54 protein-coding genes and 2 tRNA genes (2 of these 56 only partly in view) are annotated in these 56,727 nt (G+C 61.4%); 15 read left to right on the top strand and 41 right to left on the bottom strand.

The genetic code is table 11. The features are described 5' to 3' along the window. Positions 1–710, top strand: partial view of an ABC transporter substrate-binding protein gene (locus tag P3T17_RS01380; protein WP_429404221.1) — the final stretch only. 1,057 nt of this gene lie to the left of the window's left edge; 710 of the gene's 1,767 nt are visible here — the last part of the coding sequence; the start codon falls outside the window, past its left edge; its stop codon occupies positions 708–710. A gap of 22 nt (positions 711–732) precedes the next feature. On the opposite strand, the gene catC is transcribed toward P3T17_RS01380, so the two are convergent. From catC to P3T17_RS01365, 3 genes are all read right to left on the bottom strand, one after another. Further along, positions 733–1,023: a muconolactone Delta-isomerase gene (catC, locus tag P3T17_RS01375; protein ID WP_074263994.1), complete on the bottom strand. Its 291-nt coding sequence runs from the start codon at positions 1,021–1,023 to the stop codon at positions 733–735. Between the two features lie 87 nt (positions 1,024–1,110). Next, a complete protein-coding gene (gene catA / locus P3T17_RS01370; RefSeq protein ID WP_074263993.1) occupies positions 1,111–2,019 on the bottom strand; it encodes a catechol 1,2-dioxygenase in 909 nt (302 codons plus the stop codon). A 50-nt stretch (positions 2,020–2,069) separates the two neighbouring features. Further along, on the bottom strand, positions 2,070–3,227 hold the full coding sequence (locus tag P3T17_RS01365; RefSeq protein ID WP_429404219.1) for a muconate/chloromuconate family cycloisomerase: 1,158 nt from the start codon (positions 3,225–3,227) through the stop codon (positions 2,070–2,072). 103 nt (positions 3,228–3,330) lie between these two features. On the opposite strand from P3T17_RS01365, the gene P3T17_RS01360 reads away from it, so the two are divergent. The 3 genes from P3T17_RS01360 (at position 3,331) to P3T17_RS01350 (ending at position 8,268) form a co-directional block, all read left to right on the top strand. Next, positions 3,331–4,218: a LysR family transcriptional regulator gene (locus tag P3T17_RS01360; protein ID WP_074263991.1), complete on the top strand. Its 888-nt coding sequence runs from the start codon at positions 3,331–3,333 to the stop codon at positions 4,216–4,218. 254 nt (positions 4,219–4,472) lie between these two features. Next, positions 4,473–6,218 carry a methyl-accepting chemotaxis protein gene (locus P3T17_RS01355; RefSeq protein ID WP_429405469.1) on the top strand — a complete coding sequence of 582 codons (1,746 nt, stop codon included), beginning with the start codon at positions 4,473–4,475 and terminating at the stop codon, positions 6,216–6,218. A gap of 307 nt (positions 6,219–6,525) precedes the next feature. Next, complete coding sequence (locus P3T17_RS01350) at positions 6,526–8,268, top strand: thiamine pyrophosphate-binding protein (protein WP_429404217.1); 1,743 nt, start codon at positions 6,526–6,528, stop codon at positions 8,266–8,268. Between the two features lie 80 nt (positions 8,269–8,348). Here P3T17_RS01350 and P3T17_RS01345 read toward each other — a convergent pair whose 3' ends face one another. The 6 genes from P3T17_RS01345 to P3T17_RS01320 all read right to left on the bottom strand — a co-directional run bounded on the left by P3T17_RS01345 (position 8,349) and on the right by P3T17_RS01320 (position 14,321). Beyond that, positions 8,349–9,050: an ABC transporter permease subunit gene (locus P3T17_RS01345; protein WP_074263988.1), complete on the bottom strand. Its 702-nt coding sequence runs from the start codon at positions 9,048–9,050 to the stop codon at positions 8,349–8,351. Further along, on the bottom strand, positions 9,050–9,790 hold the full coding sequence (locus tag P3T17_RS01340) for an amino acid ABC transporter permease (protein WP_074263987.1): 741 nt from the start codon (positions 9,788–9,790) through the stop codon (positions 9,050–9,052). Before P3T17_RS01340 ends, P3T17_RS01345 begins: the two co-directional genes overlap by 1 nt. Positions 9,791–9,845: 55 nt before the next feature. Next, positions 9,846–10,745: a glutamate/aspartate ABC transporter substrate-binding protein gene (locus P3T17_RS01335; protein ID WP_429404215.1), complete on the bottom strand. Its 900-nt coding sequence runs from the start codon at positions 10,743–10,745 to the stop codon at positions 9,846–9,848. A 62-nt stretch (positions 10,746–10,807) separates the two neighbouring features. Beyond that, positions 10,808–11,548 carry an ABC transporter ATP-binding protein gene (locus P3T17_RS01330; protein ID WP_074263985.1) on the bottom strand — a complete coding sequence of 247 codons (741 nt, stop codon included), beginning with the start codon at positions 11,546–11,548 and terminating at the stop codon, positions 10,808–10,810. 71 nt (positions 11,549–11,619) lie between these two features. Then, on the bottom strand, positions 11,620–12,486 hold the full coding sequence (locus tag P3T17_RS01325) for an ABC transporter ATP-binding protein (protein WP_429404213.1): 867 nt from the start codon (positions 12,484–12,486) through the stop codon (positions 11,620–11,622). Between the two features lie 11 nt (positions 12,487–12,497). Beyond that, positions 12,498–14,321 (bottom strand): ABC transporter permease, encoded by a 1,824-nt coding sequence (locus P3T17_RS01320; protein WP_429404211.1) that lies wholly within the window; start codon positions 14,319–14,321, stop codon positions 12,498–12,500. A 229-nt stretch (positions 14,322–14,550) separates the two neighbouring features. Between P3T17_RS01320 and P3T17_RS01315 the strand changes: the two genes are divergently transcribed. After that, positions 14,551–15,732, top strand: coding sequence for an ABC transporter substrate-binding protein (locus P3T17_RS01315; protein WP_429404209.1), 1,182 nt, complete (start codon positions 14,551–14,553; stop codon positions 15,730–15,732). A 58-nt stretch (positions 15,733–15,790) separates the two neighbouring features. Here P3T17_RS01315 and P3T17_RS01310 read toward each other — a convergent pair whose 3' ends face one another. From P3T17_RS01310 to P3T17_RS01280, 7 genes are all read right to left on the bottom strand, one after another. After that, positions 15,791–16,510, bottom strand: coding sequence for a phosphatase PAP2 family protein (locus tag P3T17_RS01310; protein WP_429404207.1), 720 nt, complete (start codon positions 16,508–16,510; stop codon positions 15,791–15,793). A gap of 420 nt (positions 16,511–16,930) precedes the next feature. Continuing rightward, the gene (locus P3T17_RS01305; RefSeq protein ID WP_429405467.1) at positions 16,931–17,488 is read right to left on the bottom strand and encodes a sugar O-acetyltransferase; all 558 of its coding nucleotides are present in this window, start codon (positions 17,486–17,488) and stop codon (positions 16,931–16,933) included. Between the two features lie 182 nt (positions 17,489–17,670). Beyond that, positions 17,671–18,972 (bottom strand): CDF family Co(II)/Ni(II) efflux transporter DmeF, encoded by a 1,302-nt coding sequence (gene dmeF / locus P3T17_RS01300; RefSeq protein WP_429404206.1) that lies wholly within the window; start codon positions 18,970–18,972, stop codon positions 17,671–17,673. 8 nt (positions 18,973–18,980) lie between these two features. Next, positions 18,981–19,256, bottom strand: a complete 276-nt coding sequence (locus tag P3T17_RS01295) for a metal/formaldehyde-sensitive transcriptional repressor (RefSeq protein WP_074263980.1) — start codon at positions 19,254–19,256, stop codon at positions 18,981–18,983. 226 nt (positions 19,257–19,482) lie between these two features. Continuing rightward, positions 19,483–19,815 carry a hypothetical protein gene (locus P3T17_RS01290; RefSeq protein ID WP_074263979.1) on the bottom strand — a complete coding sequence of 111 codons (333 nt, stop codon included), beginning with the start codon at positions 19,813–19,815 and terminating at the stop codon, positions 19,483–19,485. Positions 19,816–20,082: 267 nt separating this feature from the next. Then, positions 20,083–20,928 carry an oxidoreductase gene (locus P3T17_RS01285; protein ID WP_429405465.1) on the bottom strand — a complete coding sequence of 282 codons (846 nt, stop codon included), beginning with the start codon at positions 20,926–20,928 and terminating at the stop codon, positions 20,083–20,085. A 196-nt stretch (positions 20,929–21,124) separates the two neighbouring features. Then, complete coding sequence (locus tag P3T17_RS01280) at positions 21,125–21,748, bottom strand: NADPH-dependent F420 reductase (protein ID WP_429405463.1); 624 nt, start codon at positions 21,746–21,748, stop codon at positions 21,125–21,127. 157 nt (positions 21,749–21,905) lie between these two features. On the opposite strand from P3T17_RS01280, the gene P3T17_RS01275 reads away from it, so the two are divergent. Next, positions 21,906–22,835: a LysR family transcriptional regulator gene (locus tag P3T17_RS01275; protein WP_429404204.1), complete on the top strand. Its 930-nt coding sequence runs from the start codon at positions 21,906–21,908 to the stop codon at positions 22,833–22,835. Between the two features lie 69 nt (positions 22,836–22,904). Here P3T17_RS01275 and P3T17_RS01270 read toward each other — a convergent pair whose 3' ends face one another. After that, entirely contained in the window at positions 22,905–23,843 is a 939-nt protein-coding gene (locus tag P3T17_RS01270; protein ID WP_429404202.1) for an AraC family transcriptional regulator, read from the bottom strand. A gap of 138 nt (positions 23,844–23,981) precedes the next feature. On the opposite strand from P3T17_RS01270, the gene P3T17_RS01265 reads away from it, so the two are divergent. Both P3T17_RS01265 and P3T17_RS01260 read left to right on the top strand, forming a co-directional pair. Continuing rightward, entirely contained in the window at positions 23,982–24,821 is an 840-nt protein-coding gene (locus P3T17_RS01265; protein WP_429404200.1) for an SDR family oxidoreductase, read from the top strand. A gap of 154 nt (positions 24,822–24,975) precedes the next feature. Beyond that, positions 24,976–25,797: a VOC family protein gene (locus P3T17_RS01260; protein ID WP_429404198.1), complete on the top strand. Its 822-nt coding sequence runs from the start codon at positions 24,976–24,978 to the stop codon at positions 25,795–25,797. Positions 25,798–25,876: 79 nt separating this feature from the next. On the opposite strand, the gene P3T17_RS01255 is transcribed toward P3T17_RS01260, so the two are convergent. The 17 genes from P3T17_RS01255 to P3T17_RS01175 form a co-directional block, all read right to left on the bottom strand. Then, positions 25,877–26,977, bottom strand: a complete 1,101-nt coding sequence (locus tag P3T17_RS01255; RefSeq protein WP_074263974.1) for an NAD(P)H-dependent flavin oxidoreductase — start codon at positions 26,975–26,977, stop codon at positions 25,877–25,879. Positions 26,978–27,048: 71 nt separating this feature from the next. Continuing rightward, positions 27,049–27,432, bottom strand: a complete 384-nt coding sequence (locus tag P3T17_RS01250; protein ID WP_429404196.1) for a nuclear transport factor 2 family protein — start codon at positions 27,430–27,432, stop codon at positions 27,049–27,051. A gap of 496 nt (positions 27,433–27,928) precedes the next feature. Continuing rightward, positions 27,929–28,005: transfer RNA gene (locus P3T17_RS01245), tRNA-Pro, on the bottom strand. A gap of 94 nt (positions 28,006–28,099) precedes the next feature. Next, a complete protein-coding gene (locus P3T17_RS01240) occupies positions 28,100–28,507 on the bottom strand; it encodes a MerR family transcriptional regulator (protein ID WP_429404195.1) in 408 nt (135 codons plus the stop codon). 46 nt (positions 28,508–28,553) lie between these two features. After that, entirely contained in the window at positions 28,554–28,964 is a 411-nt protein-coding gene (locus P3T17_RS01235) for an integration host factor subunit alpha (RefSeq protein WP_074263971.1), read from the bottom strand. Positions 28,965–29,033: 69 nt separating this feature from the next. Further along, the gene (gene pheT / locus P3T17_RS01230) at positions 29,034–31,469 is read right to left on the bottom strand and encodes a phenylalanine--tRNA ligase subunit beta (protein ID WP_429404193.1); all 2,436 of its coding nucleotides are present in this window, start codon (positions 31,467–31,469) and stop codon (positions 29,034–29,036) included. Positions 31,470–31,623: 154 nt separating this feature from the next. Continuing rightward, positions 31,624–32,637 carry a phenylalanine--tRNA ligase subunit alpha gene (gene pheS / locus P3T17_RS01225; protein ID WP_429404191.1) on the bottom strand — a complete coding sequence of 338 codons (1,014 nt, stop codon included), beginning with the start codon at positions 32,635–32,637 and terminating at the stop codon, positions 31,624–31,626. 157 nt (positions 32,638–32,794) lie between these two features. Continuing rightward, the gene (rplT, locus tag P3T17_RS01220; RefSeq protein WP_006052502.1) at positions 32,795–33,154 is read right to left on the bottom strand and encodes a 50S ribosomal protein L20; all 360 of its coding nucleotides are present in this window, start codon (positions 33,152–33,154) and stop codon (positions 32,795–32,797) included. Between the two features lie 29 nt (positions 33,155–33,183). After that, positions 33,184–33,381, bottom strand: coding sequence for a 50S ribosomal protein L35 (gene rpmI / locus P3T17_RS01215; RefSeq protein ID WP_074263968.1), 198 nt, complete (start codon positions 33,379–33,381; stop codon positions 33,184–33,186). A 266-nt stretch (positions 33,382–33,647) separates the two neighbouring features. After that, positions 33,648–34,172 (bottom strand): translation initiation factor IF-3, encoded by a 525-nt coding sequence (gene infC / locus P3T17_RS01210; RefSeq protein ID WP_074263967.1) that lies wholly within the window; start codon positions 34,170–34,172, stop codon positions 33,648–33,650. 49 nt (positions 34,173–34,221) lie between these two features. Beyond that, positions 34,222–36,129, bottom strand: coding sequence for a threonine--tRNA ligase (gene thrS, locus P3T17_RS01205; RefSeq protein WP_429404189.1), 1,908 nt, complete (start codon positions 36,127–36,129; stop codon positions 34,222–34,224). 249 nt (positions 36,130–36,378) lie between these two features. Beyond that, positions 36,379–36,455 (bottom strand) — tRNA-Val (locus P3T17_RS01200). Positions 36,456–36,586: 131 nt separating this feature from the next. Further along, on the bottom strand, positions 36,587–38,830 hold the full coding sequence (locus tag P3T17_RS01195; protein WP_074263966.1) for a RelA/SpoT family protein: 2,244 nt from the start codon (positions 38,828–38,830) through the stop codon (positions 36,587–36,589). Between the two features lie 63 nt (positions 38,831–38,893). Continuing rightward, on the bottom strand, positions 38,894–39,247 hold the full coding sequence (locus P3T17_RS01190) for a RidA family protein (RefSeq protein WP_074263965.1): 354 nt from the start codon (positions 39,245–39,247) through the stop codon (positions 38,894–38,896). Between the two features lie 97 nt (positions 39,248–39,344). Beyond that, positions 39,345–40,265 carry an alpha/beta fold hydrolase gene (locus tag P3T17_RS01185; protein ID WP_429404188.1) on the bottom strand — a complete coding sequence of 307 codons (921 nt, stop codon included), beginning with the start codon at positions 40,263–40,265 and terminating at the stop codon, positions 39,345–39,347. Positions 40,266–40,506: 241 nt separating this feature from the next. Next, positions 40,507–41,148: a CoA transferase subunit B gene (locus tag P3T17_RS01180; RefSeq protein ID WP_074263963.1), complete on the bottom strand. Its 642-nt coding sequence runs from the start codon at positions 41,146–41,148 to the stop codon at positions 40,507–40,509. A 2-nt stretch (positions 41,149–41,150) separates the two neighbouring features. After that, positions 41,151–41,855 carry a CoA transferase subunit A gene (locus P3T17_RS01175; protein ID WP_429404186.1) on the bottom strand — a complete coding sequence of 235 codons (705 nt, stop codon included), beginning with the start codon at positions 41,853–41,855 and terminating at the stop codon, positions 41,151–41,153. Positions 41,856–42,132: 277 nt separating this feature from the next. On the opposite strand from P3T17_RS01175, the gene P3T17_RS01170 reads away from it, so the two are divergent. Further along, complete coding sequence (locus P3T17_RS01170) at positions 42,133–42,678, top strand: LuxR C-terminal-related transcriptional regulator (protein WP_429404185.1); 546 nt, start codon at positions 42,133–42,135, stop codon at positions 42,676–42,678. Positions 42,679–42,780: 102 nt separating this feature from the next. Here P3T17_RS01170 and P3T17_RS01165 read toward each other — a convergent pair whose 3' ends face one another. Both P3T17_RS01165 and P3T17_RS01160 read right to left on the bottom strand, forming a co-directional pair. Beyond that, complete coding sequence (locus tag P3T17_RS01165) at positions 42,781–43,212, bottom strand: acyl-CoA thioesterase (protein WP_429404183.1); 432 nt, start codon at positions 43,210–43,212, stop codon at positions 42,781–42,783. Positions 43,213–43,281: 69 nt separating this feature from the next. Beyond that, a complete protein-coding gene (locus tag P3T17_RS01160) occupies positions 43,282–44,058 on the bottom strand; it encodes an SDR family oxidoreductase (RefSeq protein ID WP_074263959.1) in 777 nt (258 codons plus the stop codon). Between the two features lie 210 nt (positions 44,059–44,268). Here P3T17_RS01160 and P3T17_RS01155 point away from each other — a divergent pair, with 210 nt between their 5' ends. Beyond that, entirely contained in the window at positions 44,269–45,942 is a 1,674-nt protein-coding gene (locus P3T17_RS01155; protein WP_429404181.1) for an electron transfer flavoprotein-ubiquinone oxidoreductase, read from the top strand. Between the two features lie 143 nt (positions 45,943–46,085). Here P3T17_RS01155 and P3T17_RS01150 read toward each other — a convergent pair whose 3' ends face one another. The 4 genes from P3T17_RS01150 to P3T17_RS01135 form a co-directional block, all read right to left on the bottom strand. After that, positions 46,086–47,573: a tetratricopeptide repeat protein gene (locus P3T17_RS01150; RefSeq protein ID WP_429404179.1), complete on the bottom strand. Its 1,488-nt coding sequence runs from the start codon at positions 47,571–47,573 to the stop codon at positions 46,086–46,088. 42 nt (positions 47,574–47,615) lie between these two features. Beyond that, positions 47,616–48,716 (bottom strand): chorismate synthase, encoded by a 1,101-nt coding sequence (aroC, locus tag P3T17_RS01145; protein ID WP_074263956.1) that lies wholly within the window; start codon positions 48,714–48,716, stop codon positions 47,616–47,618. Positions 48,717–48,924: 208 nt separating this feature from the next. Next, on the bottom strand, positions 48,925–50,862 hold the full coding sequence (locus tag P3T17_RS01140; RefSeq protein WP_429404178.1) for an MFS transporter: 1,938 nt from the start codon (positions 50,860–50,862) through the stop codon (positions 48,925–48,927). A gap of 143 nt (positions 50,863–51,005) precedes the next feature. Further along, positions 51,006–51,461 carry a CBS domain-containing protein gene (locus P3T17_RS01135; protein WP_074263954.1) on the bottom strand — a complete coding sequence of 152 codons (456 nt, stop codon included), beginning with the start codon at positions 51,459–51,461 and terminating at the stop codon, positions 51,006–51,008. A 271-nt stretch (positions 51,462–51,732) separates the two neighbouring features. Here P3T17_RS01135 and P3T17_RS01130 point away from each other — a divergent pair, with 271 nt between their 5' ends. From P3T17_RS01130 to P3T17_RS01120, 3 genes are all read left to right on the top strand, one after another. Further along, positions 51,733–53,100, top strand: coding sequence for an O-acetylhomoserine aminocarboxypropyltransferase (locus P3T17_RS01130; RefSeq protein WP_429405462.1), 1,368 nt, complete (start codon positions 51,733–51,735; stop codon positions 53,098–53,100). Continuing rightward, complete coding sequence (locus P3T17_RS01125; RefSeq protein ID WP_429404176.1) at positions 53,097–53,930, top strand: alpha/beta fold hydrolase; 834 nt, start codon at positions 53,097–53,099, stop codon at positions 53,928–53,930. The genes P3T17_RS01130 and P3T17_RS01125 overlap by 4 nt, the downstream gene beginning before the upstream one ends. A 235-nt stretch (positions 53,931–54,165) precedes the next feature. Beyond that, positions 54,166–54,486 (top strand): Mpo1-like protein, encoded by a 321-nt coding sequence (locus P3T17_RS01120; RefSeq protein WP_074263951.1) that lies wholly within the window; start codon positions 54,166–54,168, stop codon positions 54,484–54,486. A gap of 16 nt (positions 54,487–54,502) precedes the next feature. On the opposite strand, the gene P3T17_RS01115 is transcribed toward P3T17_RS01120, so the two are convergent. Further along, on the bottom strand, positions 54,503–55,819 hold the full coding sequence (locus tag P3T17_RS01115; protein ID WP_074263950.1) for a YihY family inner membrane protein: 1,317 nt from the start codon (positions 55,817–55,819) through the stop codon (positions 54,503–54,505). Between the two features lie 107 nt (positions 55,820–55,926). On the opposite strand from P3T17_RS01115, the gene wrbA reads away from it, so the two are divergent. Continuing rightward, positions 55,927–56,529, top strand: a complete 603-nt coding sequence (gene wrbA, locus P3T17_RS01110) for an NAD(P)H:quinone oxidoreductase (protein WP_429404174.1) — start codon at positions 55,927–55,929, stop codon at positions 56,527–56,529. Further along, positions 56,526–56,727, top strand: partial view of a DUF2069 domain-containing protein gene (locus P3T17_RS01105; RefSeq protein WP_429404172.1) — the 5' portion only. It continues 194 nt past the right edge of the window; 202 of the gene's 396 nt are visible here — the first part of the coding sequence; it begins with the start codon at positions 56,526–56,528; its stop codon lies beyond the right edge, outside the window. Before wrbA ends, P3T17_RS01105 begins: the two co-directional genes overlap by 4 nt.

The raw sequence follows: 56,727 nt of genomic DNA, 5'->3' as shown, positions 1-56,727 counted from the left end.
CGAAGACAGAGCACCAGGTTGCACAAGTTCTGCCCGGGTGTACCAGTGTGAGTTGCAATTCCAGCCGCCCGCTTCTGGCATCCGCCGAGCAACGATTGGCGCTGGCTGACTGGCTCGCCCCGAGCGTTCTGATCGCGACCGACGACGAGTCACGACAGCCTGCGTCAGGTTTGCTTCCAGACTGGCAACATCGGGTAGCCGCTCCGCGAGGCCGGCCACCCATCCCCGAACACACCAGGTTGACCATGGTGACGATAGGAATTATCGGCCGTCTGGCGGCGTTGACCGAGTCAATAAAGGAAAGGCTTCAGGAAGCAAAGATTGAACTGGACGTGGTCGCGTTGAGCGTTCCGGAATATCTGCGGTATGAATGGCTTGATTCCGCCGACCTGGTATTGCAAATCGAACCGATCAACAATTACGCCGATCTGGACTGCTATGGGTGGTTCTCGTCGAACCCTATTCTCCAGAAATGGAGCTCGCCAGCGCACCGTCTGCTCATGGATAAACAGTTGCGGGCGATCCGCGCAACCGCCGACGGCGAGGCGCGCATGCAAGCGTATGCCGGGATCGGTAAGCAGTTGGTGATGGAAGGACTGCTGATACCGATCTCACATGAAATCCTGCGTGTTCAGGCCGCAGCGCACGTGGGCGGGGTCAAGAACCTGGCGTTCGGGCTCGCGCCGTTTGCCGATCTGTGGTTGCGGTAGGGAATATACTCAGGATACCCGATCAACGGTCATCGTCGCGAACCGATGACGGATGGCGGCATAGCGCCCGCACTTCGACATCCATATACGGAAAGAGCGGCAACTGGCTAAGCACGTCGTTCAGATGCGCGGGACTCTCCACGTCGAAGATGCTGATGTTCGCGTAGTGGCCGGCGATCCGCCATAGATGCCGCCACACCCCCTCTTCCTGCAGCTTCTGCGACATCGCCTTCTCGTCGGCCTTCAACCGCGCCGCGCGCTCGGCGTCCATATCATGCGGCAGATTGACGGTCATCTCTACGTGGAACAGCATCGTCAGCTCCTTGATGTGCAGACGGCCCCGATTGCGCGGCGAAGCATGCGGCGGGGCCGATAAAAATCAACGCGGTGGTTGTGCGCCTCAAGCCTCGGCGCGCAAGCGCTCGACTTCGGCGCCCGGCAGGTTATCGCGGTCCTTGAAGAGCGTGAAGTCGAAATCGATCAGCGCAAAGTTGCCGTCCACGCCATACGGTTTGCCTTGCACACCTTCGGCCTGTTTGACGGCCGGCACCAGACCATCGCGCGTGGCGAACGCAAAGTCGTCCCACAGATACGGATCGCCGTCGATGTTGATCTGCGTGGTCAGCTTGCGAAATCCCGGCGCGGAGACAAAGAAGTGGATATGCGCCGGACGATGCCCGTGACGGCCAAGCTGATCGAGCAGCAGTTGAGTCTGGCCTTGCGGCGGTACGCTGTAACCGACCGGCACCACGCTGCGGAAGCTGTAGTTGCCGCTCGCGTCCGTGCGGATCGAGCGGCGCAGATTGAAGGCCGGTTGCGATTTATCGAAGTACGAGTAGTTGCCGAGATGGTTCGCGTGCCACACTTCAACCAGCGCATTCGCGAGCGGCTTGCCGTCTTCGCCCAGCACCCGGCCGCGCATCACCAGCGTCTGACCGGGATCGGTGCCGTCGTCGAGCCGTGCATGGCCATCGGACACCGGCGCGCCGGCCACATAGAGCGGGCCTTCGATCGTACGCGGCGTGCCGCCTTCGATACCGGCTTTCGCTTCTGCTTCGTCGAGACGCAGATCGAGAAAATGCTCGAAACCAAGGCCCGCGGCCAGCAAACCCAACTCGCCGCTCTTGCCCGCATCGCCCAGATAGTTCAGCGCGGTCCAGAATTCGTCGGGCTGCACGTCGAGCTCTTCGATCGTGTAAAACAGATCGCGCACGATACGGTTGACGATCTCCTTGGTGCGCGGATTTCCTTCGCTGGTGGCGCTGTCGTTGATCTTGTTCAGCAGCGCGTCGATGGCTTGCCTGTTCATGGGGTATCTCCTGGTTCAATGTTATGGATGACTAATGTGTTTCAAAAACGCTAGCTCATGGCGACGCTGGCGCCCCTGGACGTATCGCGCCGCAGTCGCTCGATCTTGCTCCAGTCGAGCACGATGCCGAGACCTGGCCCTTCTGGAAGTTGCAGCGAAAAATTCTCGTAGCGCAACGGTTCGGTGAGAATCTCTTCGGTCAGCAGCAAAGGGCCGAACAGTTCGGTGCCCCACTTCAGTTCACCGAACGTACTGAAGAGTTGCGCGGACGCGATCGTGCCCACCGCGCCCTCGAGCATCGTGCCGCCATACAGGTCGATGTCCGCAGCGGCCGCGATCGCCGCTACGTGCGCCGCGCCGGTGAGGCCGCCTGATTGGGCGATCTTCACCGCGAACACATTGGCGCCCCGCTCGCTGGCGATAGCAAACGCATCGGCGGGACCGTGCAGCGCTTCATCAGCCATGATCGGCACATGAGCCAGATCGGTCAGACGTTTGAGACCGGCGCGATTCTCCGCGGCGACCGGCTGTTCGATCAGGGCCACACCGGCATCCGCGAAACGTCGGGCAGCCCAGATCGTTTCGGTTTCGGTCCATGCCTGATTCACGTCGACCCGCACTTCACCGCGTCCTTCCAGCGCGCTCCTTATCGCAACGACGTGCGCCACGTCGTCGGCGAGCGCACGCGCGCCGATCTTCAGCTTGAATACACGATGACGCTTCGCTTCGAAGACACGCTCGGCCTCTTCGATATCGCGCTGCGTGTCGCCGCTTGCGAGCGTCCATGCGACGTCTACCGCATCGCGTACGCGGCCGCCGAACAGTTCGGACAGGGGCACGCCGAGGCGCTGCGCCTGGGCGTCGAACAACGCGGTTTCAACGGCGGATTTGGCGAACCGGTTGCCCTGATACAGCGTACGCAGCTTCGCCATGGCAACGCCCGGCCGGGTCGCATCCATACCTTTTAGCAATGGTGCGAAGTAAGTATCGATATTGACCTTGATGCTTTCCGGGCTCTCTTCGCCATACGCGAGGCCACCAATGGTGGTGCCCTCGCCTACCCCTGACACGCCGTCGGCGCAGCGAATCCGAACCAGCACCAGCGTCTGGTGATTCATCGTTGCAACCGAGAGCCGGTGGGGCCGAATCGTCGGTACATCGACGAGAATCGTCTCGACGCTCTCGATCATCACGGGTGTTGCTATCATTCGTTGCACTCCTGCACTGCTTTGCTGAGGTCTCCATCTTAGGAACAAAGCCACGTAGCAGTCCAACACCGATTCCGACTACTTTCATACCTTAGGGGTATGCATGGAAATTCGCCAACTCCGCTACTTCGTTGCGGTCGCGGAAGAAATGAACATTACGCGGGCCGCGAATCGCCTCCATATGACGCAGCCGCCGTTGAGCCGGCAGATCCAGCAGATCGAGGAAAGCGTGGGGCTCGCGCTGTTCGAGCGTGGCGCGCGGCCGTTGCGGCTGACCGAAGCCGGGCGCATTTTCTATACGCAGGCAAAGCGGCTGATTGGCGAGGCTGACGAGCTTGCACCGCTGACGCGGCGGCTCGCGCAACTGGCCGAGCGGATCGTGATCGGCTTCGTGCCGTCGACGCTATACGGGGCCTTGCCCGCGGTGATTCGCGCGTTTCGCGAAGCGGCGCCGCTGATCGAACTGTCGCTGATCGAAATGTTCACCATCGAGCAACTCGGTGCGCTCAAGGGCGGACGTATCGATGTGGGCTTTGGCCGCCTGCGTTTCGATGACGCGCAGCTTGCGCGCGAAGTCCTCGTCGAAGAACGGATGATCGCCGCGCTGCCGCAAGATCATCCGCTCGCGCGGCAGAAGAAAGCCTTGACGCTCGCCGCGCTTGCGCAGGAGACCTTGATTGTCTATCCGAGCACACCGCGGCCGAGTTACGCGGATCAGCAACTATCGGCAATGCATGATCACGCGCTGGAGCCGAAAGCGGTTCATGAAGTGAGGGAATTGCAGACCGCGCTGGGCTTGGTCGCAGCCCAGGTTGGGGTGTGTCTCGTACCGGAGAGCGTAGAGGGGTTGCGGGCACATGGGGTGGTGTACCGGGCGATTCCGGCAGCGCATGCTGTGTCGCCGATCATCATGAGCCGGCGACTGCAGGATGAATCGCCGGCGACTACGTTGCTCTGTTCGCTGGCGCGGGAGTTGTTTCGCGCAGGATGAGGTGTCGCAATGGCATCGATCCAATCGCTTACAAATTAATAACCTGAAAGCAAAAAGTCAGACGCAATCGTTTGCCAGAAACAATTCCTCTGAAGAATCCATTTCTGTTGCCGTTAACCCTAGTATGAAGCACCCGTCACCCCACCAAGTCCGATCCGGATTGAGCGGGGCAACGGCATTGCCGACTATCCGGCGACGCACGAGCGCCGTTGGATCTGTTTCTTTGTTCGTTTTTTCCACTCGACACAGCGACTATGAATTTCGGCAAGATGAAACTCGGCGCCAAACTGATCAGCGCCTTTATTCTGGTATCCGCCCTTAGCGCCATCGTCAGCGTGATCGGCGTCCGCAATATGGGGCAAATCAGCGCTAACGCGGACACGACCTATCGGCAGGATCTCGTTGGGCTTAATCTGATCCAGCAGGCGAATGCCGATGTGCTGCGGGTCGGCACCTATCTGCGCAACGCCATTCTGGCCTCCACGGCCGACCAGCGGACAGCCTCTCTGGCCCAGGCCGAAAAGGCCCTGGCCTCGGCGCGCGGGCACCTCGATCAGGCCGAGCCCCTCGTCTACACGGAGAAAGGGAAAGCGACCTTCGCCGATCTCGATCAGAGCTGGCACGACTACATTCAGGCCTTCGATGAAATGAAAGGCCGGATCAACGCCGCGGGACTGCAAGATCAGGCCGGTCTGACTGGATATTTATTGGGCGAATATCACGAGAAGGGTTTCAAGACCCTGGTCCTGATGGGCAACCTGGTTGACGTAAAGCAGGCCGACGCACAGGCAACGGCTGGATCTAATGACGCCGTGTACGCCCAGGGCCGCAATCTGATGCTTGTTCTGGTGGCCCTGTCTGTGTTGATCGGCGTGGGAGTCGGTGTCTGGGAGGCGCGCAGTCTCACCCGGCAACTGGGATCCGAGCCGGCCACGGCTGCCGATCTGGCCAGAAGCGTGGCAGCCGGCGATCTCAGCGTCAGCATTGAGCTGCGGCCTGGCGACACCGACAGCCTCATGGCATCGCTGAAGGCGATGCGCGATGCCCTCTCGCAGGTCGTGGCGGAAGTTCGCGAAAACGCCGAGGGCGTGGCCACCGCGAGTGCGCAGATCGCGCAAGGGAATCTGGATCTGTCGAGCCGCACTGAGGAGCAGGCGGCGTCGCTGGAAGAAACCGCCTCGAGCATCGAAGAACTGACTGCCGGGGTCCGTCACAACACGGACAACGCCAGGCAGGCAGCAACGCTTGCCGGTACGGCCTCCGGCATCGCCCAACAAGGCGGCGAGGTCGTCGGGCAGGTGGTTGAGACGATGCGCGAGATCGCCATCAGTTCGACCAAAATGACCGAGATCATCAGTGTGATCGAGGGGATCGCCTTCCAGACCAACATCCTCGCGCTCAATGCAGCGGTCGAGGCGGCTCGCGCCGGCGAACAGGGACGGGGCTTCGCTGTAGTGGCCGGTGAAGTCCGCGCGCTCGCGCAACGCAGTGCGAGTGCGGCAAAAGAGATCAAGGACCTGATTGCCGACTCGGTCAACCGGGTGGAAACGGGCTCGTCACTTGTCGAGCGGGCGGGCGATACGATCAAGCAGATCGTCGACTCGGTCAGGCGTGTCACCGACATCGTGGGTGAAATCTCATCGGCGTCGCAAGAACAGAGCACCGGCATCGAGCAGGTCAACCAGGCCGTCAACCAGATGGATCAGGTCACCCAGCAGAATGCGGCGCTGGTGGAAGAAGCTTCGGCGGCGGCCCAGTCGATGGCCCAACAGGCCCAGGGGCTGCGCAACGCGGTCGCCTTCTTCAAGCTCGACGGCCGTCAAATCGCTTTGCCGCGCGCGAGCGTGCCGCGGAAAGAACCGCGTCGGGCGGAGCCGCAGATTCGTGCGTCTGCCCCTGCGATGTTGCCAAAGCCGACCACGCCCCCCGTTCAGACAGCCAGCAGCAAAGCCGGAATCGCGACGAGCGCCGGTGAGTCTTCCGGCTGGCAGACATTCTGAACGGTCTGAATGCCCAATAACACCTCGCGGTTCTCGCCCCAGCCATTGGGGCAGTCAATGCGAGCGACGTCATAGCCAGCGAAGAGTACTCACGGATGGAGACACGGGTCCGCTGCAAACGGGCCCGACGAAGCAGCACGAGACGCGGTTGCAGCCGACCTGCAGCGCGTTCAGGGCCGTCTCGCCGTCTCCACATGCCGGTTGCCACCGGCTTCGTCACGTTGCTGTCCGATGACCAGACGTGACGACCGGATGAGGGATAGTGAGATCCGATTAACGGTTTCTGCTCGGATCGTACTCGAAAAATATGGAATCACACTCGCTATCAAACGTATCGAAAACGGTTGTGAAGTCGTTGGAGTCGGCAAACATCGACTACGTCTTCATCGTCCCGGGAAAGATGATCTATCCGCTGCTGGACGCCATTGGCAACTCGCCGTCCATTCGCGGAATCATTTGTGCTCATGAGACTGGGAGTGCCTTCATGGCCGACGGTTATGCGCGCGCCAGCCGGAAATTCGGCGTGTGCGTGGCGATTTCCGGGCCCGGCACCATGAATTTCGTGCCCGGTATGGCGGCGGCTCAGGCAGACCGGATTCCCATGCTCTATCTCGCCGGAGGTGTCTCGTCGCGCGCAGAAGGCAAAGGTGCGTTCCAGGACGCTACGCTGAGCGGCATTTTCGAAAGCGGCGTGGTGAGAAGCCTGGTGGGAGATGTCGTCGAACTCAAGAACAGGGAAAATCTGCAGGCCGAAATGCGCCGTGCAACTGACGGATTGAACTGGATGCGTCGGGCGCGATCTTTCGTCAGCATTCCTGTCGATGTTCAGCAGCAGGAAGTTCTGCCGGGCCAGGACGTAACACGGCAACCGTACGATCACGGTGACTTCAATGCATGCGAGGTGCCTGCGAATCGCGCCGCGCTGGATGCCTTGTGCAACCAGTATCTGCTCAAATCGAAGCGGGTCGCCTTCCTGATCGGTAGCCGCGGCAATGACGCAGAAACCGCCAAAGTTCTACTCGAGGTGGCGGAGAAATTTTGCATTCCCGTTGCAACCACCCTGGCGGGAAAAGGCGCGTTTCCCGAGGACCATGTGCTTTCGCTCGGCATCTACGGATTTTCAAGCCATTCGCGGGCCGTTCGCGTGATCAACTCGGACGAACTCGATGCGCTGGTCGTCTTTGGCAGCGACCTGAATCAGCGCGACAGCATGAACTGGACTGAGAAGCTGGCTGCCCACAAGGAGCTGATCATCTTCGACGACAGCTTCGAGGCGCCTGCGACGGGGCACCTTGCGCGCGGCAGAATCTTCTCCGGGATTCGCGCTACATTCCGCTTGCTGGGCCAGATGGACACGGACCGGAGCAGCGACTTTCACACCGTACAGGAAAGAAGAAAAGCGTGGGTCGCCGAGGTCAACCAAACCCCGTTGTACGACCATCAGCTCGAGAGAATCGGTGTTGCGGGTTCAAGCGACGATCGATCGCTTTATCCTGGCGACGTAGTCAAACGTTTGTGTCAACTGCTGCCAAAGGACACCAACGTCGTCGTGGATTCCGGCGCCCATCGGATATACATGGCCCATTATTGGCTCTCGTCGGGTATGGGCAACTATTTTTCCTCCAGCACCCTCGCTCCGATGGGTTGGGCAATCGCCGCCGGCATTGGAGTCAAGCTCGCTGCCCCCGAGCGCCCGTGTGCGGTCGTGACCGGAGACGGATGCATGCTGATGCACGGAATGGAGATCCAGACCGCCGCCCGCTACGGGGTAAAGATACTTTACGTCGTGCTGAATAATTCCGCGCATGGCGCGATCCATATCGACGCGATCAGCAACGGCTCCATTTCGGAGCAATTCACCCGGCTCCCGCGTCACGACTGGACCGCTTTTGCCTCTTCACTCGGGGTTGCGGCGCGTACCGTCGAGCACCTCGACGACCTGGAGCATGCGCTGAACGAGGCCGCGCAATCCGACGGTCCATTTCTGATCGAAGTGGTGACCGGTGTCTTTCCAGCACCCAACCGGTACTACGCGGAATGCGCGGCTTGAATCTGAAAACGTCTGCTGGATAACCATGCGCGCCGGCAATCCGCAGTGCGGCTACGGTCGCGCGGCGGCGGCATGCCGGCTCACAACGTCAGGCTATCCGCAGCGACACCAAGGCGGCGATGCAAACGCTGGACCACGGCCGACATCACCGTGCATGCAACGAAATAGCATGCACCAGCGAACAGGATCAACTCGACCGTCGTCCCATCCCGTGCGCCGACGTTCGATGCGATCGTGAAGAAGTCACCGAGTCCGATCACATAGACCAGCGAGGTGTCCTGAAAGAGGATGATGGCTTGCGTGAGCAGCAGCGGCACCACCGCCCGCAACGCCTGCGGCAGCACGATCAGCAACATGCCCTGCAACGGCGTCATGCCGAGCGCCAGTGCGGCCTGATTCTGTCCCGCTGGGATGCTATTGATTCCCGCGCGAATAATCTCCGCGTAGTAGGCGGCCTCGAACAGCGAGAACGCGATCAGCGCGGACACGCGGCGAATGTCGGTGCTCGCGGGAAGATGCAGCAACGCCTGCAGCAGTTGCGGCGCAACCAGAAAAAAGCCGAGCAGCACGACCAATAGCGGCACCGCGCGAAAAGCCGTCACGTAGGCCCGCGCAAACGCCGCAAGCGGCCGCGAACGCGACAGACGGCACAACGTCAGCAGCACCCCAAGACAAAACCCCGCGATCAGGGCGACCACCGTGATTTCCAGCGTGATATGCAACCCGCGGCTCAGTTCGGGCAAATCCTTCGGGATGACTGACCAGTGGAAGCGATAAGCCATCATCGACCATCCGAACCAAAAGAGAGCCGGACCGACCGCTCGATGCGCCGCCCCGCGAACATGATAATGCCGGTCAGCAGCGCATAGCCCACGACGATGGCGAGGAACGACTCGTACGACTGCGACGTGTAATCGACCATGCGCTGCGCCTGCGCGGTCAGTTCGAGCACACCGATCGTGGAAGCAACGGAGGAGTTCTTGACGATGTTGAGAAATTCGGACGTCAGCGGCGGCACGAGGTTACGCACTGCCACCGGCAACAGCACATAGCGGTAGGTCTGGAACCGGCTGAGCCCGAGCGACAGCCCTGCCGCCCACTGCCCGGCCGGCAGCGCCTGCAGACCCGCGCGCACCTGTTCGCATACACGCGCCGAGGTGAACAGGCCGAGGCAGACAACCGACGCCAGCGCGGCGGATTCCGTGGGCGGCATATGCTTGATCGCGGTGCCAAGGTGTCCCGGCAGCAGTTCGGGAACCGCCCAGAACCAGATGAAGAACTGCACGATCAGCGGGATGTTGCGGAACACCGCCACATAGGTGGCCGAGAACCCGTACAGCCACCTGCCGGGCAGCGTCCGCACGATGCCCATCGCCGTGCCGATCGCCAGCGCGATGATCCACCCCGCCAGCGCGATACCGACGGTCGCTTCCAGCCCGGCGGCAATCCAGCCGAGGTACGTGGTCGGCTCGCCGGTTGCGACAGGCTGCACGAACACCGCCCAATCCCAACGATAGCTCATGCCCGCTCCACGTCATGACGGCCGGGACGACCGGCGAATCGCGCACGCACTCTGGTTAGCTCAGCGGCTTGTCGTTCGGAGTCTTGAAGAGCGTCTTCAGATCGTCGCTCTCCGGCAGATGCAGGTTGAGCCCATTCGGCGGAATCGGCCCGTCGAACCACTTTTTGTACAGCACATCGGCCTGACCCGAGGTCTGCAGGCGTGTGACGGCATCGTCGACCACCTGCTTGAAGTCCGGATCGTCCTTGCGGAACATGCAGCCGTAGGCCTCTCTCGATTGCGGCTTGCCGACGATCACGTAGTCGTTTGCATCGGGCGACTTCGCCCGTTCGCCCGCGAGCATCGCATCGTCGAGCATGAAGGCGTCGGCGCGTCCCGTCGACAGGGAAAGAAACGATTCCGCCACATCCTTCTGCGTCGTGATCGTCATGCCCAGGTTCTGCTCGGTGTTGAGCTTATGCAGGATCGGCTCCGAGGTCGAGCCGGCGTTGGTGACGACCGTGCGCCCCTTGAGGTCGGCGAAGTCCTTGATGCCCGAGTCTTTCTTCGTCAACAGGCGCGTGCCGATGACGAAAATCGTATTGGAAAAAGCCACCTGCTTTTCCCGCTCTACGTTGTTCGTCGTGGTCGTGCATTCGATATCGATCGTGCCGTTCTGCAGCAGCGGAATGCGGTTCTGCGGCGTGATCGCAACCGTGCGCACGTTGAGGTTCGGCAGATTCAGTTTCTTCCTGATGCCGTCGACGATCGCCAATGCGACGTCCTGCGAATAGCCGAGGGGCTTCTGCTGATCGTCGAAATACGAGAACGGCACCACGGCGGGGCGCACGCCGAGGACGACCGTCCCGCTCTCCTTGACTTTCTGTAACGTGCCAGTGCTCTGCGCGTGGGCGGATCCGGCTGCTAGCAGCGAAGCGGCAAGCAGCAATCGAAGCGTTTTCTTTCCAGTCGTCATGATGGTCTCTAGTGGTCTGGTTGGGTGCTGGATGGTCTTGAGTAGTATTGACTGATGTTGATTCACGATGCTGTATTCGCCGCGAGCGGACCGCCAAGATAAGCGTCGCGAATCCGCTCGTCGCCAAGCAACGACTGCGCGTCGCCGGACAGGACCACGCGCCCTGTCTGCAGCACGTAGCCGCGATGCGCGATCTGCAGCGCGAGGCTCGCGTTCTGCTCCACCATGAAGAACGTCACGCCTTGCGCGTTGATGGTACGGATCAGCTCCAGCACGCGGTCGACGTAAAGCGGCGACAAGCCCATCGTCGGCTCGTCCATGCAGACGAGCGAGGGGCGGCTCATCAGCGCGCGCGCCATTGCCAGCATCTGCTGCTCGCCTCCGGACAGCGTACCCGCGCGCTGTGACAGACGCTCTTTCACGCGTGGAAACAGCTCGAGCATGCGCTCGTAATCTTCGTCGATCGCCTTGCGGTCGCGGCGTGTAAACGCGCCCATCAAAAGGTTCTCGCGTACTGTCATGTCGCCGAACAGGCGCCGCGCCTCCGGCACCGAAGCAATACCGCGCCGCACGATCTGTGCGGTCGATAGCCCGTCGAGCGGCTGCGATTCGAATCGTATCGTACCGGCGCGCGGTTTGTGCAAGCCGAGGATCACCTTCATCGCGGTCGACTTGCCGCTCGCGTTGCCACCGAGCAGACAGACGATCTCGTGCCGCGGCACCTCCAGCGTGACACCGAAGTGCACCTGGCTCTGTCCGTAGAACGTATCGATGCCGTCAAGCTTCAGTAAGGGTTCTGCCATGGTACGGTTTATACGGTTCGCGTGGTTTGGATGATTCGCATGCTTCGGTCTGCGAGACACTCGCTCGACATTCACGCCACCGCCGCGCGCTGCGATGCATCGCGGCCGACCTGCCGGTGCCCGAGATAAGCCTCGATCACCGCTGGATCGTTGCGCACTGCATCCGGCGCACCCGATGCAATCTTGCGGCCGTCATCCAGCACGATCACACGGTCGGACAACGTCATCACGAGTTCGAGCTTGTGTTCGATCAGCAGGATCGTCGTGCCCTCGCCTTTCAGTTCCAGCAATAGCGCGAGCATTTCTGCGGTTTCGGACTCGTTCATGCCGGCGGTCGGCTCGTCGAGCAGCAGAATGCGAGGTTGCAGCATCAACGCCCGGGCAATCTCCACGCGTCGCCGGTTTGCGTACGACAGGCTGTGCGCTGGCGAATCGATACGCGGCATCAGGCGGCTGCCGAAACGCGCGAGGATGGCGCGCGCTTCGCCATCGAGCCGCCCCTGTTCGCGGCGCAAGCCCGGCGGCGCAAACAGCGCCCGCAGCAGTTCCGCCACCGCCCCCACGCCTGGCAGTCCGCGCCGCGCCAGTTCGAGCCGCGCGTGTGCACCGATCAGCACGTTGTCGAGCACGCTCAGGTTGCCGAAAACGCGGCCGTGCTGAAACGTACGGGCGACGCCGCGCGCCGCGAAGCGCTCCGGCGCGAAGCCGGTCACATCTTCGCCGTCGAAGCGGATCACGCCTTCGTCGGGGACGTCCGCGCCGCTCAGCAGATTGAAGAGCGTCGATTTGCCGGCGCCATTCGGACCGATCACGCTAACGCATTCGCCACGCGCGACAGAGAAACTCACATCCGCCACGGCCGTGACGCCATCGAAACGGCGCGTCACGCGCCGCACGTCGAAGAGAATGTCGGGGGATGTCCCGGCCGGATGATCCATCGCCGCCTCCATCACACGGTGCCGAACAGGCCCTGCGGCCTGAAGCGGACTAGCAACAGCAGAACGATGCCGTAGACCAGCATCCGGTACTCGGCGGCAAAGCGGAACAGTTCGGGTAACCCGATGAGCGCCGCTGCACCGGCAATCGCGCCGATCACGTTGCCCAGGCCGCCGAGCATCACCATCGTCAGCGCGAGGATCGACACCTGCGAATCGAAGGTCTGATAGTTGATGTAGCTGTACTGATGCGCGGCGATCGCACCCGCGACACCCGCAGCGAGACCGCCAAAGGCGAACGCCATCGCCTTGTAGCGATTCGGCCGGATGCCGTAGGCGCGCGCCGCGACGTCATCCTCGCGGATGGCCCGCCATGTGCGCCCCAGATGCGAATGCAGCAGACGGACCTGAACCAGTGCAAAGCCGACCAGGACCGTCAGCGTGAACCAGTAAGCGGAGCGGGCGTCGTCGAGCGTCCAGCCGAATAGCGACAGCGGCGGGATGCCGGAGACGCCGATCGGTCCGCGCGTCAGGCCATCCCAGTTCAGCACCACGAGACCGACAATCTCGCCGATGCCGAGCGTCGCGATCGATACGTAATGGCCGCGCAGGCGGAACGACGGGTACACGAGCAATGTACCCAGCACCGCGGTCAAGGCGCCCGCGAGCGGAATCGTCACCGCCGGCGACCAGCCGAGATCGACCGACAGCAAGCCCGACGCATAAGCGCCGATCAGTAGCAGCGCCGCGTGCCCGAGCGAGATCTGCCCGACCGTGCCCGCCACCAGCGTCAGGCTCAGCGCGAGCAGGCCGTAGATCCAGCCGTTGGTAAGCGTCTGCAGCACATAGGCCGACGGCGCCACGAACGGCAGCGCAAACGCCGCCAGCACCAGCACGATGAGCACTGATCGCGGCAGCTTCAGCGCCAGCCGGTTCGACAGGAAGGTGCCCGTAAGCGGCTCGGGCGGCAGCCGGCGGTTCGAGCTGAACAGACCATTCGGGCGCCAGACCAGAAACGCGAGCAGCAGTACGAAGGCGAACAGATCGCGGTAGCTCGTGCCGAACATGGCGACACCGTAACTCTCGACGAGGCCCAGCAGCAGGCTGCCCGCGATCGCGCCGGGCACATTGCCGAGGCCGCCGATCAGCAGGGCGACGACACCCTTGAGCGTCGCCTGGAAACCCATCGAAGGGTCGATGCTGTTGTAGTACATACCGACGAGCAGGCCGCTCAGGCCGCCGAGCGCACAGGCGATGGCAAACACCGTGCGATTCACCGCGTTCACGTCGACGCCCATCTGCTGCGCCGCGTCGCGATCCTGCGCGGTGGCGCGCACCGCCCAGCCGAGCCGCGTGTAGCGCAGAAACGCGTAGAGTATGCATGCCGCGCCGCCGCCGATCAGCGCAATCAGCGCGTCCAGTGAGCCGATCGTCGCGCCGCCTATCACAACCGTCCAGTTCGGCAACGCAGCCGGTACAGGGCGGGGATCGGGGCCGAACACCAGTTGCGCGAGCTGGTCGAGCACGAAACTGATGCCGATCGTAGCGAGCAGCGGCGCAATGCGCGCCGCGCCCTGCAGCGGCCGCAGGCCGATGCGCTCGATCGCAATGCCGAGCAGCGCGCAGGCCGCGATCGTCGCCGCGAACGCAACCGGTAACGGCAACGCCAGCCTCGTCAGGCAGAACCAGCCGACGAACGCCCCGATCATGTACACCGAGCCGTGGGCGAAGTTGATCAGATGGGAGACACCGAAGATCAGCGCGAGCCCCACCGCCAGCAACGCATAGATGTTGCCGACGATCAGTCCGTTGATGGTGTATTCGAGCCACGCGCCCATAGCGATTTCATTCCCCTTTCGTGACGCAGCGGGCCGCAAACCGTCCATCTAAACACGAGGAAAAAAACCCGCCAACCAAGATTCGCGCGAATGCTTATTCTTTTTGGTCTGAAATACTTATGTGCCTACGCTGCGGCGCGAATATCGATATCTGAATCGATTCGTTGAGTACACGCCGCCCGCATCGCAGACTCGTTGTTTTGCCTCGAACTTGCGGAGAGATGTTCTCATGAACCTGTTGCGTACGAGCGGCTCGCGCCGTCAACTGCTGCGCTGGCTTGCAGCTTCCACCCTCGCCATTGGCGTTTTGCACGCGCCGTTCGCGTCAGCGGGCAGCGCAACCGGTACGCCGGTGTACTTCGGCGTGAGCGGACCGCTGACGGGGCCCAATGCCCAGTACGGCGCCCAATGGAAAGCTGGCTTCGACCTCGCGCTGGACGAAATCAACGCGGATGGCGGCATCAACGGTCATCCGCTGCAATATGTCTTCGAAGACAGCCAAAGCGACCCACGGCAAGCCGTGACGATCGCGCAAAAGTTCGTCTCCGATCCGCGGATCCTGATCGAACTCGGTGATTTCTCCAGCCCCGCTTCGATGGCGGCATCGCCGATCTATCAGCGCGCCGGTCTCGTCCAGCTCGGTTTCACGAATTCGCATCCGGACTTTACCAAGGGCGGAGACTTCATCTGGAGTCCATCGGTCAGCCAGGCCGACGCGCAGCCGTTGATCGCGGATCTCGCCGCGAAAGAAGGCCTCCATCACGTCGCGGTGCTGTACCAGAACACCGATTGGGGCCGTGCAAGCAAGGATGTGTTCGTCAAGGCTGCGGCCTCGCGTGGCGTTCAGGTGGTCGCGGCAGAAGGCTATCAGACGACCGACAAGGACTTCCGCGCCACGCTCGTACGCGTGAACGGCGCGCATCCGGACGGGCTCGTGCTGATCTCCTATTACGCCGACGGCGCGCAGATCGTGCGGCAGGCGCGCGAGAGCGGCATCCACCTGCCGGTGGTCGCCGCGGGTTCGGTGTACTCGCCGAAATTCCTCGAACTGGGCGGCGACGCGGTGAACGGGGTAGCGACCAATACCAACTTTTTCCCCGGCGATCCGCGCCCTGAGGTGCAGCGCTTCGTGCACGGCTTCGAGGCGAAATATCATCGCGAACCGGATGCGTTCAATGCGTTCGCGTATGACGCCACCATCATTGCGGCCTACGCGCTGCGCACGGGCGGCCTCGATCGTAAAGGCGTGAGGGATGCGCTGCCGAAACTGCACGACGTGCCGAGCGTCGTGTTCGGCAAGGCGAACTTCGATCCGAATACGCGTCGGATTGCCGGCGTGAAGAGCATTGACCTCGTGGTGCGTAATGGGCAGTGGGCTGAACTCGGCAACTCGACCGTCGCGGCGAAGTAATTATTCGCCGAAAGCTGCGGTTGAAGCGCTAACTATCCTGGACGCGGGTGATACAGCGTTATCCGTGAAGCACATGTCGAAAGATGGATTGCGCAAGCTCCCGCGGCTCGTCGAACGTGGTCGCAAGCTCAAACAAGATGACAAACAAGCCCGCATACGAAAAGTTTGGATACCTATCGATGAGTCGAACGATGGCCGGCGCAAATCGCTCCATGATCGGTTTTCGCGTTACAACACACGTAACGCTAACGCCAAGGAGAATTCCGGCCAGAACATCGCTCGGATAATGCAGGCCCAGATAAACGCGCGGAAGACAGATAAGAAAGACACATTGCAGAAGCGCAAGCACGCCCATCCATCTGGAGACGAGAAAGATGCCGATCGCGACGGCAGACCACAGCATCGCATGGTCGCTCGGAAACGAACTCCAGGTCCGAAGAACTGCTTCCGGAGTGGCGGCTATTGGAAACGTAAGGAGCAGGCTGCTGTCGTAGAGCGGTCTCTGGCGGAAGGGCAAATAGTGCGCCAGAACTCTGCCAATGAAAAGTGCCAGCACACCGCTCAGGACGGTGGCGATGACCATTTCCCGTTGCCACTGCCGGCGCTCGCTTGTGTCGAACCAGATGGCACACAGCATGGCTAATGGCAGCACGCCTTTGAACAGATAGAAGTCCGCAACGTGACTGACCGCATGACCGTAAGTCGCTGAGTGCATCGCACCGTGCGTCAGGAAGGTCAGTATCGCCGAGTCAAAGCCGTTGATGAATTGACGGAGCATATTGGTTTACGAATCGCCTGCTTGTTGGAATTATGGTGTACGGGAATGGAGCGCACGGCAGGCACCCGCCCCCGAGGTGAGCCGCTTTTTCCGGACCAGCCGGAACCTGCCGCAATTAATGCACTTTGCAATCCGTTACTACGTTTGCGAGCGCACACACGTTCACAAAATGATCACAGGTACCCGCGAAGTCTGCGGCCGGCAGCACAATACTTGGTTCTGCGACATAGTTTGTAAACAGGTTGGGCAACGCTGATTGGCGCTTTGCGCTGATTACATGACGCAAGCAATATGTAATAGACGCAGCAGTCGCGCGAACGTCGATTCGTTCGGCCAGTCCGCACTATCGCGCACTGCCAGGTTTCTCGCCGATCCTTGAAGGATTTCCTGACACCCGAATCGACCTCTTGCAGACGCTCCTCAGTCAGCAATCGAACGAATGACCCTCGCCGGATTTCCACCTACGAGCGTATTCGGGGGGACGTCCCTCGTAACGACTGACCCTGCAGCAACCACCGAGTTCTCGCCTACCGTTACGCCACCGATGATGGTCGCGCCGGCGGCGATCCAGACGTTTTTCTCAATCACGATGGGCTTTGCGATTACGCCGGCGCGCCGCTGGGAAGGTTCAATGGGATGGCCAGACGTGATGATGCTCACATTCGGCCCAATCATCACATCGTCGGCGATGTCGAGTCCGCCAAGGTCATAGAAAGTGCAATTCTGATTGATGAAGACGTTGCGCCCGACATTGATATCGACCCCGCCGGTTGTGTAGAACGGAGGGATCAATATGAAACTTTCGTCCACCTTCTTGCCGATGAGATCGCTGAACAAGGCCCGGACTTCGTCGGCATCGTTGAGCGTCAAACGGTTGAGCGTCGCGGTGATCGCCATCGCTCGTTTGACGTTTGCTGACATGGCCGCTGATTCTGGAGTTCTTCTGGGAATCAGTTTGGCGCGGTCGTCATTTGGCATTGGTGAGTTTCCTTCTTTGCTGTCGAGCTGGCGGTCGGCGGAGGACGGTTGCTGTGCGGTCACATTGCTCAGCCCAATGTTACGAATCAAGCGTTTCGCCTGAAGCTCAGTGAGCGCCGTCAAAAGCTCTTCGATTCTTCGATGTCACCCTCAGTCGGCGCTGGTGACTTGACTGCCCGGTGTCAGGCCGCCGCCTGTAACGGTTGGACCTCAACAGTGACGTGAGACAGCCCCTTGAAGCGCCTAAGCACCGCATGATAGAAGCGCGAGTCTCGCTGGGTTTCATCTGTTGCGACTGACACCACGGCGCTCATGTGACCAGGGCCGACCCGCCATACATGCAGGTCGACCACCCTGTCGCCGCGGTCCTCGATCGCGTGACGCACGTTCTCCGCCATGCGACGGTCGGGGTTCATGTCGAGCAGGATCGCACCCGTGTCGCGCATCAGGCCGTACGACCAGTTTGCAATCACCAGCGCGCCGATGACACCGGCGAGTGGGTCCATCCAGAGCCAGCCAAATGCGCGTGCCAGTAAGAGACCGATGATAGCTAGCACTGAGACCGCCGCATCCGCCATCACATGGATATAGGCGGACCTGATGTTATGGTCGCGCGTCGCTGCTTCATGCTCGTCGTCGTGGGATTCATGTTCTTCGAATTCGACTTCGTGCTCGCTGTCCGGCATTCTCACGATGACCCTGAAGGCGTGCGGCTCAGGAATATCTTCCATCGATTCCAGATACCCGCCACGGTCCGCCATCGCGAATACCTGCTCTGTCCCATCGGGCCGCACCGTCGTAACGGAAACGGCAGAGGCATGCAGCCGCGAACCGTCCGTCGCTGGCGCAATGCGGAAAACGGGTGGCACGCCGTCCTCAAAGATGGAAACGGCAAACACGCCGGATGAGGCGAAAATCGTCTTCACTTCCGTTTCGTGGGCGTGGTCATCATGACCATGACCATGCCCATGGCCGTGTCCGTGGCCGTGTCCATGGCTATGACCGTGGCTATGTCCGTGATCGCCGCCGCTCAGCAGCCACACGCTCGCCAGATTGACAAGCAGGCCGACCACCGCGATGGGAATGGCTTCACCGAAATGAATGGATACCGGTGACAGAAAGCGCGAGACCGCCTCGTAGCCAATCAGCACCGCGATCATCGCGAGCACGATGGCACTCGTGAACCCTGCGAGGTCACCAAGTTTGCCGGTGCCGAACACGAAGCGGGTGTCGCTGGCATGCTTACGCGCGTAGGTGTACGCAAGCGCTGCAATCAACATCGCGCCGGCATGCGTCGACATATGCAGACCGTCGGCGACGAGCGCCAACGACCCAAACATACTGCCGCCGACAATTTCAATCAGCATCATCGCGCTGCACAGTGCAATCACGGCCCACGTCTTGCGCTCGTTCTTTTCGTGACCGGCGCCCAGAAAGATGTGGTCATGTCCTGCGCCGAATGCAGCGTCTTTGAAATCGCTCATCTTTAACTCTACTTGAAATAGCTATGAACAACTTCGATGAGTTGTTCCGTTGCGCTGGCGCCACCCTCCTCGCCGTTTTCGGCGTCGACAAGGTGGTTCCTGATGTGGTCTTCCAGCACAACCGCCAGCAGACCGTTCATCGCTCCTCGACAACTCGTGATCCGTTGCAGCACGTCGGAGCAACCGTGCTCTCCCTCGAGCGCCCGCTCGATGGCTTCAACCTGTCCCTTGATGCGGCGGACCCTATTAAGAAGCTTCTGTTTTTCCTGGATTGTGTGACTCACCGTGCGCCCTCCGAATACCCCAGTGGGGTATGTAATAGCCGCAAGTGTAGCATAGGGGGTAGGGGTATCTGTACGATTGGCGCGCCGCAAGCCGCCACGAAGTGCCAATGGAAAAACAAAAAGCCGCTGTCCTTGAGGGCAGCGGCCTTTCTTACTACTGTGGAAAATTAAGAACCCGCAGTTCAGATCTACAGATCTCGTGCAGTTAGTTTGTCATCCTTAGTTTTTACTGTTGCCCTGCAGCCGGCGACACTACGCTCGGGGTCGCCAGCGTGTTATTGGTCTTGGGAGCGCTGATGCCAGACGTCGAGTTGCCATTTGTACCATTCGGCAGGCCCGAGTTCGGCGCACCGGCGGCCATGCCGCTGTCCGAATTGTTGACGCCCGGCGTGCCGTAGCCGCTGGTTGAATTATTCATCTGGTTCACCTGATTCGCAGGGCTAGCGGTGCTGCCCGACGTACCGCCACCGCTCGAGCCTCCGGCCGCCTGTGCATAAGCGCCGCCCGACAGCGTGAGTGCGGCCACGGCCGCGATTAATGTGCTGGTTGCCTTATTCATGATCCGTCCCTCCTTGATTGGGCTGGAATATAGACGCAGACGGTCGCCGCCTGCTTGACTATGAATGCAGCAAGCACCGTGCCGCGCGACCGGAATCCACGCGAAGGCGCTCACGCGGCCAGCATGCGCAATTGAATGTCAGGAGACCGTGATAACTGGCGGCCAAGGCGACATGACCGCTAGATACCAGGGACGATGTAAAACTTCTACTACGCACTCTGCAGGACACGGGCGTGAGAAAAGCACATCGCGATACCGTGCGCGACATCAGTCAGGAAAATCCGCGCCGATAGTCGTGGCTTCCCAGTTATTCAAATCGTTCTGCAGCCTGCCCAGTTTCGTTCGGACTGCTTCCAACCCGGGTTTGCCCAAAACAAGATTCGATGGCGGCACCTTTGCTTCGACGGCGGCGATGATCGCCTGTGCGGCACGTGCGGGATCTCCCGGTTGCCGCCCGCTATCCGCCGCCACTTGCGCGCGGCGCTTCCCGGCGATAGATGCGTACGCGTCGATCGACCGGCGCGTCTGCTTGAGCGACCGCCCCGCCCAGTCGGTCCGGAACGGCCCCGGCTCGACCGTTGTCACTTTGATGCCCAGCTCGGCAGTCTCACGCGCGAGGGCTTCTCCAAGCCCCTCCAGCGCGAACTTGGTAGCGGCGTAATAACCGCTGCCCGGATTACCGACCAGTCCCCCAACCGAGGTGATATTGACGATGTGTCCCGCTCGCTGCTCCCGCATCAAAGGCAATACGGCTTTGATCGTACTGACTGCGCCAAAAAAATTGACCTCGAACATGGCGCGTACTTCGTCATCTTCACCTTCTTCAACCGCTGACAGATAACCATAGCCTGCATTGTTCACGAGCACATCGATGCGCCCAAATGCAGCCTTCGCCTGCGCAACGGCTGCGGTCACGCCCTCGGGCGAGGTCACATCAAGTTTGAGTGACAGGGCGTGTTCGGGGTGTGCGCTCGCCAGGTCGGCGACCGTATCAGGAGCGCGCGCAGTGACGACAGCACGCCAGCCACGCGCGAGTACAGCCTGTGCAATTTCCCGACCGAAGCCGGTCGAACAGCCAGTAACGAACCAGACGGGAGAAGTGGAAGAGTCGATCGCCATGGTAGTCCTCGGTGAGGGCTGGCGCGACGGGCCACACCGCGATTCGGGGCGCGCATCGGCCAGCGGAGAATGAGCTTGGAGAATATCGCAACATGGGAAAGTCCGCGCTCCGCTGGGGATTTCCGCGCGCGGCCGATACAGTCGCACCGTGTCATTCCATCCGGCGACAGCACGCCGCGCCCCGCACCGACTACTCCAGTTTGACGAGATTGTGCACCGGCAACGGGCCGCCCGGGATTTGAACCAACTGGCCTCCCGCCACGAGCGAGCCCAGATCGATACCGAAGAAACCCAGCCGCTCGATCAGCCGGCTCACTGCCGCTTTCGCCTGTGCGTCGTCTCCCGCGACGAACAGTACCCGGCGTCCGCCTTCGGCCTGTGGATCGTCGGAGATGAGGTGCGCCGGCAGATGACTGAACGCCTTCACGACGCGCGCGCCCGGCACGTGTTCCGAAAAGATTTCGCTCGACGTCCGGCCATTCAGTTCGGCCGGCTTGAACAGCGGCGCTTCGATCGGGTTGTTCGCGTCGATCACGATGCGTCCGCCGAAATCCGGCAGGCCAGCCAGCGCGGCCGGCAGCTTCGACCAGTTGACTGCGACAAGGACGACGTCCTGCGCGGCCGCCTGTTCGCGCGTTCCCGGCGTGATCGTGGGACCGAGCTCGCGCGCGAGGTCTGCGAGCGAAGCCGGGCCCCGGCTGTTCGCGATGATGGCTTCCAGACCTTTGCCCGCCAGCGCTTTCGCGAACGCGGACCCAATGGCGCCTGCTCCGATGATACCGATGGTGCTCATATCGATGCTCCTGGTGAAGATTGATAAATCAGGTGGTAAAGCCGCCGCCGGTGCCGGCAAGGGGAAGGATGCGAGGCTCGCTCCCGGCGCTATGTGAACGAATCTTGCCGCCTTTATTGCCTAATGATTAGCCGGGAATCGCTTGAATTATTTTCAATCAATGCTTTAAGATTCCCGTATGGAAACCCTCGCCAACCTCGAGTCGTTTGTCCGCAGCGCCGAAACGGGAAGCTTCTCCGCAGCTGCGCGGCGCCTCTCGCTGACACCCGCTGCGGTCAGCCGGAACGTTGCGTTGCTCGAACGCAATCTGGGCGTGCGCCTGTTCCAGCGCTCGACACGCAAGCTCACGTTGAGCGAGGCGGGCGAGCGCTTTCTCATGGAAATCGGCGGCAACCTGGAGGCGCTGCAGGCGGCCATCGCGTCCGTCTCGAACGATCGCAGCGAGCCCGCCGGCGTGCTGAGGGTCAGCATGGCGCCAACGTTCGGTATCACGTACGTCATGCCGCTGCTGCCGGCATTCCTCGTACGCTATCCGATGATTCGGCCGGACTGGCAGTTCGAGAACCGGCCGGTTGACCTGATTGAAGAGGGATATGACGCAGCACTGGGTGGCGGCTTCGACCTCGCACCGGGCGTCGTGTCGCGCCCGTTGGCGCCTGCGCATCTCGTGGCGGTTGCGTCTCCGGCTTACATGGCTGGCCGCAAAAAACCGGGCGATCCCCGCGATCTCGAGGGCCTCGACGGCATCGTGATGCGCTCGGGCCGCACGGGCCGCGTGCGCCATCGCAACATGCGTGACGCGGCGGGCAATGAGATGCCCGCGCGGCTTGGCGAGAACATTATGGTCAACGACCCGGCGGCGATGCGCGAAGCGGCGATTCTCGGACTGGGTGTAACGCTGCTGGCCGTGTCAGACGTGCTGGCCTCGATTGAGCGGGGAGAACTCGTGCGCTTGCTACCGCGCTGGTACGCGGACGCCGGGGCAATCTCGATCTACTACGCGACGCGAGCGCTGCTGCCGGCGAAGACACGGGTTTTTGTCGACTTCATCGTCGAGGCGTTCGAGCGGGAGCGGTTAGCCGAGAGGTTTGCGGGCAGCCTCAAATGAGTCGCGCCGGGTAGGTTGCTAGCTGACGGGAACGGCCTGGTAGCGGACGTCGTCGGTCACACCGTGCAGCTAAGCCCCATGCCCAGTCGCAACTTCCTTCACCGCCTGTACCCGAAAGTCCTTCGGCGAGCGTCCGACGACACGCCTGAAGGCATTGCTGAACGCGCTCTCAGAGCCGTAGCCGAGCGAGCGTGCCAGCACATTGATGTGCGTGCGGCTCTCGAGAAGAGCGCGCTGTGCAAGGTGCATCCGCCATTTCGTCAGATACGAAAGCGGTGACATTCCCGCGACCGTCTTGAAGTAAGCGGCAAACGTCGCGCGAGACATCGACGCGGCTTGTGCCAGCTCCTGAAGTTGCCACACGCGACCAGGGTCCCCATGCATCAGCTGGAGCACCGGCACGAGACGCTTGTCGCTCAGGACGCGCAGCCAGCCGGCAGGCTGGAATCCGCCCGCCTCGAAGTGCGCCCGCAGTATCTGGATAAACATCAGATGCGCAAGTTCATTCGACGCAACGTGCGCTCCGGGAAGCGCGTCTTGCCGCTCCCGCACGAGTTGATCGAGCAGCCAGCGAAGAGCCTGCGCCTGGCTCGATGTCCCGCGCACGTGAATCAGCGGCGGCAACGCGTCTAGCAGAAGCTGGCTGGACGCGATGTTCAGTTCGACCTTGCCGCCGATCATGAAAAACTCGTCGCCGTCTCCGTGATGAACCATGTTGCCGACACGGCCTTCGAGGACTTCGTCGAGATCGACGCGCTCCGCTTCCAGGTCGCTGCCGAGGACATGTGAGCGCGGCTCACAGAGCAGAAACACGTCGCCGCTTTCGATACGAATGGGAGCCGTGTCGCCTTCAAACAGCATCCAGCAACTGCCCCGTGCCACGCCCCAGAACTTGACCGTATTCGCTCGCGGGAAATTGATTGCCCAGGCGCCGCCGGCAACCAGTCCACCCGAAATGACGGACCGCGCGCCCATGAGGCTCAGAAAATCGGAGAAGGGATCGATCATGATCGTCAGATTTTGGCGCAAGAAATGCCGACTTTCAAGTATTCAAAATCTGAGATGCGAGTCTTAAGCTTCGTTGACTGCCTGGCCCATTGTCAGACGGAATCGTAACCCGATCAGATCGGAGAGGATCTCAACATCATGAAGCGCAGCTGGTTTATCACTGGAGTCAACAGCGGTTTCGGCCGTCTTATGACAGAGCAACTGCTTGCTCGAGGGGACCGCGTCGCCGGTACGGTACGTAACCTGGATTCGATGGCCGATCTCAAGGCACGCCATGGCGATGCGCTGTGGCTTGCCAGGCTCGATTTGACAGACACCTCCGCGATTCGTGAGGTCGTCGACCTTGCGTTTCGCGAACTTGGACGCATCGATGTCGTGGTGAGCAACGCGGGATATGGGTTATTCGGCGCGGCCGAGGAAATGACAGACGAACAGATCGCCCACCAGATCGACACGAACCTGCTTGGCTCGATTCAAACCGTTCGCGCGGCGCTTCCTCATCTGCGACACCAGGGCGGTGGACGGATTATCCAGCTGTCCACGATAGGTGGGCAGGCGGTGTTTCCCGGAGGATCGCTCTACCATGCGGGCAAATGGGGGATCGAGGGATTCATTGACGCAGTCGGGCTGGAGGTGGCCGTGTTCAACATTGGTTGCACGCTGGTCGAACCGGGCGGCGCGCGCACGAACTTTCGCTATCACAGCGCCAGGCTCTCGCCAAAGCTCGAGGCCTACGATGTGTCACCGGCACGCATGGCGCATCGGACCATCGAGGAAGGAACCAGCCAGCCGATCGGCGATCCGGTGAAGATGGTCGAAATCATGATTGCCAGCGTCGATCAGAACCCTGCTCCCAAACGTCTGGCGCTGGGGAGTGATGCGTATAACGTCATGCACAAGCAACTGAGCGACCGTCTCGCTGCGCTGGAAGCACAGAAAGATCTCGCGTTTTCGACCGATTATCCGGCAGGCTCGTAGCATTGCCGCGAGGGGGGGAATCCGCGACAGCGCTCGATCATGCCCTCTCGCACCACCTCGGCCGCATTGCACTTTTCGCTTAACACGAATTGACTGGCGGCCTCTTTTCGCCGAGACTTTTCGCCACGTTGGCCCACATCACTCTCCTCACGCGATGACTCTTTCCCTTGACCACGTTGTAATTCGTGTGCGCGATTTCGAGCAGACTATCGCCGACTACAGCGAACTGGGTTTTACCGTTCAGCGCGGCGGTACACACGCCGACGGAGAAACGCACAACGCGCTGATCGGTTTCGAGGACGGCAGCTACTTCGAGTTGATTGCGTTTCTGCGCAACGCGCCCGAGCATCGCTGGTGGGATGAGGGCGATCGGGCCGGCGACGGACTCGTCGATTTTGCGCTGCTGCCGGAATCGGTACAGGCCGTCGTCGATGGTGCGCAGCAGCGCGGGCTTAGCTATGAAGGACCCATCGACGGTGGGCGGGTACGGCCAGACGGCGAACGCCTCGTGTGGCAACTGGGAAAACCGGCGACGCCCGATCTGCCGTTTCTTTGCGGAGACATCACGCCTCGCCATTTGCGCGTAGCCGAAGGCGAAGTGCGCAACCATCCCAATGGCGCGCGCGGCATATCGGCCCTCAAGATCGCCGTTCGCGATCTCGACACCAGCATCGGCCGGTACCGCGCACTGCTGGGCGAACCGCTTCAGATACAGCGGTCGGCATTTCCCGATCACGGCGTTTCGTTCGCAAGCTTTTCGATCGGCGCGACAACGCTTACGCTACTGACGCCCTCGGGTGGCGCAAACGGAGCGGCTCTGGCGGCTCAGGTCGAGAGCCGTCTGGCATTGCGTGGCGAAGGCGTGTTCGGGATTGTGCTGCACGGTGCGGGAAGTGCGGCTCCGCGTCTGCTGCCGCTCGACCTGACGCACGGCGTCGATCTCGAACTGCTGTCCGCGAGCGACGCCTTGGCATAAGGTTCGACGTGGGCGGCGTTTAAGCACGCGGTGTCAGAAAACGCCTTCGTGCTTCACGCGTGATGCCGGAGGCGAATCCTTATCCGCCAACCTGTTGCAATTGCCTGATGCTTTCTCGCAGTTCGCTCTCCAACTGGGCGAACAACTCTGCCGCGGGTAACGATCTGGCGAGCGCCGCCGCCTGCCCCGCCCACTGCGCACCATAGCCGAATTCTCCCTTCGCTTTGGCTGCCGCGTGAAGTGCTTTTCCTGCATCGTAGGCAATCGGATACGCCGGCGGCTGCGGGGCGCCTACGTGGTCTTCCAGTTCCGTGAAGCGGTTCACCATGCTTCGCGCCACGCGTCCGGAGATGGCTTTCGTGAACGTCGTATGGCGCGCCGACTCGCCAAGCATCGCACGCCGGTAACCATCGTCGATCGATGTTTCCGGGCAGGCCACAAAAGCCGTTCCGAGTTGAGCCGCCTGAGCGCCCAATGCAAGCGCAGCGGCAATCCCCGCACCGTCCATGATGCCGCCTGCGGCGATCACCGGCAGAGGGAATTCCTTGACCAACAGACGCGTCAATGCAAACGTGCCCAAGCGGTCGTCGCGCGCATCCGGATCGAAGACGCCGCGGTGGCCGCCGGCTTCGATGCCTTGCGCGACGATTGCGTCCACGCCCGCCGCTGCGACCTGCGCAGCTTCCTGCAGATTCGTCACCGCAGCGAGCAGCCTGATCCCCGCGTTCTTAAGTGCGCCGATCACTTCCGCGGACGGCAGGCCAAAGTGAAAACTGACGACCGCCGGTTTGTCCTCGAGGAACACGTCCAACATGGCCTCGTCTGCGACAAAGCTCGTGTAGATCTCCGACAGCGACGCAGGCGGCTTCGCTCCGTATTGCTCGAACTGCGGCGCGAGCCAGCTCAACCATTGTTGCTCCACCGCTGCGTTTGACGTCGCAGGGCTGTGGCAGAACACGTTGATATTGAACGGTTTCGCGGTCAGTGCGCGGGTTTCCGCGATCACCTTGCGCGCACCCGCTGCGTTCATTGCGCCAACGCCGAGCGAGCCAAGGCCACCGGCATTCGAAACGGCAGCTGCCAGCGCCGGTGTGCTCACACCGGCCATCGGCGCCTGAATGATGGGCTTTTCGATGCCCAGCAGGCGCAGCAGCGATTGCTTGTCCGTCTGGTTAGTCATCTCACATCCTCGTTGAAATCTGGGTTGGTAATGCGCAGGCTCGTCGCGTCATTTCTCGCTCCGATAGGCTCTCACGCCATCTGCTGAACCCATTGGCTGCGCCAGTCCGGCGCATCAAACGGATCCGAAAAATACTGGGTCTCGTGGACGACCTTGCCGTCGCGGAACTCCATGATGCTGACTGTGTAGGCCGCTCGCCCTTCATACATGATGGTGTATTCCGTGACCCAGAGATTGCCTTCTCCCTGAATACGCCTCACGTTAAAACCTGCTGGCTTTCCTGGATGATGACCCCGCAGTGCTTGCAGATTTTTCCGGCCGACAATTCGTTCGCCGGATTGAGGATAGTCACAGATGGCGTCGTCATGGTAAATATCGTGCTCTGCGTCGAGATTGCCGCTCGCCGACGCCTGCCAGTGGGCAGTCAGGGCTTCACGTATTTTCTCTTCATGCATGGAGTGCCTCCGGATGCTGTTCACATCAATCTGGTGCGGACGCGGCGGAATGAAAATAGCCCGTGCGTGGCACGGCTTAGCGACTTAAGACTAGTCCAAAAAAACTTGTAGTCGAGTCGCTTCGCGCCTTTTTTGGTTATTGACCACGCTGACGGTAAGCGGATAGTAAAGTCGATTTCCCGGAAAGACGGTGACGTGAGGAACTGAAGAAACTGCAGACCAATGTGCGCTTCGGTTATATAACTTGCTACGGGGATTAGGCTGGTGGACCCGTGGCATCGTGCAAACGATGCATGCGCGATTCTCTTGTTCTGGATCTGTTTCGAGGCTCTGGGGATCGAATGTCAGATGCTTAGTATAGCCAAGTATTTTTTTGAACATTGACTACGTTGCGATTGGGACACGAATCGACATCTGATATCCGGCCAACGGCGCGTAAAACGTCGGCGCCAAAGAAAAACCCGCACAGTCTTGCGACTGTGCGGGTTTTGATCTTTGGTCGGGGCGAGAGGATTTGAACCTCCGACCACCTGCACCCCATGCAGGTACGCTACCAGGCTGCGCTACGCCCCGAACAGCTAAAAATTATAACAGACACTTCAATCGATTAGAACCTGCAGCCACCAACAAAACTGCGAAGCGCGGTCGTTATTCGTACTTCAAAAGATTACCGGCCCAGCAGATCGATCACATGCAGCAATTCCTTGCGCAACTGATCGACATCCACCGTGGCTGTTTTCGCGGGCGGCGCCTCGACCACCTCGCCCTCTTCCACCACATCATGCGCCGGCCCACCATGCACTGCACCATGCGAATCGAGCCGGTTTCGCGCACCGTTGATCGTGAAGCCCTGCTCGTACAACAGCTCGCGAATCCGCCTGATCAACAGCACCTCATGATGCTGGTAATAACGGCGGTTACCGCGCCGCTTCACCGGCCTCAACTGCGTGAACTCCTGCTCCCAATACCGCAGCACATGCGGCTTCACACCGCACAGCTCGCTCACTTCACCAATGGTGAAGTAGCGCTTCGCCGGAATCGGAGGCAAGACGACTTTTTCGATCGTCGCTGTCATCGTCAGTTAGCCGTCGTGGTGGGTTGCGCAGGAACGCGCCAGTCGATCAGCGCGCGAAGCTCGCCTCGGCGCCGGTCTCGACCAGCGCCTTCAGCTTTTGACTTGCATGGAACGTCACAACGCGGCGAGCAGCAATCGGAATCGCCTCGCCGGTCTTCGGATTGCGGCCAGGACGCTGGGGCTTGTCGCGTAACTGAAAGTTACCGAAGCCCGACAGCTTCACGCTATCTCCGCTCTCCAGCGCATCGCGAATCACCTCGAAGAACGCCTCCACCATGTCCTTCGCTTCCCGCTTGTTGAGTCCGACATTGTCGAACAGCAACTCGGCAAGCTCGGCCTTGGTGAGCGTGGGCGTTTCCGCCGAAGTGTTAGCGGGTGATGTCGGAATATCGCGAATCATGGCGCTACGCTGCGCCGTAAGAAGGGCTTCGAAATCACTCGAGTTCATTTCATTCATATCTATCAAATGGCGCGCCAACCAGAAACGAAGAATTGCGGAAATCGCCGCTTTAAGAGTCTCCGCGGGTTATCCGCGCAACCGTGCGCCATATACTCGAGCCAGACGATCCACCAGGGTTTGAATGGCCAGATCGACCGTCTCGTCCTGAAGGGTCCCGCCAGTATCTTGCAAGGTCACACGGAACGCAAGGCTTTTCTCATGGGCTGCTAACCCGCCGGAAGTAGTTGATTTTGGACGGAATTCGTCGAAAAGCGCAACCCTTCTGACAGTCTTGCAGGCGTCTTCCGAAAGCGCCTTTTGCATCTCGTCAAGCAGTGCCTGGACTTCGATTTTTTGATCGACGACCACGGCGATATCGCGACGCACCGGCGGAAACTTCGACACTTCCGACGGTACCGGCAATGCACGCTGAATTAATGCATCTGCTTCGATTTCAAACAGAATCGGCGCATGCGGCAAATCATATTGCTGCATCCAGCGCGGATGCAATTCGCCAATCCAGCCCACTGCGCGGCCATTCAATTCAACGCGCGCGCTGCGTCCCGGATGCAGCGCCGGATGCTCCGCTTTCACAAAGCGTGCCACAGCTGGCGACAGCAAGGCTTCCAGATCGCCCTTGACGTCGAAGTAGTCGACGGTGCGCGTCGCCGCGCCCCATTGTTCGTCCTGCGCCGGACCATAGGCGAGCGCGCCGAACATCTTCGGCTGCGAGAAGCCTTCGACCTGCAATTCGCCGGCCTTGATGGCGGGATCGTGCAGAAACACGCGGCCCACCTCGAACACGCGCACGCGGTCCGCGGCACGGCGGCTCAGATTTGTACGCAGCACTTCGATCAGGCTGCCGATCAGCGTCGTGCGCATCACCGAAAGCTGGCTTGCGATCGGATTCAGCAGGCGCACGGGCTTGTCGTTACCGGCGAAATCCAGCTCCCATTGCGCGTCGACGAAGCTGAAGTTCACAGTTTCAGCGTAGTCGCGCGCGGCGAGCGCGTGCCGGATATCGTGGAGCGAGCGCTGCGTTTCGTTGGTCGCGCGCATCTCGCTAGTGGCCACAGGCGGGCGCGCCGGAATCTTTTCGAAGCCGTAGATACGTGCGACTTCTTCGATCAGGTCTTCTTCGATCTCGATGTCGAAGCGGTACGACGGCGGCGTCACGGAGAACACGTCGCCTTCGTGTTCGAACGTGAGGCCAAGACGCGTGAAGATCTGCGCGATCTCATCTGCACTGATCGCAACGCCGATGATGCGGTTCGCACGCGCGACGCGCATCTTCACCGGCGCGCGCTGCGGCACGTTGACGATCTGATCGTCGACGGGACCGGCCTCGCCGCCGCAGATATCGAGGATCAGTTGCGTGATGCGCTCGATATGCTCGACGGTCGTCGCGTAGTCGACGCCGCGCTCGAAGCGATGGCCGGCGTCAGTCGAGAAGTTGTACTTGCGCGAACGGCCGCGAATGCTATCGGGCCACCAGAACGCGGCTTCGAGATAGATGTTGGTGGTGTCGAGCGTCACGGCCGTGCTGTCGCCGCCCATGATGCCCGCGAGACTTTCGATGTGCTGATCGTCTGCAATCACGCCGACCGTCTCATCGAGCTCGACGGTGTTGCCGTTCAACAGCTTGAGCGTCTCGCCCTTTCGGCCCCAGCGTACATCCATGCTGCCGTGGATCTTGTCCAGATCGAACACGTGCGACGGACGGCCCAGCTCGAGCATCACGTAGTTCGAGATGTCGACCAGCGCAGAAATACTGCGCTGGCCCGAGCGCTCCAGACGCTCGACCATCCACTGCGGCGACTTCGCGCGCGCATTCACGCCGCGAATCACGCGGCCCGAAAAACGGCCGCACAGGTCCGGCGCCGAAATCTTCACCGGCAATGTTTCGTTCAACTTGACGATGGCCGGCTTGATGTCGAGCGCATGCAGTGGCGCGCCGGTGATGGCCGACGTTTCGCGCGCCACGCCGAACACCGACAGGCAGTCTGCCTTGTTCGGCGTCAGCTTGATCTCGAAGATCGTATCGTCGAGGTTCAGCGTCTCGCGGATGTCCTGGCCAATCGGCGTATCTTCCGGCAGGATCAGGAGGCCGCTATGATCTTCCGAAAGCTTCAGTTCGCGTGCCGAGCACAGCATGCCCTGGCTTTCCACGCCACGCAGCTTCGAGAGCTTGATCGCAAATGGCGCGCCGCCCTCTTCGGCCGGCGGCAGCTCTGCGCCCACCAGCGCAACCGGCACCTTGATGCCCGGCTTCACATTCGGTGCGCCGCAGACGATGTTCAGCGTCGCGCCTGTGCCGGCGTCGACCTGACACACGTTGAGCTTGTCCGCGTCCGGGTGCTTGACCACCTCGAGAACCCGGCCGACCACGATCTTCTTGGTCGCCGGAGCAGCGGGCGACAGGCCTTCGACTTCGAGGCCGGCCATCGTCAGGGCGTGCGACAGCTCGTCCGTCGTCATCTGCGGGTCGACAAAGCTTCTTAACCAGGATTCCGGGAATTGCATGGTTCTGTGTACGTTCTGATCAGGTTAGTCCACATCCGGCTGGGGCCTTCGTTGGTTGCCGTGTTCCGGTAACCAGGCGCCCTTGCCGATGGCACTGCTCGCGGCGCGCACTTGCCTTCGTCTATGCATCTGGCGACGTGCGCGGCTCGAAGCGTTAAGCGAATTGCCGCAGGAAACGCAGGTCGTTCTCGAAGAACAGGCGCAAGTCCTGCACGCCGTAGCGCAACATCGTCAGCCGTTCGAGACCGCTGCCAAAGGCAAAGCCGATGTAACGCTCCGGATCGAGGCCCATGTTGCGGATCACCGTGGGGTGAACCTGGCCGGAACCCGAGATCTCGAGCCACTTGCCGGCGTTCTTGCCCGTTTCGAACAACATGTCGATCTCAGCCGACGGTTCGGTGAACGGAAAGTACGACGGACGGAAGCGGACGAGGATGTCGTCACGCTCAAAGAATTTCTTGAGGAAGTCGGTGTAGACGCCCTTCAGGTCGGCGAAGCTGATGTTCTCGTCGATCCACAGGCCTTCGACCTGATTGAACATCGGCGAGTGCGTCGCGTCGCTGTCCACACGGTACGTGCGGCCAGGCACGATCACCTTGATCGGCGGCGTGTTGGTGCGCGCGTAGCGCACCTGCATCGGGCTCGTGTGCGTGCGCAACAGCAACTGGCGGCCGTCGGCATCCTTGCCGTCTACGTAGAAGGTGTCTTGCATCGAACGCGCCGGATGGTTTTCCGGGCTGTTCAACGCGGTGAAGTTGTACCAGTCGGTTTCGATTTCGGGGCCGTCGGCCACATCGAATCCGATGGAACGGAAAATCTGTTCGACGCGTTCCCAAGTGCGCATGACCGGATGCAGGCTACCTGCACCAAGGCCGCGGCCGGGCAACGTGACGTCAATGGCTTCAGCGGCGAGGCGCTGGTTCAAGAGCGCGTCGGCAAGCGCCTGACGGCGGCCCGTCAGCGCGGCTTCCACCTGCTGCTTGACGACGTTGATCCGCGCGCCTTCGGTCTTGCGCGTCTCGGGATCGAGTTTGCCAAGGCCCTTCAACAGTTCGGTCAGCGCACCCGACTTGCCGAGAAAGCGGGCTTTCTCGTTCTCGAGCGTAGTGACGTCGTTGGCTTCCCCGAAGGCTTTTTGCGCGTCAGCGACAATCTGGTCCAGATCCATTGATCCCATCATTTCAACGTCAGTGTTCAATCGATGCAAAACTGGTTCGACCAACAAAAAAGGGGCTCGGTGAGGAGCCCCGTTTTTGTTGCAGCGTCACCGAGACTACCGGATATTCGCTGCAACGAACCACGCAGTTTAATTGCCCAAAGCGCAATCAGGCTGCAACGGCGGCTTTCACCTGCTGAACGATCGCAGCAAAAGCAGCCTTGTCGAACACAGCCATGTCGGCCAGCACCTTGCGGTCGAGTTCGATCGAAGCCTTCTTCAGGCCGTTGATGAACACGCTGTACGTCATGTCGTGCTGACGCACCGCCGCGTTGATACGCGTGATCCACAATGCACGGAACACACGCTTCTTGTTGCGGCGATCGCGGTAGGCGTATTGGCCTGCGCGCATGACCGCCTGCTTGGCGATGCGATAGACGTTATTGCGACGGCCGCGGTAACCCTTGGCCAGCTTGATGATCTTCTTGTGACGGGCCCGTGCGGTAACCCCACGTTTGACTCTAGGCATAGTTAGCTCCTGTGAGTTTTAGTTAAGGGTTAGGCGAACGGCATCATTGCGCGCACGGAGTTCATATCTGACTCATGAACTGCCGTGGAACCGCGCAGATGGCGCTTGTTCTTGGTGGTCTTCTTGGTAAGAATGTGGCGCTTGAAGGCTTGACCGCGCTTGACGGTACCGCCCGGACGCACCACGAAGCGCTTTGCAGCACTCTTCTTGGTCTTCATCTTCGGCATGACAACTCCATTATTAGATGGATATGGGTGTGCGGTCGGCCTGATGGCCATTACCCGCCCTTCGAAACCCAGTCCACTTGGTATGCAGCCGGCCGATACTGCTGGCCGCTGCTTTTCAGGAACTGCGCCCATTTATCTGGGCGCTGCTCTGAAACCTGCTGGTCTTCGCCACACATGCAGCGAAGTACAACTCAATCTTTTCACAGTAACAGCTGCGCGCCTCACGGTGCACAACCCGGCAACGCACTTGCAACCACGCGCGTTGCTTACTTCTTTTTCTTCGGAGCGAGCACCATGATCATCTGGCGCCCTTCCATTTTCGGCATTTGCTCGACTTGACCGACTTCGTCAAGGTCAGTGCGCAGGCGTTCCAGCATGCGCATACCGATTTCCTGGTGGGCCATTTCGCGGCCGCGGAAACGCAACGTGATTTTCGTCTTGTCACCGTCGTCGAGGAAGCGAATGAGGTTGCGCAGTTTGACGTTGTAATCGCCGTCATCGGTGCCCGGGCGGAATTTGACTTCCTTCACCTGGACAATCTTCTGCTTGAGCTTGGCCTCGTGCTGCTTCTTCGCTTCCGAGTACTTGAACTTGCCGTAGTCCATCAAGCGGCAAACCGGCGGCACCGCCTGAGGGGCGATTTCAACCAGATCTACATCTTGCTGTTCCGACATGCGGAAAGCATCGGCAAGTTTCACGATGCCGAGGGGTTCGTTCTCGACTCCGACCAGACGCACCTCGGGTGCAGTGATTTCACCGTTGATGCGGTGCGCAGACTTATCAGTAGCGATGTTACGTTTCCTCTAAAAATTAAAAAAACGAGCCGGGCTGCCAAGTGGTTTACCTGAACGACTGCACGTCCTGACGCAGACGCTCAATGAAGGCGCTGACGGGCATGACACCCAGATCAACACCGCCACGGGCACGCACGGCTACCGTTTGAGCATCACGCTCTTTGTCGCCGACCACAAGGAGGTACGGCACCTTTTCTAGCGTGTGCTCCCGTATTTTATAGCTAATCTTCTCGTTGCGCAAATCGGCCTGTACTCTAACCCCTTGTTTTTGCAACGATTGAGCCAAAGACTGCGCATATTCGGTCTGACTTTCCGCGATATTCATTACAACCACCTGCATCGGCGCCAGCCAGGACGGCATTGCACCAGCATGGTGCTCAATCAGAATACCGATGAAGCGCTCCATTGATCCGACGATTGCCCGGTGCAACATGATCGGGCGGCGACGGCTATTGTCCTCGGCGACGTATTCGGCGCCCAGACGCTCCGGCAGCACCATGTCGAGCTGCAGCGTACCGCATTGCCACGAGCGGCCCAGCGCGTCCTTGATGTGATATTCGACCTTCGGACCGTAGAAAGCGCCCTCGCCCGGCAACTCTTCCCACGTCACGCCGCAGGCCGTCAGCGCGTCGCGCAGACCCTGCTCGGCGCGATCCCACGTTTCGTCAGTGCCGGCACGGGCGTCCGGACGCAAGGACAGTTTGATGTCGACGTTGTCGAAGCCAAAGTCCTTGTACACGCTCATCGCCAGCGTGTTGAACGCGATCGATTCGCTGATGAACTGGTCTTCGGTACAGAAAATGTGCGCGTCGTCCTGCACGAAGCCTCGCACGCGCATCAGACCATGCAGCGAGCCCGACGATTCATTGCGGTGGCACGAGCCGAACTCCGCATAGCGCAGCGGCAGATCGCGGTAAGAGCGCAGACCATGGTTGAACACCTGCACGTGACCGGGGCAATTCATCGGCTTGATCGCGTAGTCGCGCTTTTCCGATTCGGTCGTGAACATGTTTTCACGATAGTTCTGCCAATGGCCCGACGCTTCCCAGAGCGAACGGTCCATGATCATCGGCGTCTTGATTTCGAGGTAGCCCGCATCGTTCACGCGGCGTCGCATGTATTGCTCGACCTGCTGCCACAACGTCCAGCCACGCGGATGCCAGAACACCATGCCCGGCGACTCGTCCTGCATGTGGAACAGGTCGAGCTGCTTGCCGAGCTTGCGGTGATCGCGCTTCTCCGCCTCTTCGAGCATGTGCAGATACGCTTCCTGGTCTTCCTTCTTCGTCCAGGCCGTGCCGTAGATACGCTGCAACTGCTCGTTCTTCGAATCGCCGCGCCAATACGCGCCCGCGACCTTCATCAGTTTGAAAACCTTCAGCTTGCCGGTGGACGGCACGTGCGGGCCGCGGCACAGATCCGTGAAGCCGCCGTGCGAGTACAGCTTGATCTCGTCGGTTGACGGAATCGACTCGATAATCTCGGCCTTATACTTTTCACCGATGCTCTTGAAGTAGTCCACCGCTTCGTCGCGCGACACCACGCGGCGCGACACCGGCTCGTCCTTCTTCGCGAGATCCTGCATGCGCTTTTCAATCTTCTCGAGATCTTCCGGCGTGAAGGGACGGTTGTACGCGAAATCGTAGTAGAAACCGTTGTCGATCACAGGGCCGATCGTCACCTGCGCTTCGGGGTACAGGTCTTTCACCGCGTACGCGAGCAAGTGCGCCGTGGAGTGGCGAATGATGTCGAGGCCGTCGGCGTCTTTTTCCGTGACGATTGCGAGCGACACATCATGATCGATCAACGCGGACGTATCGACCAGCTCACCGTCGATCTTGCCGCCGAGCGCGGCTTTCGCGAGGCCAGGGCCGATCGACGCGGCCACTTCCGCGACCGTCACCGGGTGCTCGTATTGACGAACAGAACCGTCAGGCAGACGTATCGAAACCATTGCGTTCTCCGAAATGCCGACCGGCGGCGGCATATACAACCATCAAATAAGACAAAAAAAATGCGGCCCCGCTTTCGAGGGGCCGCATTCACATTTCCTGCAAACTACATTGGCGAAAGTGGTCCTCGACTAGCGTCGCTCCGAAGTGGTTTCGGTCAACGTTCGCGGTGTCATAACCGTATTCGCCTTTTGCGCCAAGGCGCTTACTGCAGCTTGCGAAACCCCGGCAAACCGGAATTTCTCTTTCGTTGGTAGGCTCGATTGGACTCGAACCAACGACCCCCACCATGTCAAGGTGGTGCTCTAACCAGCTGAGCTACGAGCCTGAAGAAACGAGATTATATGGAGCGCCACATCGCTTGGCAAGTACTTTTGTACACCGGCACTGAAAAATCCGCGCTGCCGTTTCCGCGCATGTGAATGACGGCACGCGGCCCCGCGTGCATCACACCTTGCGTTAACTTTTACGCCCCGCCCGCAACACGCCCGTGACTTCTCCAAGCAGCGAACAGGCGCGCTGAATCTGCGCCGCGCTCGACACTTCCACCGTGAATTGCATGAAGGCTGCATTACGGCGCGTTTGCGTCTTCACACCGATCACGTTCATCTTCTCGCGCGCAAACACTTCGGAGATATCACGCAACAGACCTTGACGATCCGTTGCATCAATTGTCAGGTCCACTGGGTACACCGACTGCCCGCGACCATTCATCACGTCTGCGGACCATGCGGTTTCCAATACGCGCTCGGGCGCACGCTCGGCCATTCGCATAAACGTCGGGCAATCGCTGCGGTGAATCGACATGCCCTTGCCCCGCGTAACGAAACCACTGATACCATCAGGCGGCGCCGGACGGCAGCAACGCGCGAGCTGCGTGAGCAACGCGTCGACACCCACCACCAGCACACCCGTCGATGCGCCATGCGCGACACTCGAGCCACTGCTGCGCTTTTCGAACTGCTCGGGTACTTCGACCTCCGGTTCGGGTGGCGGCGCATCCTGCAGTGCCTGCTCGACCTGACGCAAGCTGAACTCTTCCTTGCCGACCACCGAGAACAGGTCTTCCGTGGACTTGAAGCCGAGCTTCGTCGCAAGCTGGTCGAGATTGACCGAGGTCTTGCCTTCGCGCTGCAAAGTCTTTTCGACCATCGCCCGGCCCGTCGCGATGGTCTCCTGATACTCGACTGCGTTGAACCACGCGCGCACTTTCTGCCGTGCACGTGGACTATGCAGATAGCCAAGCTGCGGGTTGAGCCAGTCGCGCGACGGACCACCCTCTTTCACCGCGACGACCTCGACCGTCTGACCGTTCTGCAACGGCGTGTTGAGCGGCACCATCGCACCATCGACACGCGCACCGCGGCAACGGTGTCCTAACTCGCTATGCAGGTGATAGGCAAAGTCGAGCGGCGTCGCGCCTTGCGGCAACGGAATCACGCGCGCCTGCGGCGTCAACACATAGATGTGGTCGTCGTCGAACGTGGCCTGACGTAGTTGCTCCCACGGCTGCGCCGCGCGCTTCTCGCCATGCTCACCCTCGGACACTTCATCCTTCCACGCCAGCAACTGGCGCAGCCATGCAATCTTCTCGTCGTACTTCTCGCTCGCCGTGACCTGGCCGCCGTAGCCGCGCGTGCCGGCCTCCTTGTAGCGCCAGTGCGCCGCTACGCCGTACTCGGCAAACTGATGCATCTCCTGGGTACGGATCTGCACTTCGAACGCGCGCCCGTCATCGCCGATCACCACCGTATGCAGCGACTTGTAGCCGTTCGGCTTCGGCCGCGAAATGTAGTCGTCGAATTCCTTGGGCACCGGTTGCCACAGGTTGTGCACGATACCGAGCACGGTATAGCAGTCCTTGATGTCCGGCACGATCACGCGAAACGCGCGCACGTCGTACAGCTCGGAGAAATCGAGGTCCTTGCCGCGCATCTTGCGCCAGATGCTATAGATGTGCTTTGGCCGCCCGCTCACTTCGGCGCGAATATGCGCGGCGGCCAACTCATGCTGCAGACGCGCGATAGCCGCGGCCACATAACTCTCACGCTCCACGCGCTTCTCGTCGAGCAGCTTCGCGATGCGCTTATACGTGGCAGGCTCTTCGAAGCGCAACGCGAGGTCTTCGAGTTCCCACTTCACCTGCCAGATACCGAGACGGTTTGCGAGCGGCGCGTAAATATCAAGCGTCTCGCGCGCCACGTCCGGGGACGGCGTCATCTTGGCCGCCGCGTAGTAACGCATCGATTGCAGCCGCGATGCGAGCCGGATCAGCACAACACGAATGTCCTGCGCAAAGGCAAGCAGCATCTTGCGCAACGCCTCAACCTGCGCACGCCGCGCCGCCTGGGCGTCGCGTCCCGCTTCGGGAATGGCATTCTGCGCCGCGCGCAAACTGACGGTACCCAGTCGCAGCAACTTGCGCACGTCGCCCACAAGTTGCGCGACCTCTTCGCCGAAGTTATCGGCGATCACGCGCTCCGGGTCTTGCAGATGCGGCGTCAGCGCGAACAAGGCCGCCGCCAGCACCGCCGGCGGGTCGACATTGAGCGTGCGCATGATCGCCGCAGTGCCAGCCGCATGATCGGCCAACAGTTCGCCCGATGACAGCCGCACCTCACCCGCATGCTCCCGCACGAATGCCATCGCTTCTTCGAAGGAAGGCAGCGGAATCGGGACGGTCGTAACGGTATCGGTATTCATGGTGCGACGGCCCAACGGGCCAGACGGATCAACAGGGATTCAACAACAGTTTCAGATGCGGACCTAGCTGCGCTGTGCGGCCACGACGACCACTTCAACCAGGCACTTCGGGTTCGCAAGTTTCGCTTCGACCGTCGCTCGCGGCGGGGTTTCGCCCTGCGCGACCCACTCGTCCCACACAGCGTTCATGCCAGCGAAGTGAACCATGTCGGCGATGTAAATCTGCACCGACAACAGATGCGACTTGTCGCTGTTCACTTCAGCGAGCAGACGGTCGATATGACCAAGCACTTCACGGGTCTGACCGGTGATGTCCTGATCTGCGTCCTCGGCGATCTGGCCCGCGAGGTACACGGTGCCGTTATGCACAGCGATTTCGGAGAGTCGCTTGCCGACGTGATGACGAATGACTGCCATGGCAATTCCTGATGATGGTTAAGATTGAACAATGCGGTTGAACGATCCTGCGTTCCGCGGCGGGTCGCTCGAAAAAGGCGCGCCGCACAACCCCATATTATGACGCGTCAGCGCCAGGTCCGATGAAGAAGCGGCGCGCAATCCCGATCTGCTCGGCGCTGAGAAACGCGGGCGCATGACCCACACCGGGGATTTCCACGCTCGACACCTTGTTGCCCTCGGCAATCATCTTTTTGACCGTTTCACGCGACAGCAGGTCGGACTTTTCTCCGCGCACTACCAGCACCGGTCCCTGAATCGCCTTTAGCGCGCCCCACAATGCAACCTCTCCAGCCGCCGCCACTTCGTCCGTAATAGCAGCGAACGGTTGGCCGATGCGGGGGTCGTAGCGGAAATACCAGGCACCGTCGCGCTCCTGCAGCAGCGGCGTGTTGATTTCGCGCCATTCTTCCGGGGTCAACGGGCCGAACGATTGAGCCAGCAAGGCGGCGTAATCGATGCCCTGCTGCAGCGTTTCGAACTGCATGGGCTTGCCGAGATAATCGCCGATTCGCTTCACCGCGGCCGGTTCGAGATGTGGACCGACGTCGTTCAGTAGCAGCTTCTCGATCGGAGAGCCCGGCAGGCCCGCGAGACCCAGCCCGATCAGACCGCCCATCGAGGTGCCGAACCAGTCCACCTTTTCCACGTCGAGCCGCGCGATCAGCGTGACCATGTCCGCGACGTAGTGCGGCACGGCATAGTAGTTGGGGACGTTCAGCCACGATGAAAGACCGCGGCCGACCACATCCGGACAAATCACGCGATATCTGTCCGAAAACGACGCTGCCAACCGGTCGAAGTCACGCCCTGAGCGCGTGAGGCCATGCACGCACACCAGCACCCGCGGATTCGCCGGGTCGCCCCATTCCGTGTAGGCAACACGATGCAAGCCACCGGGGCTCGCACACTGCACGAAACGTTGACGGGGCGTGGCCGTGCCGGCGGCAGTATGCAGAGCTGGGGACGTGACGGTCATCAGATTTCCTTGGCGAGCACGAACTAGTGAAGACGATTGTAAACCGCTTTGCCGCGTGCCAAGGATCGTCCGGATGACATAGGCAGATGCGCAAAGCCAACGCCCAAAACAAAGCGGGCGAAGACCCAACCCGTCTCGCCCGCTTTACTGCATCCTTCGCAGCATTCTTCACATCGGCCGTGCTTCAGCAGGGCTCAACTGGAACCCTGCATCCACTCAACCGTGCCGCACACCCGCCCAATCAGCCCACAGCGCTCACATCGAGCGGCGCACCGGTCTTGGCCTTGATCTCATCCACCGTCACGCCCGGCGCCAGCTCCGTCAGCTTCAGACCGTCCGCGGTCACTTCGATCACACCGAGGTCAGTAATGATCTGATCGACCACGCCCACACCCGTCAGCGGCAGCGTGCATTCCTCGAGGATCTTATGCTGGTCGCCCTTCGCGACGTGCTCCATCAGCACGACGACGCGCTTGACGCCCGCCACCAGATCCATCGCACCGCCCATGCCCTTGATCATCTTGCCCGGAATCATCCAGTTCGCCAGATCGCCCTTCTTGCTGATCTGCATGGCGCCCAGAATGGCGAGGTTGATGTGGCCGCCGCGAATCATCGCGAACGAGTCCGCCGACGAGAAAATCGACGAACCCGGCAGCGTCGTCACTGTCTGCTTGCCGGCGTTGATGAGGTCAGCATCCACTTCCTCTTCAGTCGGCGACGGGCCGATGCCAAGCAGGCCGTTTTCCGACTGCAGCCACACTTCGACACCCGCCGGCACGTGGTTCGCCACCAGCGTCGGCAAGCCGATGCCGAGGTTCACGTAGAAGCCGTCCTGCAATTCCTTCGCCGCGCGCGCGGCCATTTCGTCACGAGTCCATGCCATGATTACGCTCCTTTCGCGCGGACGATGCGTTGTTCGATGCGTTTCTCCGGATGCGCATTGAGCACAATGCGCTGCACGAAGATGCCCGGCGTATGGATGGCGTCCGGATCGAGCTCGCCCACTTCCACGATTTCCTCGACTTCCGCCACGGTGATCTTGCCCGCCATCGCGCACATCGGGTTGAAGTTGCGCGCCGTGCGGCGATAGATCAGGTTGCCCGACTTGTCGGCCTTCCACGCCTTCACGAGCGCGACGTCGGCCGTCAGCGAATGCTCCAGCACGTAATGGTTCTCGCCGAACTGGCGGGTTTCCTTGCCCTCGGCAATCAGCGTGCCGTAGCCGGTGTTGGTGAAGAACGCTGGAATGCCCGAGCCGCCCGCGCGCAGCTTCTCGGCGAGCGTGCCTTGCGGCGTGAATTCGAGCTCGAGTTCGCCGGCCAGATACTGGCGCTCGAACTCCTTGTTTTCGCCCACATACGACGAGATCATCTTCTTGACCTGGCGTGTTTCGAGCAGCAGGCCAAGGCCGAAACCGTCCACACCCGCGTTATTGCTGATGCAGGTGATGCCTTTGACGCCCGAATCGCGCAGCGCCGAGATCAGCGCCTCAGGGATGCCGCACAGGCCAAAGCCGCCGACGGCGAACGTCTGGCCGTCCTTGACGATGTCCTTGAGCGCGGTAACCGCGTCTGGATAGACCTTGTTCATCAGTGTGTCCCTTCCTTTATGGAAACCCGAAAATCCGGTACGCCAGCCGCCGGATCGGTGCGATGCGTGGTGATGCAGGTTGAGTCCAGAACGTCATTCTAGTCATCCGCGGCCAGCCTTGCGTCGACATCGCACCGCCGGCCCGGCAGACCCTTCACCCGCGGCCTCGCTGCAGCCGTATGATTTGCCCGAAAGGGTACGATGCGCGGGCCATACGGCACAATACGCAAAAATACATAAGTGATTTTCCGCTTCCGCACCTGCTTGCGCACCTTTCATGCCCGCACTGGATTACCAAACCGCCTTCCACCTTGCGCCGATCGGCCTCGTGCTGTCGCGCGAGCGCTTCATTGAAGACTGCAACGACCAGTTGGCGTCGATCTTCGGCTGTCCGCGCGAGTCGCTGCTGGGGCAGTCGTTTCAGGTGCTGTACCCGTCGGCGGACGAATTCGAGCGGATTGGCACACGCATTCCGCCCATCATGACCGCGCACGGCAGCTACGCCGACGACCGGATCATGAGGCGCGCCAATGGGGAATTGTTCTGGTGTCACGTGACGGGCCGCTCGCTCGAGCGCGCTAACCCGCATGCCGCGGGCGTGTGGACTTTCGAGGATCTGAGCGCGACGCGGCGCGTCGCTATCGAGCTGACTCCGCGCGAGCGGGAAATCGCCGCGCAACTCGTGACGGGCAAGACCAGCAAGCAGATTGGGCGCGTGCTGGACATCAGCTCACGCACGGTGGACGTCTACCGGGCGCGGCTGATGCGTAAATACGATACGGGCAATGCGACGGAACTGCTGCAGAGGCTGCTCGGGCATTGACGGTTGCGCAAGAGCTTGCAGCAGGTTCGCTACATGGAGCCGCTCTGCACGAAACCGGACGAATGCGCTAAAACGCGAACTCTGGCCGACAGCGGAGCCGCCTCAAACCGGCTTGACGAACACCGCGCTTTCGATAGTCGAGCGCAGCAGATCGGGAATCGGCGCCGACTTGCCCGCCGCGTAGTCGATCCACACGCAACGCGCGGCGCCCCGTGCATAGACGGTCGACGGGTCATCGGCGCGCCTCAGTTCGAAACCGGTGTCGAAACTGCTGCGGCCTGGTGTGCCGACCGACATCCGGCCAATCACGTCGCCAGGATAATGGAGCTGCTTGAGGAACTCCATCGATGCGTTGACGATCACCGGCCCCTGCCCTTCCTCATTGCCGCCGAGAATACCGAGTTGCTCGAACCAGGAAATCCGTACCTGCTCCATGTAACGGAAATAGACCGTGTTGTTCACATGGCCGAATGCGTCCATGTCGCCCCAGCGGATCGGCATGGACATTTCAAAAACGGGGTGATGTTCGCTCATCGTACTTCTTCTACAGGTTGAAACGGGGCGCGGTTCTTAGACACAACTGAGGCTCAAACCCACGCCCAATCAGGAAAGCCCAAAGCCATCGTCAGCGGAAATGATTGAGCCATTGATGAATTGCGATTCATCAGCGGCCAGCAAAAGCAGCAAGCCGTCGAGATCTTCAGGTTGACCGACACGGTGACGCGGCAGCATCGAAACCAGCTTCTGCCCCTGGTCGGTGGACCAGTGATGATGATTGATTTCGGTGTCGATATAGCCCGGGCAGATCGCGTTCACGTTGATGCCGTGTCGTCCCCATTCCTGCGCCATCGCCTTGGTCATATGAACGACCGCGGCCTTGCTCATCGAGTAGAGGCCAATCTGCGGCAACACACGCAGACCCGCCACCGAAGCGATATTGATGATCCGGTAAGACGGCTTCTGGCCGCCGTTGCCACGCATGATCATGCGCTTGGCGACTTCCTGGGCCACGAAGAACGCGCCGCGCGTGTTCGTGTCGAACACGTATTCGAAATCGGCGGGCGTGACTTCCGCTAGCTTCTGCGTGGTCGAGACGCCTGAGTTATTCACCAGAATATCGATGGTGCCCGCCTCCGTCTCCGCATGCGCCACGGCCGACTTGATACTCTGGTAATCGGTGACGTCGAGCGACACCACATGCGCAGCGCCGCCGGAGGCTTCGATTTCGGCGCGCAATTCTTTCAGGCGTTCGGTGCGGCGGCTGGCCAGCACGACCTTCGCGCCAGCCTGCGACAGCACCTGAGCGAAGCGTTTGCCCAGCCCGCTCGAGGCGCCCGTAATCAGCGCAACCTTGCCTTCCAGATTGATCGAACGGCCCATTGTGTTTACCTTGTTCGGTTGGGGTTACACGCGCGGCGAGGCCGCGGAACTTCGTGAATACCTGGGGCATACCCGGTGAAACGCCGGGCCGCTACCGTATCACATAAATAGAACGATCGTGCTAATCTTTATTCATTGGGTTGCGGCGCCGGAACCGTTCGCCCACAATACGATCCCGAAAAAAGCATTCTAACGGTAAGAGGAGCATCAATGACCCCCGCAAGTCTCATTGAGCAGTACGGCCCGCGCGAGTCGATGGAATACGACGTGGTGATTGTCGGCGGCGGCCCCGCTGGCCTGTCCGCAGCGATCCGTCTGAAGCAGCTGGCAGCGGAAAAAGGCGTCGAAATCGGCGTCTGCGTACTGGAAAAGGGCTCGGAGATCGGGGCGCACATCCTCTCCGGCGCGGTCATGGACCCTCGCGCGCTGAACGAACTGATCCCCGACTGGAAGGAAAAAGGCGCGCCTTTGGACGTTGAAGTGACCGAAGACCGCTTCCTGTTTCTCTCCGAAAGCGGTTCGAAGAGCGTGCCCAACTGGGCGCTGCCTGACAACTTCAAGAATCACGGCAACTACGTTATCAGCCTCGCGAACGTCACGCGGTGGCTCGGCCAGCAGGCCGAGGCGCTGGGTGTGGAGATTTTCCCGGGCTTTCCGGCGGCCGAAGTGCTGTACAACGAGGACGGCTCGGTCAAAGGTGTCGCCACCGGCAACCTGGGTATCGGCAAGGACGGCCAGCCGACCGAGAATTTCCAGCTCGGCATGGAACTGCACGCGAAGTACACGCTGTTCTGCGAAGGCGCGCGCGGCCATCTGGGGCGGCAGTTGCAGGATAAATTCAAACTGCGCGACGGCGCCGATCCGCAGGTCTACGGTATCGGCATCAAGGAACTGTGGGAAATCGATCCGGCCAAGCACAAGCCGGGTCTGGTGATCCACACGGCCGGCTGGCCGCTGGAGTCCGACACCTACGGTGGCTCGTTCCTCTATCACCTGGACAACAACCAGGTGATGGTCGGCTTCGTGGTGGGCCTCGGCTATACCAACCCGTACCTGTCGCCGTTCGAGGAATTCCAGCGCTACAAGACGCATCCGTCGATCCGCGCGTTCCTCGATGGCGGCAAGCGCGTCTCCTACGGTGCACGCGCGATCACTGCCGGCGGCCTGCTGTCGCTGCCGAAGCTGGTGTTTCCGGGTGGGGCCCTGGTGGGCGACGACGCAGGCTTCCTGAACGCTTCGCGCATCAAGGGTTCGCACGCCGCGATCAAGACCGGCATGCTGGCCGCCGATGCCGCGTTCGATGCCGTGCAGGCCGGCCGCACGAGCGATGAACTCACGGCGTATCCGGAGGCGTTCAAAACCTCCTGGCTGCACACGGAGTTGTACCGCGCACGCAACTTCAAACAGTGGATGAGCAAGGGCCTGTACCTGGGGACGCTGATGGTGGGCATCGAGCAGAAGCTGCTGAGCGGCAATGTGCCGTGGACTCTGCACCACCAGCATTGGGACCACGAGATGCTAAAACCGGCGTCGCAGTGCAAGCCGATCGTGTATCCGAAGCCGGATGGCAAGCTGACGTTCGACCGGCTGTCCTCGGTATTCATCTCGAACACCAATCACGAGGAGAACCAGCCGGCCCACCTGACGCTGAAAGATCCAAGCGTGCCGGTGAACGTGAACCTGAGCACGTATGCGGGGCCGGAATCGCGGTATTGCCCGGCCGCGGTGTATGAGTTCGTGAAGAACGACGATGGCAGCGAGCGTCTGGTGATCAATGCGCAGAACTGCGTGCACTGCAAAACCTGCGATATCAAGGACCCGACACAGAATATCGTGTGGGTCACGCCGGAAGGCGGTGGTGGGCCGAACTATCCGAATATGTGATGCGACGGGTAGCGCTGGGGTGTTAGCACATTAGCGCGGAGTCACAGGACGCAAAAGCGCCGCTCTCCATGACGGATGAGCGGCGCTTTTTTTCGTCTGCGGGGTTGGGGCTTGCTGAAACGCTGTAACGATGCCGCCCCGGTTCAATGCCCTGGCAACCCTACCAGCGCTTCCAGTCTCTCGCGCACGCTCGCCAGCACAGGTGCCCACGCACCGATCGACGGCTGACGAAACAGCTCGACCGAGTCATACCACGGCGTGCGTTGCGTCGTTTGATCGCCCCAAAACCACGCCGACACATGATCGATCATCAGACACGTCGGCACACCAAGCGCGCCGGCCAGATGAGCTGGACCGCTGTCGATGGTCACGACGAGGTCCAGATTGGCGAGCAGCGCCGCGACGTCATCGAAACCAGCCTCGAAATGCGGCGTGGGATCGACAATCTGGATGCCGTGCTCGCGCCATTGCCCGATCGTCGCAGAACGCCCTGGCGACAGCGCGAACCAGGTGATGCCTGGCACCATCAGGAGCGGCTCTAGCTGGTCGACTGGCACCGAGCGCCGCGCATCACGAATGTGCTGCGGATTGCCGTTCCACACCAGCCCGACTTTAGGCCCACCACTCACTGCCGTCTGCGCGACACGCTCGCGCCACAGCCCGGCGCGAGCCGAGTCGGCACTCAGATAGGGGCTTCCCCAGCCTGCCGAATTGAAGATGCCGAGCCGCAACGGCAAGCTCATCAGCCCACAGTGGAAATCCGGCTGGGTGATGAGGCTGGTTTCAAGCGCCACGTCAGAGGGCAACATGCGCTCGAACAGGTGCCGCAGCGGCCCGTCGTGGCCAAAGATCACCCGGCCGCCCTCGCGCCGTGCCCGCTCAGCGAGCAGCGGCAAAAAGCGCACGGCCCACAGGCAATCGCCGTTGCCTTGCTCGCCGTACACGATCAGCGTCTTGCCGGCCAACGACTCACCCTGCCAGTAGCTGCTGATCTCGGCGAGCGCACGATGTGCGTCGTTCAGGTCGTCGCCAAATGCGATGCGTGATTCGTAGTTTGCCCAGCCGTCGTCATAGCGGCCGGAGCGTATTTCCAGCTCCGACAGATCGAACGTCGCGTGCGCGTTGTTCGGCGACAGTTCGAGCACACGCCGCAACAGTGCCTCGGCTTCGGCAAAGCGAGCCTGTTCCTTGATGCACAACGCGAGCTTGTGCAGCGCGACCGGATTGCCCGGCACCACTCGCACGGCCTCGCGCAACAGACGCTCGGCTTCGTCGAAATCGTCGCGTTGCTGGATGGCGGCGGCGCGCCAGACGAGCGCGTTAGCATCTTCCGCGTTGCGCGCAAGCAGCAACGACGTCGCCGAGTCGACCAAAGGCCAGTCGCGCAGCATAAATCCGGTTTGAGCAATGGTGTGAAGCAGCGTCGGATCGCAAGCGGAATCGAGCTGATAGGCCTGCACCAGTGCGACAAGCGCTTCGCGCTGCTGGTCCCGGTTACGCCCCGCCGCTTGCAGCAGGGCTTGGCCGAACGCCAGCCAGTCCATGGCGCTCGCTTGCGGCGTGGTGACTCGCGCACGCAACCGCGACAGCGCGTCCGCGCCGTCGGCTGCACGGGGATTCGGGTCGATCATTGGGGAATTCCGACACAGACGATAAGTCGCGCGGAACGCGACTTACGGCGCGCTCGCCGCGATCTTCGGCGTAGTAACGACCACATCGCCGCACTGCGCGCGATGGCGCAGCGCATGGTCGATCAGCACCAGCGCCAGCATCGACTCGGCGATAGGCGTAGCACGAATGCCGACGCACGGATCATGACGCCCAAAGGTCTCGACGATGGCCGGTTGCCCGGCCTTGTCGATGGAGCGCCGCGGCGTACGGATACTCGAGGTCGGCTTGATGGCGATCGATACCGTGATGTCCTGCCCCGTCGAAATCCCGCCGAGCACGCCGCCCGCGTGATTGCCGACAAAGCCTTCCGGAGTCAGCTCGTCGCCATGCACCGAGCCGCGCTGGGCGACGCTGGCAAAGCCCGCACCGATCTCGACGCCCTTCACCGCATTGATGCCCATCATGGCATGCGCGATATCGGCGTCGAGGCGGTCGAACAGCGGCTCGCCGAGCCCGACCGGCACGCCCGAGGCAACCACGTTGATGCGCGCGCCGATCGAATCGCCATCCTTGCGCAGCGCGTCCATGTACTCTTCGAGCTGCGGCACCACCTCGGCGTTCGCCGCAAAGAACGGGTTTTCGCGCACGTGCGACCAGTCGACGAACGGCACTTCGATCTCACCAAGCGTCGCCATGTAGCCGCGAATCTCGGTGCCGAAGTGCTCGCGCAGCCACTTCTTGGCCACGGCGCCAGCCGCAACAGTAGGCGCCGTCAGACGCGCCGACGAACGGCCGCCGCCGCGATAGTCGCGAATGCCGAATTTCTGCCAGTAGGTGTAATCGGCATGGCCCGGACGGAACGTATCCGCGATGTTGCCGTAGTCCTTGCTGCGCTGGTCCGTGTTGCGAATCAGGAGCGCAATCGGCGCACCGGTGGTGACGCCTTCGAACACGCCCGACAGGATCTCGACCTTGTCCTCTTCCTTGCGCTGCGTGACGTGACGCGACGTGCCCGGCTTGCGACGGTCCAGTTCGACCTGGATATCTTCTTCGACCAACGTCATTCCCGGCGGGCAACCGTCGATCACACAGCCGATAGCGGGACCATGCGATTCGCCAAAGGTCGTGACAGTGAAAAGCGTACCAAGCGTATTGCCGGACATGAGCGTCGTCCAAAGAGATGCGGGGAAACCGCTATTATGCCAGCCTCGTCTAAGGCGAGGGCCGCTCCAGACGGGCGTTGGCCGAACGGACAAGTGACGGCGGCCCACGCAAGTCGCCGCCCGCCACGCGGGTCGGCGCGCGCTAGCGAGGCACAGCACAGCACAGCACAGCACAGCACAGCAACTCAGGGTAGCAGAGCGGCAGCCCCTACTTCCGCGCCCCGCGCAACTCCGTCACGATCTGCTGCAGCCCCTCCGGCGTCACCTGCGCCGGATCGAGCGGCTCGCCGACCGCCAGCGTCAGCCGGCTCATCACACCTTTTTGCACCGGTCGCGGCCAGCGCGTCTCGGCGCCACGTGAAAACACGCTGCCCCACAGCCCGCGCAGGGCCATCGGCACCACCGGCGCCGGCGTGCGACGGATGATCTCGGTCACGCCATGACGGAACGGGTTCAGATCACCGGTCCTGGTCAGCTTGCCTTCCGGGAAAATGCACACCAGGTCACCCTCAGCGAGTGCCCGCGCGCAGGCTTCATAGGCCCGCGTCAGCATTTCCGGGTCCTCGTGCGACGGCGCGATCGGAATAGCCTTCGCGTGACGGAAAACCCAGCCGGCAAACGGCGACCTGAAGATGTGATGATCCATCACGAAGCGGATCGGACGCGGGCTTTCGGCCATGATGACGATCGCGTCCACATAGCTCACGTGATTGCACACCAGCACCGCCGCGCCCTCCTCCGGAATGCGCTCGGCATGCACGAGCCGGATCCGGTAGAACGTATGCACCAGCACCCATGCGATAAAGCGCAGCAGGAATTCCGGCACCAGCGAGTAGATGTAGGTGGCCACCACGATGTTGAGCAGAGCAGTCACCAGAAAGAGACCCGGAATGCTGACGCCCGCGGTGGTCAAGGCCATCGCCATCAGCGCCGAGACAATCATGAACAGCGAGTTGAGAATATTGTTGGCCGCGATGATGCGCGCACGATGGCTCGGCTGGCTGCGGCTCTGGATCAGCGCATACAACGGCACGCTATAAAGGCCGCCGAAGACGGCGAGCAGGAACAGATCGGCAAGCACGCGCCAGTTGGCGGGCATCGTGAGGAATTCGCCGACGCTCAGCAAATGCGCGGCCGGCGGTAACGCGTGACTCGCAAAGAACAGATCAATGGCGAACACGCTCATACCGATCGAGCCGAGCGGCACCAGCCCGATTTCAATACGTCGCTTCGAGAGCCGTTCGCACATTAGCGAACCGAGCCCGATGCCAATGGAAAACGTGCCGAGCAGCACGGTGACGACATCGGGATTGGCCGACAGCACGTCCTTGGCAAAATTGAAAAACGACGACAGAAACGTCGCGCCGACAAACCACAGCCACGAAATACCCAGCAGGCTCAGAAACACCGTGCGGTTTTCGTGGGCGATCTTCAGATTGCGCCACGTTTCGCTGACCGGATTCCAGTTGATCTGCAGATCGGGCTGCGGCGCCGGCGTAGCGGGCACAAACATGGACACGACGCGCCCCACCAGCGCAATCCCGACGCAGGCGCAGGCCAGCACCACGGCGCCATGTTCGACGAAGCCCGCCGCTTCTCCGCCGATAATCGTGCCGATCAGGATCGCGACGAAGGTGCCCATTTCGACCATGCCGTTGCCGCCGACCAGTTCCGTTTTCGCCAGATGCTGGGGCAGGTACGAATACTTGACCGGGCCGAACACGGTGGAATGGACACCCATCAGAAACGTGCACAGATACAGCAGCGGCGCGCTATGCAGCCAGAAACCCGTGCCGCCGATCAGCATCACAGCGATCTCGAACGTCTTCACAAAGCGCGTCAGCATCGCCTTGTCGTATTTGTCCGCGATCTGGCCGGAGGTGGCCGAGAGCAGCACGAACGGAAGGATGAAGATCGCCGAGATCAGGAACGCCGCGGTCTTCGCATCGACCCCGGAAAAGCGCGCCGTCTGATACGTTACGAGCGACGTAAAGCCGATCTTGAACACGTTGTCGTTCATGGCGCCCAGGAACTGGGTCCAGAAAAACGGCGCAAAGCGTCGCTCGCTGAGCAGGCGGAACTGGGATTCGTGTGCGTCGCCAGTTCGGGTTGCGCGGCGGGCGGCGGGTATCGGACGATCGCTCATGTAGTTGGGAAATAGGAGAAAGGACCGCGCGGATGCAAAAAAGGCGCGCGCTTTCGCGCACGCCCCTGGACCTATACCTCAGGCTTGTGGCAACTTGATGGCCGCTGCGACCGGACCCGGCCAACACGGTCATCGCCGGGCATTTAGCCCGTCTGTTGCTCCCGCTCTTCCGGCCAGTCGCGGATATAGGCCTTGAGCATGCGGTTTTCGAAGCCCTGCTCCTCGACCACGGCCTTTGCCACGTCGTAGAACGAGATCACGCCCATCAGCGTGCGGCTCTCCATGACCGGCAAATAGCGCACATGGTGCTCAAGCATCATGCGGCGCACTTCGTTCACATCCGTTTCCGGCGTGCACGTGAGCGGATGGTCGTCCATGACCTTACGGATAGTCGCGGTGCCGACGCTGCCGTGATGTTTGCTGAGCGTCAGGATGATTTCCCGGAACGTCAGCATGCCGACCAGATCGCCATATTCCATGACTACCAGCGAGCCGATGTCGTGCTCGGCCATCGCATTGACTGCGTCGAGCAGCGGCGTATCCGGCGTGACGGTAAACAGGGTATTGCCCTTGACCTTGAGAATGTCGCTGACTCGCATGATTGTCTCCTTTGTCGACCGGGGTTAGCGCTTTGGCGCCTACTCGCGGTCCCATGCACGGGTGATTGCAGAATCTGGTGAAGCCGTTAATACATGACTGATTTCGATCCTAGCGGAAAGGCCTGTAAAAGGAAAGCGGGCCGCCCACCAAGGCGGGACGGGCGTGGCAGCGCCCCATACAGGGAAAATCGGACTTGAAGCCGTCAACCCCGATGATACGATGCCTCCACTTTGACCCTTCGCGGAGCTGCCCGTGGCTCCGCCGCCCAGGATGTCCGCCAACCGTTTCGATACGCTTGCGCTGCATGCCGGCGCAGCCCCCGATCCCACGACCGGTGCGCGCGCCACGCCGATCTACCAGACCACCTCGTTCTCGTTCCGCGACACCGACCACGCCGCCGCGCTGTTCAACATGGAACGCGCCGGCCACGTGTATTCGCGGATTTCGAACCCGACCGTGGCCGTCTTCGAAGAGCGCGTCGCCGCGCTGGAAAACGGCGCCGGCGCAATCGGCACGGCCAGCGGCCAGGCCGCGCTGCATCTGGCGATCGCCACGCTAATGGGCGCCGGCGCACACATCGTCGCGTCTGGCGCCCTGTATGGCGGCTCGCACAATCTGCTGAACTACACGCTGCGCCGCTTCGGCATCGAGACGACCTTCGTCAAACCCGGCGATCTGGACGGCTGGCGCGCCGCGCTGCGCCCGAACACCCGCCTGCTGTTCGGCGAAACGCTCGGCAATCCCGGGCTCGACGTGCTGGATATTGCCGCGGTCGCCGGGATCGCGCATGAGCACCGCGTACCGCTGCTGGTCGATTCGACCTTTACGACGCCGTACCTGCTCAAGCCCTTCGAGCATGGCGCGGATTTCGTCTACCACTCGGCGACCAAGTTCCTCGGCGGTCACGGCACCACCATCGGCGGTGTGCTGGTCGACGGCGGGACCTTCGACTTCGACGCGTCCGGACGCTTTCCCGAGTTCACCGAACCGTATGAGGGTTTCCACGGCATGGTGTTCGCCGAGGAAAGCACCGTTGCCCCCTTCCTGCTGCGCGCCCGCCGCGAAGGGCTACGTGACTTCGGCGCGTGTCTTCATCCGCAAGCCGCCTGGCAACTGCTGCAGGGGATCGAAACGCTGCCGCTGCGTATGGACCGGCACGTTTCGAACACCCGCAAAGTGGTCGAATTTCTCGCTGCCCACGCCGCGGTCGAATCCGTCGCGTATCCCGAACTGGACTCGCACCCGGATCACGCGCTCGCCATGCGCCTGCTGCCACGCGGCGCTGGCGCCGTGTTCAGCTTCAACCTGCGTGGCGACCGTGCCGCCGGACGGCGCTTCATCGAAGCGCTCTCGCTGTTCTCGCATCTGGCGAACGTCGGCGACGCCCGTTCGCTGGTGATCCATCCCGCCTCTACCACCCATTTCCGCATGGACGCCGCCGCACTCGCCGCGGCGGGCATCGCCGAGGGCACCATTCGCCTCTCGATCGGCCTCGAAGATCCGGACGATCTGATCGACGACCTCAAGCGCGCGCTCAAGGCCGCGCAGAAGCCCGCCAGCGGCAGCACCGCCAAACCGGAGAACAGTCCCCAAGGCTCCGGCAATCCCAGCGGCGGCGCACCCAGGGAGTCCGCATGATCCTCGAGGTCCAGAACAAGGCGGCCTACGCCTACACCGGCGGCAAACCGTTCGACGCCACCCTGCCTTGCGCGGTGTTCATCCATGGCGCCGAGCACGACCACAGCGTGTGGGCGTTGCAAACCCGTTACTTCGCGCATCACGGCTTCAGTGTGCTGGCCGTCGACCTGCCGGGCCATCATCGCAGCGCTGGCCCCGCGCTCACCGATATCGCCTCCATGGCCGACTGGCTCGCCGCGCTGCTGGACGCAGCCGGCGTGGCACGCGCTTGCGCGATTGGCCACAGCATGGGCTCGCTCGTCGCACTCGAGTTTGCCGTGCGCTATCCGGAACGTGCGAGCGGTCTCGCGCTGGTCGCCACTGCCGTGCCGATGGCCGTCTCCGACGCCCTGCTCGACGCCGCGCTCAACCGCGAGCCGGAGGCGATCGGCATGGTCAATCAATGGTCGCATTCGACGCTGGCCGCGAAACCATCCTGCCCCGGCCCGGGCTTCTGGCTGCACGGCATGAACCAGCGTCTGATGGAGCGGCTATCGGCCAAAGGCGAACCCGGTTTGTTCCACACCGACTTCACGGCCTGCAATGCCTACGCCGCTGGCCTTGCACGCGCAGCCCAGGTGCGCTGCCCGGTACAGCTGATCGTGGGACGGCGCGACGCCATGACGCCGCCGCGCGCCACGAAAGCGCTCGCTCAGGCTTTTGCAGAAGCCGGTGCAACGGTCGCCACGGTGATGCTCGATGCCGGCCACGCGCTGATGACCGAGCAACCTGACGCAACGCTGGACGCGCTGTTCAGTTTTGCGTCGGGCCTCGACAGTCAATCCGCATAAAGCTATGCAGTTCCGCTCAACCGCCTCTGTAAGCTCGACAATAGCGCCGCCCGGCGGCGCGCACCATCGGCCGAATGGCCAGGTTGCGCGCATCCTCCGATAGCCGCACAATGATTCAGGCCCATCCGGTTTCAGGCGCACAAACGGTGCACTTGTCGCTGGCCGGGTTCGCCATGCCGCATAAACGGACATGGCGGGGGATGGACCACAAGAGAGCAGCGAAACGGAGGCCAAGATGTCTCAAACCGCTCATACCGAACGCTTCGCGAATTTCGCGGAGTTTTATCCGTTTTACCTCGAGGAGCATCGCAACGTTGTTTCGCGGCGCCTGCACTTTGTCGGCTCGCTGGGCGTGATCGGCTGTCTGGCCATGGCGCTAGCCACCGGCGATTGGCTGTGGTTGCCGGCTGCGCTCGTCAGTGGCTATGGGTGTGCATGGATCGGGCATTTTTTCTTCGAGAAGAACCGCCCGGCCACATTCCGGCACCCCGTCTACAGCCTGATGGGCGACTGGGTGATGTTCAAGGATATCTGCGTCGGGAAGATTTCCCTTTAGCGCAAAGGCATGCCGTTCACGCCGTCTGATGGGGCATTGACGAATTCCGTCCCTCGGCTTCGGCCGCTGCCCGCACGGCACGCGCCGAGGCCCGCAGGGCGAGCAGTGACGCGAGCGAAACACTCAGCTTGTCGTTCTCCAGCGCCGCCAGCAACGTCGCGCCGTCCACCCGCGTGGACTCCAGATTGAGCTGATATTCGAGTTCCGCGCGATCGATCACGAACAGGTCGAAGAGCCGTTCCACTGTCACCTGGGCGGGATTGGCCAGCAGCAGGAAACGCGGGCGCGAGCCGTCTTCCTGCAGACGCGCGATCCACTCGATCTCCTCGAGCGTATCAATCAAATGGGTGGTCGTATCCATATCCCGGCGCAGCATGCGCGCGAGATCCTGCAACGTGTACCCAGGCTTGCCCGCTTCGCGCGCCTCGGAAAGCCGCGCGAGCATCTCGAGCGCATCGAACAGATTGCTGCCCGCGAAACGCGGCCGGTGAAACTGCCCTATGCGGATCGCCGGTAGCGCCGACGCCACCATCGCCCCCGCCAGCGTGATGAACCAGCTCAGGTACATCCACAGCAGGAACATCGGCACCGCCGCAAACGCGCCATACACCGCCGTATAGGTCGGAATGCGCCGGATGTAATAGCCAAAGCCGCGTTTCGCCAGTTCGAATGCGATGGCCGCGCCCAGGCCGCCTACCACTGCATCGCGCCACTCCACCCGGCAATTCGGCAGATACACGTAGAGCATGGTGAAAGCAAGCACCGTAAGCGGTAGCGCTGCTCCGGTCAGCGCCCAATCGATCAGCGGCGTGATGTGCTGCGCGGCGCTGAACGCCATCGAGCGTGTGAACAGATATGAAGAAATCGACAGGCTCACGCCAATCAGGATCGGCCCCAGCGTGATGACGGCCCAGTAGACCAGTACCCGCTGCGCGAACGGTCGCGGTTTGCGCACCCGCCAGATCACGTTGAAGGCGGATTCGACGGTCATCATCGTCATCACCGAAGTGACGAACAGCACGATCATGCCCATCGTCGTCAGGCCCTTGGCCTTGGCCGCGAATTCGTTCAGATATCTGAAAATCTGGTCGTTGATCTGCGACGGCATCAGATGGTCGGCCAGAAAGCCCTGCAACGACATCTGGAACGAACCGAAGATCGGGAACGCGGTGAACAAGGCGAACGCCACCGTCGCAAGCGGCACGAGCGAGAGCATGGTGGTGAACGTCAGACTGCCGGCCACCTGGGGAATGCGATCTTCGCTGCTGCGCTTCGCGGCGAATTGCGCGAGACGTTTAAGCGTATCGAGGTCGAAACGCACCCTGGACAACAAACCCTGCCTCCTTGCTTCATGAACCGTGTAGGGCTCGCGCCAGTTGCCCGCGAGCCGCCTGTGCTGCGGACCCAACCCCTATAATACCTGCTCACTCGATCAGGCCTATGAAAGACATTCTCGTGCTCTATTACAGCCGTTACGGCGCCACGCGCGAGCTCGCGCTGGCGATCGCGCACGGCGTCGACAGCGTCCCCGGCATGCAGGCGCGCGTGCGCACCGTGCCGCCCGTCTCGACCGTCTGCGAGGCGACCCAGCCCGATATTCCGGCGGAAGGCCCGCCCTACGTCGAGCTGCGCGATCTGGAAGAATGCGCGGGCCTCGCGCTCGGATCGCCGACCCGCTTCGGCAATATGGCCGCTGCGCTCAAATACTTTCTCGACGGCACCACTCCGCAGTGGCTATCCGGCGCCTTGGCCGGCAAGCCGGCCTGCGTGTTCACGTCCACGGGCAGTTTGCACGGCGGCCAGGAATCCACGCTGTTATCGATGATGTTGCCGCTTCTGCATCACGGCATGCTGATTGTCGGCATCCCGTATACCGAGAGCACGCTAACCACCACGCTGACAGGCGGCACGCCCTACGGCGCATCGCATTTCGCGCGGGCCGATTCTGCGGAACACGGTATTTCCGCAGATGAGAAAACGCTTGCCGTCGCGCTTGGGGCGCGCGTCGCACGCACGGCCGCCTCCATGAGCGAACGCCCGTGAGCACACCCGATTCAGTTCCGACGCCCGCGCGGCGGCGCGGTGCGGCGCTTGGCGCAGCAGCGGCCCTGATCGCGCTGATCGTGCTTTCGGTCGCCTGGGAGTGGTGGCTTGCGCCGCTGCGTCCGGGCGGTACCGCGCTCGTTCTCAAAGCCGTACCGCTGCTGCTCGCCCTGCCCGGCGTGCTGCGCCAACGGCTTT

This window comes from Paraburkholderia sp. GAS82, from assembly GCF_050436285.1.
GTDB lineage: Bacteria > Pseudomonadota > Gammaproteobacteria > Burkholderiales > Burkholderiaceae > Paraburkholderia > Paraburkholderia phenazinium_B.
The sequence above is the reverse complement of the archived record's forward strand: the minus strand, read 5'-3'. Positions and strand labels throughout refer to the sequence as shown.

Bases quoted from the DNA above. Each gene is read 5' to 3' on its own strand.
- dmeF (WP_429404206.1), bottom strand. From the start codon at position 18,972: ATGAGCGATTTCAAAGACGCTGCATTCGGCGCAGGACATGACCACATC.
- P3T17_RS01360 (WP_074263991.1), top strand. From the start codon at position 3,331: ATGGAAATTCGCCAACTCCGCTACTTCGTTGCGGTCGCGGAAGAAATG.
- P3T17_RS01130 (WP_429405462.1), top strand. From the start codon at position 51,733: ATGTCCGCCAACCGTTTCGATACGCTTGCGCTGCATGCCGGCGCAGCC.
- pheS (WP_429404191.1), bottom strand. From the start codon at position 32,637: ATGGATCTGGACCAGATTGTCGCTGACGCGCAAAAAGCCTTCGGGGAA.
- P3T17_RS01345 (WP_074263988.1), bottom strand. From the start codon at position 9,050: ATGGCTTATCGCTTCCACTGGTCAGTCATCCCGAAGGATTTGCCCGAA.
- P3T17_RS01310 (WP_429404207.1), bottom strand. From the start codon at position 16,510: ATGCTCCGTCAATTCATCAACGGCTTTGACTCGGCGATACTGACCTTC.
- thrS (WP_429404189.1), bottom strand. From the start codon at position 36,129: ATGGTTTCGATACGTCTGCCTGACGGTTCTGTTCGTCAATACGAGCAC.
- P3T17_RS01175 (WP_429404186.1), bottom strand. From the start codon at position 41,855: ATGAACAAGGTCTATCCAGACGCGGTTACCGCGCTCAAGGACATCGTC.
- P3T17_RS01135 (WP_074263954.1), bottom strand. From the start codon at position 51,461: ATGCGAGTCAGCGACATTCTCAAGGTCAAGGGCAATACCCTGTTTACC.
- P3T17_RS01275 (WP_429404204.1), top strand. From the start codon at position 21,906: ATGGAAACCCTCGCCAACCTCGAGTCGTTTGTCCGCAGCGCCGAAACG.
- P3T17_RS01195 (WP_074263966.1), bottom strand. From the start codon at position 38,830: ATGAATACCGATACCGTTACGACCGTCCCGATTCCGCTGCCTTCCTTC.
- P3T17_RS01330 (WP_074263985.1), bottom strand. From the start codon at position 11,548: ATGGCAGAACCCTTACTGAAGCTTGACGGCATCGATACGTTCTACGGA.
- P3T17_RS01165 (WP_429404183.1), bottom strand. From the start codon at position 43,212: ATGAGCGAACATCACCCCGTTTTTGAAATGTCCATGCCGATCCGCTGG.
- rplT (WP_006052502.1), bottom strand. From the start codon at position 33,154: ATGCCTAGAGTCAAACGTGGGGTTACCGCACGGGCCCGTCACAAGAAG.
- P3T17_RS01290 (WP_074263979.1), bottom strand. From the start codon at position 19,815: ATGAATAAGGCAACCAGCACATTAATCGCGGCCGTGGCCGCACTCACG.
- wrbA (WP_429404174.1), top strand. From the start codon at position 55,927: ATGAAAGACATTCTCGTGCTCTATTACAGCCGTTACGGCGCCACGCGC.
- P3T17_RS01160 (WP_074263959.1), bottom strand. From the start codon at position 44,058: ATGGGCCGTTCGATCAATCTGGAAGGCAAGGTTGCGCTGATTACGGGC.
- P3T17_RS01265 (WP_429404200.1), top strand. From the start codon at position 23,982: ATGAAGCGCAGCTGGTTTATCACTGGAGTCAACAGCGGTTTCGGCCGT.
- P3T17_RS01255 (WP_074263974.1), bottom strand. From the start codon at position 26,977: ATGACTAACCAGACGGACAAGCAATCGCTGCTGCGCCTGCTGGGCATC.
- P3T17_RS01120 (WP_074263951.1), top strand. From the start codon at position 54,166: ATGTCTCAAACCGCTCATACCGAACGCTTCGCGAATTTCGCGGAGTTT.
- P3T17_RS01155 (WP_429404181.1), top strand. From the start codon at position 44,269: ATGACCCCCGCAAGTCTCATTGAGCAGTACGGCCCGCGCGAGTCGATG.
- P3T17_RS01340 (WP_074263987.1), bottom strand. From the start codon at position 9,790: ATGAGCTATCGTTGGGATTGGGCGGTGTTCGTGCAGCCTGTCGCAACC.
- P3T17_RS01190 (WP_074263965.1), bottom strand. From the start codon at position 39,247: ATGGCAGTCATTCGTCATCACGTCGGCAAGCGACTCTCCGAAATCGCT.
- P3T17_RS01350 (WP_429404217.1), top strand. From the start codon at position 6,526: ATGGAATCACACTCGCTATCAAACGTATCGAAAACGGTTGTGAAGTCG.
- P3T17_RS01335 (WP_429404215.1), bottom strand. From the start codon at position 10,745: ATGACGACTGGAAAGAAAACGCTTCGATTGCTGCTTGCCGCTTCGCTG.
- P3T17_RS01270 (WP_429404202.1), bottom strand. From the start codon at position 23,843: ATGATCGATCCCTTCTCCGATTTTCTGAGCCTCATGGGCGCGCGGTCC.
- catA (WP_074263993.1), bottom strand. From the start codon at position 2,019: ATGAACAGGCAAGCCATCGACGCGCTGCTGAACAAGATCAACGACAGC.
- P3T17_RS01365 (WP_429404219.1), bottom strand. From the start codon at position 3,227: ATGATAGCAACACCCGTGATGATCGAGAGCGTCGAGACGATTCTCGTC.
- P3T17_RS01305 (WP_429405467.1), bottom strand. From the start codon at position 17,488: ATGCCAAATGACGACCGCGCCAAACTGATTCCCAGAAGAACTCCAGAA.
- catC (WP_074263994.1), bottom strand. From the start codon at position 1,023: ATGCTGTTCCACGTAGAGATGACCGTCAATCTGCCGCATGATATGGAC.
- rpmI (WP_074263968.1), bottom strand. From the start codon at position 33,381: ATGCCGAAGATGAAGACCAAGAAGAGTGCTGCAAAGCGCTTCGTGGTG.
- P3T17_RS01235 (WP_074263971.1), bottom strand. From the start codon at position 28,964: ATGAATGAAATGAACTCGAGTGATTTCGAAGCCCTTCTTACGGCGCAG.
- P3T17_RS01315 (WP_429404209.1), top strand. From the start codon at position 14,551: ATGAACCTGTTGCGTACGAGCGGCTCGCGCCGTCAACTGCTGCGCTGG.
- P3T17_RS01180 (WP_074263963.1), bottom strand. From the start codon at position 41,148: ATGGCATGGACTCGTGACGAAATGGCCGCGCGCGCGGCGAAGGAATTG.
- P3T17_RS01125 (WP_429404176.1), top strand. From the start codon at position 53,097: ATGATCCTCGAGGTCCAGAACAAGGCGGCCTACGCCTACACCGGCGGC.
- P3T17_RS01325 (WP_429404213.1), bottom strand. From the start codon at position 12,486: ATGGATCATCCGGCCGGGACATCCCCCGACATTCTCTTCGACGTGCGG.
- P3T17_RS01240 (WP_429404195.1), bottom strand. From the start codon at position 28,507: ATGACAGCGACGATCGAAAAAGTCGTCTTGCCTCCGATTCCGGCGAAG.
- P3T17_RS01355 (WP_429405469.1), top strand. From the start codon at position 4,473: ATGAATTTCGGCAAGATGAAACTCGGCGCCAAACTGATCAGCGCCTTT.
- P3T17_RS01140 (WP_429404178.1), bottom strand. From the start codon at position 50,862: ATGAGCGATCGTCCGATACCCGCCGCCCGCCGCGCAACCCGAACTGGC.
- P3T17_RS01150 (WP_429404179.1), bottom strand. From the start codon at position 47,573: ATGATCGACCCGAATCCCCGTGCAGCCGACGGCGCGGACGCGCTGTCG.
- pheT (WP_429404193.1), bottom strand. From the start codon at position 31,469: ATGCAATTCCCGGAATCCTGGTTAAGAAGCTTTGTCGACCCGCAGATG.
- P3T17_RS01185 (WP_429404188.1), bottom strand. From the start codon at position 40,265: ATGACCGTCACGTCCCCAGCTCTGCATACTGCCGCCGGCACGGCCACG.
- aroC (WP_074263956.1), bottom strand. From the start codon at position 48,716: ATGTCCGGCAATACGCTTGGTACGCTTTTCACTGTCACGACCTTTGGC.
- P3T17_RS01250 (WP_429404196.1), bottom strand. From the start codon at position 27,432: ATGCATGAAGAGAAAATACGTGAAGCCCTGACTGCCCACTGGCAGGCG.
- P3T17_RS01170 (WP_429404185.1), top strand. From the start codon at position 42,133: ATGCCCGCACTGGATTACCAAACCGCCTTCCACCTTGCGCCGATCGGC.
- P3T17_RS01320 (WP_429404211.1), bottom strand. From the start codon at position 14,321: ATGGGCGCGTGGCTCGAATACACCATCAACGGACTGATCGTCGGCAAC.
- P3T17_RS01260 (WP_429404198.1), top strand. From the start codon at position 24,976: ATGACTCTTTCCCTTGACCACGTTGTAATTCGTGTGCGCGATTTCGAG.